This is a genomic window from Terrabacter aeriphilus (assembly GCF_039542985.1).
Classification (GTDB): Bacteria; Actinomycetota; Actinomycetes; order Actinomycetales; family Dermatophilaceae; genus Terrabacter; species Terrabacter aeriphilus.
Window position 1 is genome coordinate 168,652 of record NZ_BAABIW010000018.1, and the last position, 54,651, is coordinate 223,302.

The following is a 54,651-nucleotide window of genomic DNA, read 5'->3' on the forward strand; positions in this document are numbered from 1 at the left end:
CGCTCCGCGACGGCCTCCAGGGCGCCGACGTCTTCATCGGCGTCAGCGCGCCCCGCATCCTGCACCCCGACTGGATCGACGAGATGGCCGAGAAGCGCATCGTGTTCGCGCTCGCCAACCCCGACCCCGAGGTCGACATCCACGAGGCGACGCAGCGGGCCACCGTCGTGGCGTCGGGCCGCAGCGACTACCCCAACCAGATCAACAACGTGCTCGCCTTCCCCGGCGTCTTCCGCGGGCTGCTCGACGCCCGCGCCACCGACGTGACGACCGAGATGCTCATCAAGGCCGCGGCCGCCATCGCGTCGGTCGTCACCGACGAGCAGCTCAACCCGAACTACATCATCCCGAGCGTCTTCCAGCCCGACATGAGCAAGACCGTCGCCAAGGCGATCGTCGACTGCGTGCCCAAGGCGCCCGAGAAGAGCATCCCGATGACCGGCGCGAACTGAAGGAGCCGGGCGACCGGATGACGAGCACGACCCCAGCCCGGCAGCGCCACGCGCTCGACGGCCGGCGCGCGTGGGCGGTGTGGGCGGCGGCGATCGCCGTCTACGTCCTCGCCGTCTTCCACCGCACCTCCCTCGGCGTCGCCGGCCTCGACGCCGCGGAGCGCTTCGGCATCAGCAGCTCGCAGCTGTCGACGTTCACGATCGTCCAGGTCTTCGTCTACGCGGCCATGCAGCTGCCGGTCGGGGCGCTGCTCGACCGCTACGGCAGCAAGAAGCTGCTCGGCGTCGGCCTGACGCTGCTCACGGTGGCGCAGTTCGGCTTCGCGTTCGTCGACTCGTTCCCGGCCGCGCTCGCGTGCCGGGTGCTGCTCGGCATGGGCGACGCCATGGTCTTCATCTCGGTGCTGCGCCTCGTCGCCCTGTGGTTCTCGCCGCGGCGCACGCCGATGGTGACGCAGCTGACCGGCGTGCTCGGCCAGCTCGGCGCCCTCGCGGCGGCCGGCCCCCTCGCCGCCGCGCTCGACCACTTCGGGTGGACGCCGTCGTATGCCGTGTCGGCCTCGGTCGGTGTGCTGACCGGCCTCGCGCTCGTGCTCGTCGTCAAGGACAGCCCGTACGCCGACCACCACCGCGACGAGCTGAAGCTGCGGGCCATCGCCCGCACCCTGCGGGCGGCGTGGCTCGTGCCCGGCACCCGGCTCGGCCTGTGGTCGCACTTCACGTCGCAGTTCGCGGCCAACATGTTCACCATGCTGTGGGGCTTCCCGTTCCTCGTGGCGGGGCAGGGGCTGTCGCCGTCCACGGCGAGCGTGCTGCTCATGGTCATGGTCTTCACGTCGGTGGTCTCGAGCCCGGTCATCGGCACGCTGACGATGCGCTACCCGTTCTCGCGCAGCACGCTCGTGCTGTGGATCGCCGGCGCGGCCATCGCGGCCTGGACCGTCGTGCTGCTGTGGCCGGGGCGGGCCCCGCTCTGGCTGCTCGTCGTCCTCGTCGTGCTCATCGCGGTGGGCGGTCCCGGCTCGATGATCGGCTTCGACCTCGCGCGCACGTTCAACCCGCCGACCCGCATCGGCAGTGCGTCGGGCATCGTCAACACGGGCGGCTTCATCGCCACGCTGACCGCCGTCGCCCTCGTCGGTGTCGTGCTCGACCGGGTGTCACCGGGCGGTCCGTCGACGTGGGACGTCGACTCGTTCCGGGCCGCGATGACGGTGCAGTACCCGGTGTGGGCGCTCGGCGTCGTCCAGGTGCTGCGCTACCGCCGCAAGGCCCGGCGGGCCGCCCTCGAGGCCGACCCCGAGGCCTATGCCGCCATGCAGGCCGGCCGCAGCGTCACCTTCCACTGACGAGACCGTCGAGAGGCCACCTTTCGTGGGTGCGTGCACGTCGAGTGGCCCTGTCGTGCGGGCCGGCCTGCTCGGGCGGAGGCGATGGCGACGTGGTCCGACGTGGACGAGATGGCGTCGCCGCCCCGTCGCGGTGCGCGCGGGGTCGACCACGAGGGCCCACCCACCTCCTGCGCACCACACCGTGACACGCACGACCCACCGGGATCGGGTCCCGGTGGGTCGTGACGTGCTCGGTGTGGTGCGCGGGGAGGGTCAGGCGTCGCCGACCGTCAGCGCCTCGGCCTCGGTGCGCGAGGTGACCTCCTCGGCGCCGTGTCCCGGCGCCTCGTCGAGGGCGCCGATGATGCGTCGCGCCGTCAGGAGCACGAGGATCGCGAGCACGACCGCGCCGGAGCCCACCCAGAAGGGCAGGTGGATCGACGTCTCGCCGAGGTTGCCGGCGAGCCACGGGGCGACGGCACCGCCGCTGAAGCGGACGAAGGAGTATGCCGCCGACGCGACGCCGCGCTCGACGGGCGCGACCTTCATGACCGTCTCGGTGATGAGGGTGTTGTTCACGCCGAGGAAGGCACCGGCGAGGATCGTGCCGACGACGAGGACGGTCTTGTTCTCGGTGTAGCCCGCCATGACGGCGAGGATGACCGCGAAGCCTCCCAGGGCGCCGACGATGCCGGCCATCGTGCCGAACCGGCGCTGCACCATCGGGGCCACGAACACGGAGGTGACGGCGAGCAGCACGCCCCAGCCGAAGAAGATGAAGCCGATCTCGTGGGCACCCATGGCGAGCGGGAACGGGGTGAAGGCGAGCAGCGTGAAGAAGCCGAAGTTGTAGAGCAGGGCCGTGATGCCGACCGTCAGCAGGCCGCGGTGTCCGAGGGCCCGGATCGGTGCGGCGAGCGAGGTGGGGTTCTCGGCCGGCGGGGTCTTCGGCAGCGTCGTCAGGGTCGCGATGAAGGCGACGGCCATGAGCACGGCGACGCCGAAGAACGGCCAGCGCCACGAGATGCCGCCGAGCCACCCGCCGAGGAGCGGACCGGTCGCGATGCCGACGCCGAGCGCGGCCTCGTAGAGGATGATGGCCTGCTTGACCGACCCGGAGGCCGCGTTGACGATCGTCGCGAGGGCCGTCGCGATGAAGAGGGCGTTGCCGAGGCCCCAGAGGGCGCGGAAGGCGACGATGCCGCCGACGGTGTCCTGGCTGCCGGCGAAGGCCGCCCCGACGATGATGAGGGCGAGGCCGAGCAGGAGGGTCCGCTTGGCGCCGACCCGGCTGCTGACGAAGCCGGTGCCGAGCATCGCGATGCCCATGACGGCGAGGTAGCTCGTGAAGAGCAGCGAGACCTGCGAGGGGCCGGCGCCGAGCTCGTCGGCGATCGGCTTGAGGATGGGGTCGACGAGGCCGATGCCCATGAAGGAGATCACGCAGGCGAAGGCGATCGACCATACGGTCTTGGGTTGGCGCCACATGGTGGTGGTCATCCGTCCTTTCGGGTGGGGTTCGGGAGGGGCGCGTCCGCCGCCGCGGCGAGCAGCTCGTCCAGCACGTCGACCGCGATGCGGACGCGGTCGAGCGCAGGACCGTCGAGCCGGTCGAGGACGGGGGACAGGACGGCCAGTCGGGCCCGGCGCACGCTCTCGAGCGCGGCGTGACCCTCGTCGCTGAGGGAGACCACCGAGGCACGCGCGTCGTCCGGGTCGGACGCGCGGTGCACCCAGCCAGCCGCCTCGAGGCGCTGGAGCTGGTTGGTGGTCGTCGGCTGGCTGCTGTGATCGGCGGCCGCGAGGACGCTGACGCGGGACGGGCCCAGCTCGTCGAGGAGCGCGAGGAGGCGCGCCTGGGCGAAAGGGACGTCGAACGAGGCGTGCCGACTGGCCCAGCGCGAGAGGCGCGCGGCCGAGCGCAGCAGCTCGTTGCCCAGAGTGGTCGGTTCCATCACTCGCTCCAATTTACATAGACAACCTATGTACATCAAGTCGAGAAGTCGAGGGTGGGCCCCATCGACGACGGGCTCCGGGGGTCAGGGGAGCTGGCGCAGGACCCCGTCGGCGATGTCGGCGAGGTGGTCGAGGTCGGAGAGGTCGAGGACCTGCAGGTAGATCCGCTCCGCGCCGACCGCCTCGAAGGTCGTGATCTTCTCGACGACCTCGTCGGGAGACCCGGCGAGGCCGGCCTCGCGCAGCTCGCCGAGGTCGCGCCCGACGGCGTCGGCGCGACGCCGCAGGGTGGCCTCGTCGCGGCCGACGCAGACGACCTGCGCGGCCGAGAGCGTCAGCGACGCCGGGTCGCGTCCCTCGCGCCCGGCCACGTCGCGCACGCGCTCGAAGAGCCGCCCCGACGCGTCCGCCGACGAGAACGCGGCATTGAACTCGGCGGCGTGGCGGACCGCGAGCGCGGGCGTGCGGCGCTTGCCGCCGCCCCCGATGATGATCGGCACGCCGCCGTCCTGCACGGGCTTGGCGAGCGCGGGGGAGTCGGTGACCGGGTAGTGGGTCCCGTCGTGGCTGAAGGTCGCTCCCGGCTGCGTGCCCCACAGGCCGGTGATGACGGCGAGCTGCTCCTCGAGCCGGTCGAAGCGTTCGCCCAGCGGGGGGAAGGGGATGCCGTATGCCGTGTGCTCGGCCTCGAACCAGCCCGCGCCCAGCCCGAGCTCGACGCGGCCGCCGCTCATCTGGTCGACGCCCGCGACCTGGATGGCGAGCGGCCCGGGCAGGCGGAAGGTGGCCGACGTGACGAGCGTCCCGAGCCGGATCGTGGAGGTTTCACGGGCGAGGCCGGCGAGGGTCGTCCAGGCGTCGGTGGGGCCGACGCCGCCGTCGCCGCCCATGTGGAGGTAGTGGTCGGAGCGGAAGAAGCCGCTGAACCCGAGGTCCTCGCTGGCTCGTGCGACGGCGAGGAGGTCGTCGTAGGTGGCGCCCTGTTGGGGCTCGGTGAAGATGCGCAGGTCGACGGTCATGCCCGTGCAACGACGGATCAGGCGCGGACAATCCCGTCGACGACGACCTCGAGCATCGGACGCACGTCGAGCTCGGCCCGGCTCGTGTCGGCAACGCTCGCCACGCCGCTGACGAGGCGCATGACGTTGGCGGCGTCGACGCCGGGGCGCAGCTCGCCCGTCGCGTCGAGGTGGTCGATGACGCGGCGGTTGGCGTCGCCCATGACCCGGCACTTGCGGTACATCGGCGAGGCCGGGTCGTCCATGGCCGCGCAGATCTTGCTCGCCGCGCCGCGGTGGAGGGTGATGTGGTCGACGAAGTTCTCGAACCAGCCGAGCAGCATGTCGCGGGCGGGCGCCTCGGTGGCGATCGCGGTGTCGGCGTCGGCAGCCACGCGGTCGGTCCAGTCCTGCATGAGCGCGTCGACGAGCGCCTCGCGGGTGGGGAAATGTCGGTAGAGGGTGCCGGCGCCGACGCCCGCACGCTTGGCGATCTCGTCGAGGGAGGAGTCGGTGCCGCGCTCGGTGAAGACGATCCGGGCCGTCGCGAGGATCTTGTCGTAGTTGCGACGGGCGTCGGCGCGCATCGGCCGAGCCGATCTCCCGGTGCTCTCCTGGCCAGGCGCGTCGGCTGGATCCCCTTGGGGGCCAACGGCTTCCGGCGACGGATCGAGCGTCGCCTCGCCGGGTGCGGCAGGCGTCACGGGAAATCCTCCTTGCAAAAGCGGAGACGGTCTCCGTATTGTGGGTCAGGCAGAACCGGAGAGGCTCTCCGCTCATCGTAGCGCCGCCCGACGTCATTGAGGAGTCCGGCACCCATGACCATCACCATCCAGCCCACCCGACAGGCCCGACGCGTCCACCTGTCGCACCTGGCGACCACCCACCGCGCCCCGCTCGTGCCCCGCGGCACCGACGGCGCCCGCGCCACCCACGGCGCCCGCGCCACCTCCTTCACCCCGATGGCCCGCGACCCGTTCACCGCCCCGGCGACGCGGCCCCAGTTCCAGCACCACGAAGCCTGAGGCCGACCATGTCGCCCACCACCCCGCCCGCCACCCGACCGCCCGTGGCACCCGCGGCGTCCGCATCCGACCGCGCCACGCGCCGCGGGGCCGTCGGCCTCGGCGTCGTGCTCGTCGCCCAGCTCATGCTCGTGCTCGACGCCACCGTCGTGAACGTCGCGCTCCCGCACATCCAGACCGATCTCGGCTTCACGCCGGCCGGGCTGTCGTGGGTGCTCAACGCCTACACCCTGGCCTTCGGCGGCCTGCTGCTGCTCGGTGGCCGCCTCGGCGACGTGCTCGGGAGGCTGCGTGCCTTCGAGATCGGCCTCGCGGTCTTCACCGTCGCGAGCCTCCTCGGTGGCCTCGCCACGTCACCCGCGTGGCTCATTGCGGCCCGCACGCTGCAGGGCGTCGGTGCCGCGCTCGCCGCCCCGAGCGTGCTCGCGCTCGTGACGACGAGCGCCCCGAACGAGGCCGCGCGCAACCGCGGCCTCGCGCTCTTCACGGCGGTCTCGTCGGCGGGCGCGTCCATCGGCCTGCTCCTCGGCGGCGCCCTCACCGACTTCGTCAGCTGGCACTGGACGCTCTTCGTCAACGTGCCGATCGGCGCGGTCGTGCTCGTGCTCGCCCGACGCTTCGTCACGGAGACCCCGCGCGTGCGAGGCCGCTTCGACGTCGTCGGCGCGGTCACCGCGACGCTCGGCTCGGTGGCCGTCGTCCACGGCTTCATCAGCGCCGCCGACCGCGGCTGGTCGGCGCCACTGACGCTCGCGTCGTTCGCCCTGGGCGCCACCCTCCTCGCCGTCTTCGTGCGCACCGAGAGCCGGGTGCCGGCCCCGCTGCTGCCGCTCGCGCTCGTGCGCGACCGGACGCGTGGGGGAGCGCTCGTGCTCATGGCGCTCGTCGTCGGCGCGCAGTTCTCGACCTTCTTCCTCGTGACGCAGTACCTCCAGCTCGTCCTCGGCTTCAGCCCCGTCGCCACGGGCGCCGCGTTCCTCCCGCTCAGCCTCGCGATCTTCGCGACGTCCCGCGTCAGCGCGCGCCTCGTCGCGAAGGTGGGCCCCCGCCCGATGCTCCTCGTCGGCACGCTGGGGCTCACGGCGAGCTTCGTGTGGCTGAGCAGCATCACGACGACGAGCACGTATGCCGGCCACCTGCTGGGTGCGCTCGTGCTCAACGGCGTCTCGGCCGCGCTCGTCTTCATGCCGGTCACGGTCGTCGTCCTCGGCGGCGTCGACCGGGCCCAGGCGGGCACCGTGTCGGGGCTGCTCCAGACCGCGCAGCAGCTCGGCGGCGCGGTGGGGCTGGCTGCGATCGTCAGCGTCTACGCCTCGAAGGCGGTGCCGGGGCAGTTCGTTCCCGGCGTCGAGCCGGCGTTCCTCACGTCGGCGAGCTTCACCCTGGTGACCCTGCTCGTCGCGGCCCTCGTGGCTGCGGCCCCGCCCGGCGCGGGCCGGCACGGGGCCGGAGCCGACGCGCGAGACGGTCACCGTCGAGGCCGGCTGACGTGAGCCTCGGGGCTCGCGGCGGCGACGTTGGCGGTCCTCACGCTCGCGACATGGCTGACCCTCCGCCTCCTCGGGTGAGGTGACGGAGGGTCAGGAGTGCTCGCGCGGGCTCAGTGCCCCTGCGGCATGGCCCAGCGGGCCGTCGACGTGCCCTGCTTCTTGGCGCGCTCGAGGGCCTCGCCGATGATCTTCTCGGCGGCCTCGCGGTTGCCCCAGTCGGAGCCCTCGACGTGCTTGCCGGGCTCGAGGTCCTTGTAGCGCTCGAAGAAGTGCTGGATCTCCTTGAGCGTGAACTCGTTGACGTCGCCGATGTCCTGGACGTCGACGTTGCGCGGGTCGACCGGCACGCAGAGCACCTTGTCGTCGCCGCCGGCCTCGTCGGTCATGTGGAAGACGCCGATCGGGCGCGCCTCCACGACGACGCCGGGGAAGAGCGGCTCGGGCAGCAGCACGAGCGCGTCCAGGGGGTCGCCGTCCTCGCCGAGCGAGTCCTCGATGTAGCCGTAGTCGGCGGGGTAGGCCATCGGCGTGAAGAGGTAGCGGTCGAGGCGGATCCGACCGGTCTCGTGGTCGACCTCGTACTTGTTGCGCTGTCCGCGCGGGATCTCGATGGTGACGTCGAACTCCACGTCTTCCCCTTCTTCACGGTCTTCGGGCGCTCGTCCGGGCGCGGTCGCTGCGCTCGGGTGCCGGGGCACGCGCCTGCGGCTGACAGAATCGTCCGCGACAGTGTGTCAGCAACGGCGGTCCTCGCGCGAAACCGCGGCGGACGGCGGACAGGGGTGGGAAGCGTGGCGGCAGCGGAGCGGCGACGTGCGGCACCCGGCCGGCGCCTCGTCGGGCTCGGTGCGGTGGGGGCCCTCGTGCTGGCGTATGCCGTGCTCGACGTCGCCGACGCGGTGCCCGGTGTGCTGACGACGCGGCCGCTGCCGCCGCCCGCGCCCACCGAGACCGTCGCGCCCCGCACGGCACCGAGCGTGGCGCAGCCGAGTCCGCCGACCTCGGCCGCGGCGCCGCTCCCGGCGCTCGCCGGCGAGGCCGAGGGGGCGTCGCCGGCCGGGGTGCAGCGCGCCCTCGCCGCGGTGCGCGACCTCCCCGCCCTCGGTGACGCCGCGCTCGTCGTGCGCGACGGGCAGAGCGGCCGGGTGCTGCTCGACCAGGGCGGCGACGAGCTGCGCATCCCCGCGTCGACGACGAAGCTGCTCTCGGCCGCGGCCATCGGCAAGGCGTTCGCCCCGGGCGACGTGCTGCGGACCGTGGTGCGACAGGGCGCCGCGCCCGACCGGATCGTGCTCGTGGCCGGCGGCGACTCCCTGCTCGCCCCCGGCTCGGGCGACCCGGAGGCGGTCGCGGGCCATGCCGGGCTGCGCGACCTCGCGCGGCAGGTGGCCACCAAGCTGGAGGCGGCCGGGGTGCAACGGGTCATGCTCGCCGTCGACGAGACGTATGCCCCCGGGCCGACGACGGCACCCACGTGGTCGTCGTCGTTCCGCAGCAGCGGCATCACCGGCGCGGTGGCGATGCTCGGCCTCTCGACCCAGCGGGCGCACGGCGGCTCGCCGGGGCCGGCCGACCCCGTCGCGGCGGCGCGCACGGCCTTCGCCACGCAGCTCGAGGCGCTCGGCGTCGCGGTGGAGACGGAGCCCCGCGACGAGAGCCCGACGGGCGGTGCGGCCGCGGCCGGTCCCGTGCTCGGCAGCGTCGAGTCGGCACCGGTGCGCGACCAGCTGGCCCTCGCCCTCACCGACAGCGACAACGCGCTCACCGAGATCCTCGCCCGGCAGGCGGCCTTCCGCTCGGGCGCCGGCACTGACTTCGCCGCCGTGGGCGGCTGGGTCGTCGCCGAGGTGCGCGCGCTGGGGCTCGACACGACCGGGCTGCGGCTCGTCGACGCGAGCGGGCTCTCGCGGGAGAACCGGGTGCGCGCCACGCTGCTCTCCGACGTGCTCGTGCTCGGCTACGACGGGGCGCACCCGGTGCTGCGCCGGGCGCTCGACGGCCTGCCGATCGGCGGGCTCACCGGCACCCTGGCCACCCGGTTCACGGGGGCGCAGCACGACGCCGCCGGCCGCGCGCGGGCCAAGACCGGCACCCTGACGGGGGCCAACGCGCTGGCGGGCAGCGTCGTCGACGACGACGGTCGCCTGCTCGTCTTCGTGGGTATGGTCGCCGGGACGGGAACCAACGACGCGCGGGCGGCGTTGGACCGTTTCGTAGCGGCGATCGCCTCCTGCGGCTGTCGCTGACGGGCCGGTGGGCCGCTCGGGGTGGTCGGCGTTCGCGACAGGGAGCGCCGTCGACCGCGGGCCCGGCCGACCGACCGCACACCCACGACGTCGACGTCGTCACGGCGCGGCACGGAAAGGGCTGGCATGACCGACACCACCGTCCCGACCCCTCTGGCGACGGACCGGCCGACCGGCCGGGCAGCTGCGGGGGGATCCCGTGGCCGGGCCGCCTACGTCGACTACGACTTCGCCAAGAAGGCCGGCCGCACGGTCGTCAGCCCCGGGCCGCAGGTCACCGGTGACGAGGCGGCCGCCATCGTCGCCGACCTCCGGGCGGCCGCGGCCGCCGCCGTCGCACCCGTCGCGGAGACGAGCGCCCTCGTCGCGCCCGACGACGCGCCGGCGCCCCTCGTCGTCGACCGGCCGGGGTGGATCGACGCCAACGTCGACTCGTTCCGGGCGCTGCTCGACCCGGTCGTCGACAAGCTCAGCACCTCGAAGTCCACGCCGAGCGCGGCGGCTGCCGCCATCGGCGGCAAGGTGACCGGCGCCGAGATGGGCGGCCTGCTCGCGTTCCTCTCGAGCAAGGTGCTGGGCCAGTACGACCTCGCGCCCGGCGGCACGCCCCGCCTGCTCCTCGTCGCGCCGAACATCGTCGCGACGGAGCGCCGGCTCGCGGTCGACCCGACCGACTTCCGCCGGTGGGTCGCGATGCACGAGGAGACCCACCGCGTGCAGTTCACCGCCGTGCCCTGGCTGCGCGACCACCTCGTCGAGCGCACGCAGTCGCTCGCCGTCGACCTCGCGCCGACCTCCGAGGACCTCGGCCGGCGGCTGGAGCAGCTGACCCGCAACCTGCCCGACGTCCTCTCCTCGGGCGAGGGGCTCGGCCAGCTCTTCGCGACGCCGGAGCAGAAGACCCGGATCGCCGAGCTCACCGCGGTCATGTCGCTCCTCGAGGGCCACGCCGACGTCGTCATGGACGACGTCGGCCCCCGGGTCATCCCGACGGTCGACGAGATCCGCCGCAAGTTCGACCAGCGGCGCACCGGTTCGGTCGGCGTCGACCGGCTGCTGCGCAAGCTGCTCGGGCTCGAGGCCAAGATGCGGCAGTACCGCGACGGGGCCGCCTTCGTCCGGGCGGTCACCGACGCGGTGGGCCGCGACGGCTTCAACGCCGTGTGGTCCTCGCCCGAGAACCTGCCCCGAGCCGCCGAGATCGTCGACCCGGGCGCCTGGGTGCGCCGGGTCCACGGCTGAGCCGTGCGAGGTCCAGCAGACATGCCCGGTCCCGACCCCGCCGTCGCCGCGACCCGGCTCGCGGTGCGCGAGCACCTCGTCGACGTGCCCGAGGGCGGCGTCGTGCTCGTCGCCTGCTCGGGCGGCCCCGACTCCCTCGCGCTCGCCGCGGCCCTCGCCTTCGAGGCGCCGCGAGCGGGCGTGCGCGCGGGTGCCGTCGTCGTCGACCACGGCCTGCAGGAGCGCTCCGCCGAGGTCGCCGAGGAGGCCGGTGCCCTCTGCCGCGAGATCGGCCTCGACCCCGTCGAGGTGGTGCGGGCCGACGTCCGCACGAGCGGCGCGGGCCTCGAGGCCGACGCCCGCACGGCGCGCTACGCCGCCATCGAGGAGGTGGCGGGCCGCGTGGGGGCCGCCGTGGTCCTCATCGGCCACACCCGCGACGACCAGGCCGAGCAGGTGCTGCTCGGCCTCTCGCGGGGCTCGGGAGCCCGCTCCCTCAGCGGTATGCCGGTGCGTCGCGACCGCTTCGTGCGCCCGCTGCTCGCCCTGCCGCGCGCCACGACGCTCGCGGCCTGCGCGGCATACGGCATCGAGCCCTGGGTCGACCCGCACAACAGCGACGACTCCTTCCGCCGGGTGCGCGCGCGGCGGCTGCTCGCGACCCTCGAGTCCGACCTCGGGCCGGGCTTCGGGGCCGCCCTCGCCCGCAGCGCCGACCTGCTGCGCGAGGACGCCGACTACCTCGAGACCCTCGCGGTGTCGGCTCGCGCGGGCCTCCCGGCCGGCCCGGACGGCGACGGCGTCGACCTCGGGGCGCTCGCGGAGCTGCCCCGCGCCATCCGCACCCGGGTGTGGCGGCTGCTGGCCGCCGAGGCCGGCGCACCGCTCGCCGACGTCAGCGCGGCCCACGTCGAGTCGCTCGACGCGCTGCTGACCTCGTGGCACGGCCAGGGGCCGCTCCACGTGCCCGGCGGCATCGCCGTCGCGCGCACGCGTGGTGCGATCGTCTTCCGCCCGCTGCGCGAGAGCGCCATCGCCTGAGGGGCTCCCTCGCCTGAGGTCTCCCCGCCGGGGACGCCGTCCACGCGCGTGCGGTTGAATGGAGCCGCCCCGCACGACCCGCACCGCACGACACCGAGGAGCCTTCGTGGACCACGAGCACATGGGAGACGACCTGGCGCAGGTCCTCTACACCGAGGAGCAGATCCAGGCCCGGCTCGCCGAGCTCGCCGCCGACATCTGGAAGGACTACGAGGGCAAGGACTTCCTGCTCGTCGGGGTGCTCAAGGGTGCCGTCGTCGTCATGGCCGACCTCATGCGGGCGCTGCCCGGCACGGCCCCGATGGACTGGATGGCGGTCTCGTCCTACGGCTCCGGCACGAAGAGCTCGGGCGTCGTGCGCATCCTCAAGGACCTCGACACCGACATCAGCGGCCGCCACGTGCTCATCGTCGAGGACATCATCGACTCCGGCCTGACGCTCTCGTGGATCAAGTCGAACCTCGAGTCGCGCAACCCGGCCTCGGTCGAGATCTGCACGCTGCTGCGCAAGCCCGACGTCGTCAAGGTCGACATCCCCGTGCGGTACGTCGGCTTCGACATCCCCAACGAGTTCGTCGTCGGCTACGGCCTCGACTACGCCGAGAAGTACCGCAACCTGCGCTGCGTCGGCACCCTCGCCCCGCACGTCTACGCCTGACGCCGGGGGCGCTGCCGTGACCTTCTCCATCGTCGCGCGCCAGGGCGAGGCCTTCGGCGTCGCCGTCGCGAGCAAGTTCCTCGCGGTCGGCGCCGTCGTGCCCGACGCCCGCCTCGGCGTGGGCGCCGTCGCCACGCAGTCCTACGCCCGGGTCGCCTACCGCGACGAGCTGCTCGACCGGCTCGCCGCAGGGGAGACCGCGGACGCCGCGCTCGCCGCCGCGACCGCGCTCGACGAGGGCCGCGAGACGCGCCAGGTCGGCGTCGTCGGCCCCGCCTCCGCGGCCACCGTCACCGGCTCGGAGTGCAACGCGTGGGCGGGCGGCGTCGCGCGCGACGACGGCGACACGGCATACGCCATCCAGGGCAACATCCTCACCGGGCCCGACGTCGTCGAGGCGATGGAGCGGGCCTGGCGCGACAGCGCGGGCGCCCCGTTCGCGCGGCGGCTGCTCGCCGCGCTCGCGGCCGGCGACGGTGCGGGCGGCGACTCGCGCGGACGCCAGAGCGCGGCCCTCTACGCCGTCGAGCCCGGGTCGGGCTACGACACGTGCGGCGTGCTCGCCGACCTCCGCGTCGACGACCACGCCGACCCCGTCACCGAGCTCGGCCGGCTGCTCGCCGAGTGGGAGATGTTCTTCGGTCGCCCCGAGGACGTCGAGCCCCTCACGGGGGAGCTCGCCGGGGAGGTGCGCGACCGCCTGGCCCGGCTCGGCTTCGAGGGCCGCGACCTCGCGGTCGCCCTCGCCGACTGGGCCGGCCACGCCAACTACGAGGCGCGCCTGAGCCCCGACGGCATCGACGCGCGGGTGCTCGAGGCGCTGCGGGAGGCCACCGCCTGAGGGCGCCGGTCCAGGAGCCGACTCGCGCGCAGGTTCGGCGAAGGTTCGACGGACTGGTTGGTCACCGGCGCGTCGCATGCGGAACACTGGTGGTCCACCGGACGTTGTGCCGGTGGATCAACTCACCGGACGAGCAGGAGGACCGGGGCCTGACAGGCCCCGCACGTACATGGACGCAAAGCGGATTCTGCGCACCCCACTGCTGTGGATCTTGGTCCTCATCAGCGCGCTCGTCTTCGGCATGATGTTCTCCGAGTCCGGCCCGCCCCGGATCGACACGTCCGAGGCGATGAAGCAGATCACCAACGGCAACGTCGAGTCGGCCAAGCTGCTCAACAACGAGCGCATGGAGCTGACCCTCAAGGCGCCCTACTCCTCGCCCGACGGCACGGTCAAGGACGCGAAGTCGGTCTACGCCTTCTACGTCGACGCCCGTGGCGGCCAGGTCGTCGACGCGCTCAACGCCAAGCCCCCGGCCCAGGGGGTCGACGACCAGATCGACGAGCCGAGCTGGTTCGGCTCCCTCTTGTTCTCGATCCTGCCGATCATCGTCATCCTCGGTCTCTTCTGGTTCCTCATGGGCCAGATGCAGGGCGGCGGCAACCGCGTCATGCAGTTCGGCAAGTCGCGGGCCAAGCTCGCGACGAAGGACACCCCCAAGGTCACCTTCGCCGACGTCGCCGGGTGCGATGAGGCGATCGAGGAGCTGCACGAGATCAAGGAGTTCCTCCAGGAGCCCGCGAAGTTCCTCGCCGTCGGCGCCAAGATCCCCAAGGGCGTGCTGCTCTACGGCCAGCCCGGAACCGGCAAGACCCTCCTCGCCCGCGCGGTGGCCGGCGAGGCCGGCGTGCCGTTCTACTCGATCTCCGGCTCCGACTTCGTCGAGATGTTCGTCGGCGTCGGCGCGAGCCGCGTGCGCGACCTCTTCGAGCAGGCCAAGGCCAACGCCCCGGCCATCGTCTTCGTCGACGAGATCGACGCCGTCGGCCGGCACCGCGGCGCCGGCATGGGCGGCGGGCACGACGAGCGCGAGCAGACCCTCAACCAGCTCCTCGTCGAGATGGACGGCTTCGACGTCAAGACGAACGTCATCCTCATCGCGGCGACGAACCGCCCCGACATCCTCGACCCGGCGCTGCTGCGCCCGGGCCGCTTCGACCGCCAGATCGCCGTCGACGCCCCCGACATGATCGGCCGCCACCGCATCCTCGAGGTGCACGCGCAGGGCAAGCCCATGGCGGGCGACGTCGACCTGCTCGCCGTGGCGCGCCGCACGCCCGGCTTCACGGGTGCCGACCTCGCCAACGTGCTCAACGAGGCCGCCCTGCTCACGGCCCGCAGCGACCGCAAGGTCATCGACAACGCCGCGCTCGACGAGGCCATCGACCGCGTCATCGCCGGCCCGCAGAAGCGCACCCGCATCATGTCGGCCAAGGAGCGCAAGATCACGGCCTACCACGAGGGCGGGCACGCCCTCGTCGCCGCGGCGCTCAACCACACCGACCCCGTCACCAAGGTGACGATCCTGCCGCGCGGTCGCGCGCTCGGCTACACGATGGTGATGCCCGTCGACGACAAGTACTCGACGACGCGCAACGAGATCCTCGACCAGCTCTCGTACGCCCTCGGTGGCCGCGTCGCGGAGGAGATCGTCTTCCACGAGCCGACGACCGGTGCGAGCAACGACATCGAGAAGGCCACCGGCATGGCCCGCAAGATGGTCACCGAGTTCGGCATGTCCGAGCGCATCGGTGCGATCAAGCTCGGCCAGAGCAACGGCGAGGTCTTCCTCGGCCGCGACATGGGCCACCAGCGCGACTACTCCGAGGAGATCGCGGGCGTCGTCGACGCCGAGGTGCGCAAGCTCATCGAGAACGCCCACGACGAGGCTTACGCCGCGATCAACGAGAACCGCGACGTGCTCGACCGCCTCGTGCTCGAGCTGCTCGAGCGCGAGACCCTCAACCAGCACGAGCTGGCCGAGATCTTCACCGACATCACCAAGACGCCCCAGCGCCCCACCTGGCTCTCGTCGGAGGCCCGCGTGCCCGGCGAGCGCCCGCCGGTGCTGACCCCGGCGGAGCTCGCCGCGCGCCAGAACGGCTCGAACGGCCAGAACGGCCACCTCCCGCCCCCGGTGCCCGCCGACAAGGCGATCGAGGACCGCATCGACCAGGCCGCTGCGGTCGGCGCCCACCCGCTCGCCGAGGAGCACCCGGTCGAGCAGGTCATCGAGGTGCCCGACGACCGCCCGGTCAACCCCGGCGAGAAGAGCTGACCCGTGCCGATCGACCAGCCACGGGCAGAGGCGGCCGTGCGGGAGCTGCTGCTCGCGATCGGGGAGGACCCCGATCGCGACGGCCTGCTCGACACCCCGGCCCGGGTGGCCCGCTCCTTCGCCGAGATCTACGCCGGCCTCGACATGACGGCGGCCGACGTGCTCGGCACGACGTTCGAGATCGACCACCAGGAGCTCGTCATCGTGCGGGACATCGAGCTCTACAGCACGTGCGAGCACCACCTCGTGCCCTTCCACGGTGTCGCGCACGTCGGCTACATCCCGAGCCAGGACGGCCGCGTCACCGGGCTGTCGAAGCTCGCGCGGCTCGTCGAGGTCTACGCCCGGCGCCCCCAGGTGCAGGAGCGCCTGACGACGCAGATCGCCGACGCGCTCGTCGAGCACCTCGACGTGCAGGGCGTCATCGTCGTCGTCCAGGCCGAGCACCTGTGCATGTCGATGCGGGGCATCCGCAAGCCGGGCGCCAGCACGATCACCTCGGCCGTGCGCGGCCAGCTGCGCAACGCGGCCACTCGAGCGGAGGCCATGGCGCTCATGCTCGAGGGCAACAGGTGACGCGGGGCCGCACGGCGCCGCGACCGACCGCGACACAATGACGGCCATGACCACGCGCCGCAGCACCCCCGACGTGACGTCCCTGCTCCGGACCACCGACCGCACCCTCGTGATGGGCGTCGTCAACGTCACCCCCGACTCGTTCTCGGACGGCGGTGAGTGGTTCGAGCAGGAGGCCGCCGTCGCGCACGGCCTCGAGGTGCTCGCGGCCGGCGCCGACGTCGTCGACGTCGGCGGGGAGTCCACCCGGCCCGGGGCCGAGCGCCCCTCGGTCGAGGAGGAGCTGCGCCGCGTGCTGCCCGTCGTCACGGCGCTCGTGGCGCAGGGCGCGGTCGTGTCGATCGACACGATGCGCGCCGAGGTCGCGCGGGCCGCGGTCCATGCCGGTGCCGCCCTCGTCAACGACGTGTCGGGCGGCCTCGCCGACCCCGGCATGGTGCCCTTCGTCGCGATGGAGCGGCTGCCGTTCGTGGCCATGCACTGGCGCGGCCACAGCACCGAGATGCAGTCGCGCGCCGTCTACACCGACGTCGTCGCCGACGTCGTGCGCGAGCTGGCCGAGCGACGCGACGCGCTCCTGGCCGCGGGGGTCGACGAGGACTCGCTCGTGCTCGACCCGGGCCTCGGGTTCGCCAAGCACGCCGAGCACAACTGGGCGCTCATGGCGGCCCTGCCCGAGCTGCACGCGCTCGGCCACCCGATCCTGCTCGGCGCCTCCCGCAAGACCTTCCTCGGCCGCCTGGGCCGCGACGAGGGGGCCGCGCCCCGCCCGGCGGCCGAGCGCGACGTCGAGACGACGGCCACCTCGGTGATGGCCGCGATGGCCGGACTGTGGTGCGTGCGCGTGCACGACGTCGCCTCCACCGTGCGCGCGCTCGCGGTCGTGCAGGCCGCCCTCGACCACGCCCCCGACGAGCCGACCGACACGGCGTGGGAGGACCCCGACCGATGAGCGACCGCATCGTGCTGCAGGGCGTGAGCGCCCGCGGCACCCACGGGGTGCTGGACTTCGAGAAACGGGACGGGCAGACCTTCCTCGTCGACGTGACGATGGAGTGCGACCTCTCGGCGGCCGGCCGCACCGACGACCTCGCCGCGACGGTCAACTACGCGGAGGTCGCCGACGACGTGGTCGCCCGCATCACCGGCCCGTCCTTCGACCTCATCGAGCGACTCGCCGAGGTCGTGGCCGACGACGTGCTGCGGCACGACCTCGTCGACCGCGTCGAGGTCGTCGTGCACAAGCCGGAGGCCCCGGTCGGGCACCCGTTCACCGACGTGCAGGTCGCGGTGGTGCGCGACAACGCGGCCCGCGTCGTCGTCGCGCTCGGCTCCAACCTCGGCGACCGGGGCGAGACGCTGCATGCCGCGGTCGGTGCGCTGCGCGTCCTGCCCGGACTCACCGTCACGGCCGTGTCGGCCCTGGTCGAGACCGACCCCGTCGGCGGCCCGGAGCAGCCGCCCTACCTCAACGCGGTCGTCGTCGGTCGCTCGACGCTGCCACCGGACGAGCTCCTCGCTGCGCTGCACGCCATCGAGGCCGACCACGGGCGCACCCGCGAGATCCGTTGGGGCGCGCGGACGCTCGACCTCGACCTCGTGCAGCACGGCGTACCCGGTGGCCGTCGTGAGGTGACGAGCGACGCCGCCGAGCTGACGCTCCCGCACCCGCGCGCGAGCGAGCGGGCCTTCGTGCTCGTGCCGTGGCTCGACGCCGACCCCCGGGCCACCCTGCGGGTCGGGCCCGGGCCGGACGGCATCCGGCGGGTGTCCGACCTGCTGACCGACCTCGACCGTTCGGGCGTGCGCCCCGGTCCCCGATGGGAGCAGTCGTGAGACCACACGCCGGCATCCGCGTCACGACCCTCGTGCTCGCGGGCCTCGCCATGACCGTCGTCGCCTGGCTCGTGCTGCGCTGGGTCGCCGCGGGCGCGGCCGTGCCCGAGCCGGGCTGGGTGGGCGCCGCGGCGATGCTCTTCCTCGCCGCCGGCCTCGTCGTCGCGGGACGCCAGGTGCGCACGGTGCGCGACGGCATCCCGAACCCGGCGGTCACCCCGCTGCGGGCCGCCCGCACCCTCGTGCTCGGCCAGGCGGGAGCCCTGACGGGCGCCGTGCTCGTCGGCTGGTACGTCGCGAACGTCCTCGTGCTGCTGCCCGACGCCGACGTCGAGTCGCAGCGCGGGCGGATCTGGCCCTTCGCGGCCCACGCCGTCGTGGCGGTCCTCCTGTCGGCCGCCGGCATGCTCGTCCAGCGGTGGTGCCGGCTGCGCCCCCGCGACGACGACGAGGACGCCGACCGCCCCTGAGCGTGGCGGATCGGGTTCGGTCCCGCGATCTGGCCTCGGTCCCGCGACAGGTCGCCCGACCGAGCCCATCCCGCACGGCGGAACACTCCTCGCGAGCCCGGGCGGGGACCGCGGGCCCGACGGGTCAGGTGGTCGAGGCCGCCGTCGAGGTGGTCGTCGGCGGCGGGGCCGTCGTGGAGGCCGCGGGCGGCTGTGGCGGGCCGTCGGGCGTCGTCGTCCGGGTCGGCCAGGGCGGCGGGATCGTGTCGACGGTGTCCTCGTCGGAGCAGGCCGCGGCGAGCGTCACCGTGGCCGTGACGAGCGTGACGGCCACGGCACGCAGGACGGTGGCGCGGGTGACCCGGGCGGACGGCATACGGCCCCTCACTTGTCGACGTCGCCGACGACGAAGAACATCGAGCCGAGGATCGCGACCATGTCGGCGATGAGCTGGCCGGGCAGCATCTCGGCGAGCACGCTGACGTTGTTGAACGAGGCGGAGCGCAGCTTGAGCCGCCACGGGGTCTTCTCCCCGCGCGAGACGAGGTAGTAGCCGTTGAAGCCGAGCGGGTTCTCCGTGGCGCTGTAGATCTCACCCTCGGGCACCTTGAGCACCTTGGGCAGCTTGACGTTGATCGGGCCCTGCGGCAGCTGTCCGAGGCGGTCGAGGCAGGCGTCCACGAGGTCGAGCGAGACGTGCACCTGCTCGAGGAGCACCTCGAGGCGCGAGAGGCAGTCGCCCCCGGCGCGGGTGACGACCCGTCCCGGGCCCCCGGGGGCGAAGAGCTCGGCGTAGGCGAGGTAGGGGGCGTCGCGCCGCAGGTCGACGTCGAGGCCGCTCGCCCGCGCGATCGGGCCCGAGACACCGTGCGCCTCGACGGTCGGCAGCGGCAGCACCCCGACCCCGCGCGTGCGGGCCTCGAGGATCTCGTTGCCCACGACGAGACGCTCGAGGTCGGGCAGGCGGTGTCGCACGGCCGTGACGGCGTGCGCGACGCGCCCGAGCCAGCCGGCCGGGAGGTCCTCCTTGAGGCCGCCGACCCGGTTGAACATGTAGTGCATCCGGCCGCCGGAGACCTCCTCCATGACGGCCTGCAGCTCCTCGCGCTCGCGGAACGCGTGGAAGACCGGGGTGATCGCGCCGAGCTCGAGCGGGTAGGACCCGAGGAACATCAGGTGGTTGAGCACCCGGTTGAGCTCGGCGAGCGCCGTGCGGGCCCACACCGCGCGCTCGGGCACCTCCATGCCGAGCATGTGCTCGACGCCGATGACGACGCCGAGCTCGTTCGAGAAGGCGCTCAGCCAGTCGTGCCGGTTGGCGAGGACGATGATCTGCCGGTAGTCGCGCACCTCGAAGAGCTTCTCGGCGCCGCGGTGCATGTAGCCGACGATCGGCTCGGCGCTGACGATCCGCTCGCCGTCGACGACGATCCGCAGCCGCAGCACGCCGTGCGTGGCGGGGTGCTGCGGGCCGATGTTGAGCACCATGTCGGCGGTCGCGAGGCCCCCCGCGCCCACGCCCACGGTCAGGGAGCGGCCACGCCCGGCCGCGGGCGCCGCGGTCCCGGGGTCGCTGCTCACGGGATCGACCCTACGTCGCTCATGGGCCGAGTATGCCGTGAGCCCCCGTCCGCGGGTGACGCGCCGTCGCGTGGTCCCGCCGTCGCGACGGGCGCGGTCCTGTTCGACGTCCGGGCGCGGCACCGTGTCGAGGGCGAGGAGCGTCGTCGGGCGAGATGACCCCGTACCGGGTCAGCGGCGGTCGGCCTCGCGGCCACGGAGCACGAGGTAGCCGCCCACCACGAGCAGCACGACGGTGCCGATGACGGTGAGCAGCACCGCGACGAGCGGGAAGTCCTGCGACGTCGAGGTCGTCACCGGGGTGACGTGGACCGTCGCGCCCGCGGTCGCCGTCGACCCGTCGAGGCCCACCGTGGCGTGGAACGAGAAGGTGCCCGTGACCGGGTGCCCGTCGTCGGAGGTCACGCGGTACGAGACGGTGTAGTCGCCGCCGGGTGCGGTGGGCGCGAGGGCCTGCGTCACGTCGCGCCCGTCGATCACCGGCGACCCCGACGACACCGGGCCCGTGGGGCCGGTCACGACCACCTGGGTGCCCAGCGCGAGCGGCTCCTCCGAGAAGGTGAGCGTCACGGCGCCGGGCAGCCGGTCGACCGTCGTGCCGTTCGCGGGGGTCGTGCGCTCGAGCACGTCGTGCGCCCACGCCGTGCCGGGCGCGGCCAGGACCCCCAGCGCGAGCAGCACGGATCCCAGCAGCACGGAGGCACGACGACGCATGCCTCTCAGGCTACGACTCCGCCGGGACGGGCCGGCACGGCGCCCGCCCTTGCCGCGGCAGGTCGGTGTGGCGAGACTGGCGGGACGGTCCGGCACACACGTCGGCACGACGCATAGGGGATGTCATGCACGCACCGTTCCACCGTCACACCGCCACCCGGGCGTTCGCCGCCGCGGCGCTCGTCGCCGGGGGCCTCGTCGCCGCGTCGGCGCAGCCGGCAGCCGCCGCCTCGGAGTGCAGCAACGTCGTCGCCGGCTCCGGCAAGGCGACGCCGCTGCGCGACGCCGCCGGACGCACGGTCGCGACGATCTGGTTCCACCAGCGCACGAGCTCGCCGCGCGGCTGCTACGTGCTGCAGGCCGGTCTCTACCGCGGCACGGCCCACTACATGTACCTGCGCATCTGCGACTCGGTGACGCCGCTGACCGGCTGCACCGGCTGGGACGCCGGCAACTACAAGTACTTCGCCGGGCCCATCAACACCGACCCGATCTGCAACAGCGCCGTCGTCAAGGTGCACGCCCCGAACGGCGCCGTCCTCTTCGACCGGAAGATCAGCGGCCTCAACGACATCTGCAACTGACCGGCGCCACCTGACGGCGCGGGCGACCGCGGTCAGTCGTGCCGCGCCGCGCCGTCCGGTGCGCCCACCCGCCGCACGGCCCACCAGAACGCCCCGAACCCGTCCGCGTCGAGCAGGCGGGCCTCGGCGCTCGCCTGCTCGAGCGCGGCGAGGTAGCCGAGCGGGTCCGCCGTGGCCGTCGCATGCGGTGGGACGGCGCCCCGCAGACCCAGCGCGCGCAGGGCGTCCCGCTGGGTGCGCACGGTGTCGGCCGCGAGCGTGTCGACGGCGACGTGGGCCGTCAGGTCGCACGAGCCGTCCGGCACCGGGTGGGACTGTCGACCGCCGACGTATGCCGTCAGCGAGCCCCCGTCCGGACGCGCGGTCGCCGTGTGCCCGTAGTCCACCGCCACGAGCGTGCCCGAGCGCACCCGGGAGACGAGCTCCGCCCAGGCGCGGTCGCGCTCGAGGCCGACCTCGACGCGGTCGCCGGGCGTCGTCGTGGGCCAGTGCGCCGCGCACCACTCACGGTCGGGCTGCTCGAGGAGGTCACCGAACGTCTCGGCGCCGGTGACGGGGTCGACGAGCACCTCGCGCAGCTCGCCGTGCGGGTCGACCTGCGCCACCGTGCACGGCACGACGTCGAGCCACTCGTGGGCCACGACGAGCGCGTCCTCGAGGTCGTCCAGCTGCTCCGGGAGGGCGCCGCCGCCGGGGGAGCGGAGCCACTCGACGCGCTCGTCGAGGCCGGGCGGGCGCGCGACGACGTCGACCGCGACGACCCGCACCCCGTCGGGTGGCGGTGGTCCGGCGTGACCGGGCGCGGCGGCATACCTCGACCCGGAGGCGAGCGCCCCGACGAGGTGCGTAGCGAGCTCGCCGCGGCCGGCCCCGACGTCGACGACGACGCGCACGGGGTGCTCGGGCACCGCGAGGAGCGCCTCGGCGAGGAGGGCGCCGGTGGGGCGGTGCGTGGCCGTCGTGAAGTGCGCGGCCGGGCCACCGCCCGCGACGTAAAAGCCGCGCCCCGCGGCATAGAGCGCGGTGTGCCACGCGTCGCGCCAGGGAACGGGATCCACGACCACGGACTGTAGGCGATAGCGTGCCGTGGGTGAGCACCCCGCACGAGCGTCCCGCGCGCTTCGACGTCGGCGTCGTGGGCGCCGGGCGGGTCGGGGCCGTGCTCGGCGCCGCCCTGGCGCGTGCCGGTCACGTCGTCACCGGCGTCTCGGCCGTCAGCGAGGCCAGCCTCGAGCGCGCGGCCACGCTGCTGCCCGGGGTGCCGGTCAAGCCGATCCCCGACGTCGTGTCGGGCGCGCACCTCGTCGTGCTCGCCGTGCCGGACGACGCGCTCGCCGACCTCGTCGCGGGGCTCAGCACCACCGGCACGTTCACGCCGGGACAGCTGGTGCTCCACACGTCGGGGGCGCACGGGATCGCGGTGTTCGAGGCCGCGGCCGGCAGCGACATCATCCCGCTCGCGATCCACCCCGCGATGACGTTCACCGGCACGGAGGTCGACCTCGACCGCCTCGTCGACTGCTGCTTCGGTGTCACGACGGTCGACCTGGCCCGGCCGCTCGCCGAGGCCCTCGTCATCGAGATGGGCGGCGAGCCCGTGTGGATCGCCGAGGACGACCGGGTCACCTACCACGCGGCGCTCGCGCACGGCTCGAACCACCTCGTCACGCTCGTCGCCCAGTCGATGCAGCTGCTCGGCGAGGCCGGTGTCGACGACCCCGCCCGGATGCTCGAGCCGCTGCTCACGGCGGCGCTCGCGAACGCGCTGCAGCGCGGTGACGCGGCCCTCACCGGTCCCGTGGCCCGCGGCGATGCGGGTACCGTGGCCGGGCACGTCGCCGCGCTGCGCACGGTGGCGCCCGACATCCACCCGACCTACCTGGCGCTCGCCCGGGCGACGGCACAGCGGGCCCTGCTGAGCGGTCGACTCCGTGCGGCGGCCGCGGACCCGCTGCTCGAGCTGCTCGCGCACGAGGAGGACCAACCATGACCGAACCGACCGTGGCGGACCCGCACGCCGTGCGCACCGTCGACGCCGCCGGGGACGGCACGTCCGGCACGTCCGGCACCGTCCGGGCCGACGTCCCCTCCGCGCCGGTCGCGCCCGTGGTCGCCCGCACCCGCGACGAGCTCGTCGCGGCGCGCTCGACGCTCGACGACGGCGACGTCGCGGTCGTCATGACGATGGGCGCGCTGCACGAGGGCCACGCCACGCTGATCCAGCAGGCCAGGCGCGCGCACCGCCACGTCGTCGTCACGATCTTCCTCAACCCGCTGCAGTTCGGGCCCAAGGAGGACCTCTCGCGCTACCCGCGCACCTTCGACGCCGACCTCGACATCTGCACGGCCGCGGGCGTCGACCTCGTCTTCGCGCCGACCCCCGACGTCGTCTACCCGGACGGCGACCCCGGGGTGCGCGTGTCGGCCGGGCCGCTCGGCGACGTGCTCGAGGGGCAGTCGCGGCCGGGGCACTTCGACGGGATGCTCACCGTCGTCGGCAAGCTCATGCACCTGACCCGGTGCAGCGCGGCGTACTTCGGCCAGAAGGACGCCCAGCAGCTGCTGCTCATCCGCCGCATGTGCCGCGACCTCGACTTCCCGGTGCGCGTCGTCTCGGTGCCGACCGTGCGCGAGCCCGACGGCCTCGCGATGTCGAGCCGCAACACCTACCTCACCCCGTCCGACCGGGAGACGGCGCTGTGCCTCTCGGCCGCGCTGCGCGCCGGGGCGGAGGCCGCGCCGGAGGGGCCCTCCGCCGTGCGGCGCGCGGCCCGGGCGGTGCTCGTGCGCGAGCCCCTGGCCCTCGTCGACTACCTCGTGCTCGTGCACCCCGACACGCTCGAGGACGTGCCCGAGTGGTATCGCGGCGAGGCCCTCCTCGCGGTCGCCGGTCGGGTCGGCACGACGCGCCTCATCGACAACCTGCCGCTCTTGGTCGGCCCCGGGGGCGGCGCCCTCGAGACCTTCTCGCAAGACTGAGCACCCTTCTCCCACAACGTCATCCAAGGACATCGCCGTGCAGCGCTTCATGCTCCACTCGAAGATCCACCGCGCCACCGTCACGCAGGCCGACCTGCACTACGTCGGTTCGCTGACGATCGACCGGGACCTCCTCGACGCCGCCGACCTCTGGCCCGGCCAGCAGGTCGACGTCGTCGACGTCGACAACGGCAACCGCCTCACGACCTACGCGATCGAGGGGGAGCGGGGCTCGGGCACCGTCTGCATCAACGGTGCGGCCGCCCGCCTCATCTCGCCCGGCGACACGGTCATCATCATCGCGTACGCCGCGATGGACGACGCCGAGGCGCGCACCTTCGAGCCGCAGGTCGTCTTCGTGGACGCGCACAACCGGATGGTCGAGGTGGGGCACGATGCAGGTGACGTCCCCGACGGCTTCGGCCTGCAGACCTCGGCCGTCACCGCGCGATCCCACGACCCGAAGCACTGAGAGGCCACCGCATGCCGCAGAGCGGGCTCCCCGACGTGACCGTCCCGCGACGGCTGCGTGCCCCGGCCCCGGGCTGGACGACGACGGCCGACGTCATCGTCGTCGGCTCGGGCATCGCCGGCCTCACGACCGCGCTCCGGCTGCGGCGGCGCGTCGACCGCGTGCTGCTGGTGACCAAGACGGTGCTCGACGAGGGCTCCACCGCGTGGGCACAGGGCGGCATCGCCGCGGTCATGTCGCCCGAGGACAGCCCGGCCGAGCACGTCCACGACACGCTCGTGGCGGGCGTCGGGCTCTGCGACGTCGACGCCGTCGAGACCCTCGTCCGCGAGGGCACGGACGCCGTCTGGGACCTCATCGCGCTCGGTGCGGAGTTCGACCGCGGCGACGGCGGCGGCCTGTCGCTGACGCGTGAGGGCGGCCACCACCGCGACCGCATCCTGCACGCCGGCGGTGACGCCACGGGCCGCGAGATCAGCCGGGCGCTCATCGCGGCCCTCGACCGGGTGCGGGACGACCCGGGCATCGAGGTCATCGAGCACGCCCTCGTCGTCGACCTGCTCACCGACACCGAGGAACGGGTCTGCGGCGTCACCCTCCACGTCATCGGCGAGGGCCAGGTCGACGGGGTCGGCGCCGCGCACGCGCGCGCCGTCGTGCTCGCGACCGGCGGTCTCGGGCAGATCTACGCCTCGACGACGAACCCGTCCGTCGCGACCGGCGACGGCATGGCCGCGGCCCTTCGCGCGGGTGCCGTGCTCGCCGACCTCGAGTTCGTGCAGTTCCACCCCACCGTGCTGTGGCTGGGCGAGGGCTCACGCGGCCAGCAGCCGCTCATCTCCGAGGCGGTGCGCGGCGAGGGTGCCTTCCTCGTCGACGCGGCGGGGGAGCGCTTCATGCAGGGCCAGCACCCGCTCGCCGACCTGGCACCACGCGACGTCGTGTCGCGCGCGATCATCCGCCGGATGCGCGAGACGGGCACCGACCACGTCTTCCTCGACTGCCGCCACCTCGGCGCCGAGTTCCTCGAGCAACGCTTCCCGTCCATCGTGCGGCGCTGTCGCGAGCTCGGGTTCGACCCCGCCACGCAGCTGCTCCCGGTCGCGCCCGCGCAGCACTACGCGAGCGGCGGCGTGCGCACCGACCTGCGAGGGCGCACCTCGCTCGAGGGGCTCTACGCGTGCGGCGAGACCTCGTGCACGGGCGTGCACGGTGCCAACCGCCTGGCGAGCAACTCCCTCCTCGAGGGCCTCGTCTTCGCCCGGCGCATCGCCGACGACCTGACGGCGCGCCTCGCCGCCGGAGAGCTGCCCGAGACGGCTCCGGTCGCCCCGGACGGTGAGCCCGGGCTGGTGCGCGGCAAGCGCCGCCTCGACGTCCAGCGGGCCATGACGGCGGGCTCCGGCACCGTGCGCTCGGCGGCGTCGCTCGCGAGCACCCAGGCGGCCCTCGCCGAGCTCGCGGTGCGAGCCGTCGCCGACGACGCCGACAAGCAGGGCGGGCCGAAGAGCTGGGAGACGACCAACCTGCTCCACCTCGGGCGCGCGCTGACGTATGCGGCGGCGCTGCGTGAGGAGACCCGCGGCGGTCACGTGCGCGAGGACTTCCCGGCGAGGGACGACGTCCGCTTCCTGCACCACGTGCACCTCGCGAGAGGGGCCGACGGGACGCTGATAGCGGAGGTCGTGCCCGTGCCCCCGGCGAACCTCGACGGACTGGACCTCGACAACACTGCCGCAGCGGAATCCACCGTTGCGCAAGACGATTCACGGACGGAAGGACGACGGTGAGCGTCGACGGACTGCACGGCTTCCCGCACGCCTGGGCACAGGAGCTCGTCGCGACGGCCCTGCGTGAGGACCTCGGCCCCGACGGCGTCGACGTGACGACGCTGGCCACCATCCCCGCCGACCAGACCCGGACGGCCGAGATCGTCGCCCGGGCTCCCGGCGTCGTGGCCGGCGTACCGGTCATCGAGCTCGTGCTCGCCGCCGTCGCGCAGCAGCTCGGTGCCGAGCCTCCCGCGGTCGAGGTCGTCAACGACGACGGCGCGCGGCTCGAGCGGGGCGACGTCATCGCCCGGCTGCGGGGGACGACGCAGGTCGTGCTCGTCGCCGAGCGGACGATCCTCAACGTCCTGAGCCGGCTCTCCGGCGTCGCGACGCACACCCGGCGGTGGGCGGACGCCCTCGAGGGCACGACGACGATGGTGCTCGACACCCGCAAGACGACGCCCGGCATGCGCTGGCTCGAGAAGTACGCCGTGCGCTGCGGCGGCGGCACGAACAAGCGGATGGGCCTCTACGACGTCGCGATGATCAAGGACAACCACAAGCTGGCGGCGGGCTCGGTGGCCGCGGCGTACGCGCTGGTGCGCGAGCGCTTCCCCGACGTCGACGTGCAGGTCGAGGTGACGACGCCGGCCGAGGCGCAGGAGGCCTACGAGGCCGGGGCACGCTTCGTGATGTGCGACAACATGGACGTCGCGACGCTGCGCGAGACGGTCGAGCTGCTGCGGGCGGCGGGTGAGCCCGTCGAGATCGAGGCCACCGGGGGCCTGACGCTCGAGGTCGTGCGCGACTACGCCGACACCGGGGTCGACTTCGTCTCCGTCGGCGGTCTCACGCACAGCTCGCCCATCGTCGACATCGCCCTCGACCTCACCGACTGAACCGTCGAGAGGCCCATCCTTGCGGGTCCCCACCGTCGAAAGGCCAGTCCCCGTGGGTCCGGCGCCGTTGACGGGCCGATCGTGCGGGTCCCGGGTCGTCGAGCGGCCACCGTCCGCTGCTGCTCACGGACGCGCGAAATCTGGCCTCTCGACGGTGGGAGACCCGCACAGGGTGGCCTCTCGACGGTGGGGGACCCGCGAAAAGTGGCCTTTCGACGGTCAGAAGTGGCGGTGCCAGAGGTTGACGGCGTAGTCGACGCCGGTGGCGTCGGGGTGCTCGGCGAGGATGAGGTCGGCGTGCTCCGGCGCGAACTCGATGCCGACGACGGCCTCGAAGTCGGCGCGTGAGTCGAAGTCCCAGCGGATGTCGAGCCGCTCGCGCTCCCACCCCTGCCGCTGCCAGAAGCGCTCGACCGCGCGCGGGTCGTAGGAGGGCAGGGCCCGGCGGAACCACTGCCCGAACGTCGACCGCGTCGCGTCGTTGTCGATGACGAAGGCCGCACCGCCCGGGCGCACGACGCGCTCGAGCTCGGCCAACCCCGGCTCGCAGCCCGGCCCGAAGAAGTACGCCCACCGGGCGTGCGCGACGTCGAACGAGCCGTCGGGCACCCCGATCGCGGCTGCGCCCTCCTCGCGGACCGACACGGACGGCATACCTGAGACGCGTTGCGCGGCAAGGGCGGCGAGCGGCGGGTGCGGCTCGACGCCGACGACCGAACGGGCGTCGCGGGCGAAGAAGGGCAGGTGGTAGCCGGTGCCGCACCCGATGTCGACGACGTCACGACCTGCCCAGTCGAGCACCGCGCGCATCGCGTCCTCGATGACGTGGTCACGGTCGACGCCGCGGTTCTCGGTCTCGTAGACGTCGGGAGTCTCCCAGATGTTGGGGGACGGGATGATCCTGTCGGAGTCGCTCATGCCGACCTCACTTCGCGCGCTGGGCCTCGATGGTCGCCGGGTGCACGAGCAGCGGGAGCAGCTTGCGCACGCCGCGCGCCCGGACCGCCTTGACCTGGGCGAGGTGCGCCTCGGCGCGGATGGCGAGCTCGGCGTAGGCGAGCGGCCCCATGAGCTCGGTCAGCTCGGGCGCGTTGGAGCGGTAGACCGGCTCTCGTCCGACGTGCGCCTCGGAGTTGCCCGAGCAGTACCAGTCGAGGTCGTGGCCACCGGGACCCCAGCCGCGACGGTCGTACTCGGTGATCGTCACCTCGAGGTAGCTCGTGTCGTCGGGCAGCTCGACGGTGCGGAAGGTGCGGCGGATCGGCAGCTGCCAGCAGACGTCGGGCTTGAGCGTGTGCGGCTCCACGCCGGTGAGGACCGCGTGCTGGTGGAGGGCGCAGCCGGCACCTGCCGGGAAGCCGGGGCGGTTGAGGAAGATGCACGCGCCGTCGACGACCTTCGTCTTGCGCGCGCCGTCCTCCTTCTCGGTCCAGTCGTCCTTGCCGCCCGTGGCCCGGCCGACGGAGTGGTACTCCCACTCGTCCTCGCCGAGCTCCTCGACGGCCTTCTCGACGCGCTTCCAGTCGTCCTTCTCGGTGAAGTGCGCACCGAGCGTGCAGCAGCCGTCGTCGGGCCGACCGGCGTAGATGCCCTGGCACCCGCTGCCGAAGATGCACGTCCAGCTGCTCGTCAGCCACGTCAGGTCGCAGCGATAGCGCTGGTTCGCATCGGCGGGATCGGTGAACTCGACCCAGACGCGGGGGAGGTCCAACGGTGCTTCGGCCACCGGATCACCCTATGCCGTCCCGGTTTCGCCCGCGTGACGACCACACGCCGCGGGCGCGTCACCCGGCGTAGGCTGGCACCGGCGTCCAGGTCGCCACCGGTGCGCGGGAAGGGGCTCAGCCTCCCTGGGAGCACGACGACACGCGGTCCGACCTCCTTTCGGCCCGACCCAGCGCACGCGGGCTGACGAGAGGAGGCCGTCATGGCCCTGTCCCTTCCCGGCAACCCCGACCTCGAGCACCTGCGGCGCGCGGCGCGGAGCCTCCAGCGCGCCGTCCGCGACGGCGATGCCCGCGCGCTCGCGCTCGTGGCGGCCCACGACCCGCACGGGGCGCCCGACGAGCCGCGGCGCTTCACGCTCGCCGCAGCGCAGCTCGTCGTCGCCCGGTCGCACGGCTTCGCCAGCTGGCCCCGTCTCGCGGCCCACCTCGCCGCGGCCGCTCGCCTCTCCCGCGACCCGGTGGTGCTCGACCCGGTCGGGTCGTCGCACGATCCCGCCCTCCTCGTGCCGGCGCTCGCCTGCCTGACCTACACCGACCGCGACGAGCCCGCGCGCTGGGCGCGCGCGGTCGAGCTGCTGGCCGCCCACCCGGACCTGCCCCGAACGGACGTCGCGGTCGCAGCGACCGTGGGGGACGTGGCGGCGCTGCGGGCCCACGTGTCGGCCGACCGCGCGGCGGCGGTGCGCGAGGTCGGGCCGTTCCGGTGGGCGCCGTTGCTCTACGTCGTCTACTCCCGTGTGCCGCAACAGGATCCGGTCGCTGCCGCGTCGCTGCTGCTCGACGCCGGGGCAGACCCTGACAGCGGCTACCTCTGGCAGGGCCTCGCCAGCCCGTTCACGGCGCTGACGGGGGTCTTCGGCGAGGGCGAGGCCGGTCCCGGACGCCAGCCACGGCACCCACGGTGGCGGGAGCTGGCGGAGCTCCTCCTCGACCGCGGCGCCGACCCGAACGACCGCCAGGCGCTCTACAACCGGATGTTCGGGCGTGACGACTCGCACCTCGAGCTGCTCCTCGACCACGGCCTGGGCCGACCCGCCTCCGAGGTGTGGGGGCAGCGCCTGACCACGCCGGGCGAGACCGTCGCTGAGATGCTCGACCGCCAGGTGCGCTGGGCGCGCGACCACGGGCTCGACGACCGGCTCGCGCTCCTCGCGCGTCACGGTCTCGTGCCCGACGGGAGCCCGTCGGGCCAGCCGGTGCCGACGATCCACCGGGCCCGCACCCCCGACGCGGTGCGCGCCGCCGCCACGGCCGGCGCGGACCTCGACGCCGTCCACGACGGTCGCACCGCGGCCCACCAGGCCGCCTTCCTCGGGGACGTCGCCCTGCTCGGGGCGCTGCTCGACGCCGGGGCCGACCTCGGCGCGGTGGACGCCGTGCACGGCACCACGCCGTTGTCGTGGGCGCGCTGGGCGCGTCAGGACGCCGCGGCAGCCTGGCTCGAGGCGCACGTGGCCGACGTGGCCGACGCGGCCGACGCGGCCGACGCGGCCGAGCAGGATGCCGGGCGTCCCCACGGGCAGGGCTAGCGTGGCCCCATGACCTCACAGACCGCCGACGCGGCGTCGGCGCGAGGCCGCGGGCGCCGCCCCGGTGGCGTCGACACCCGAGCCGCGATCGTCGAGGCCGCCCGGAAGTCCTTTGCTGCCAAGGGTTACGACAAGTCGAGCCTGCGCGGGATCGCCCGCGAGGCCGGCGTCGACCCGGCACTGGTGCACCACTACTTCGACGGCAAGGCGGCGCTCTTCGCCGAGACGATGGCCGTGCCCGTCAACCCGGTGGAGCTCATCGAGCGGGTGCTCGAAGGCGGTCACGAACGACTCGGCTGGCGGCTCGTCGAGACCTTCCTGACGGTCTGGGAGCCGCCCGAGTCGCGCGAGTCCCTCGTCGCGCTCGTGCGCTCGGCGACGACGAGCGAGGAGGCGGCGCGGATGCTGCGCGAGTTCCTCGGGCGCGAGGTCTTCGGGCGCCTCGCGGCCGCGGCCGGCGCCGAGGACGCGCAGCTGCGCGGCGCCCTGGCCGCCTCGCAGATGATCGGTGTCGTCATGGCGCGCTACGTCGTGCGCGTGCCGGGCCTCGCGGAGGCGACGCGCGCCGAGCTCGTCGAGCGGCTGGGCCCGGTGCTCCAGGGCTATCTGGTGGACGGGGCGACCCGGCCGGAGTAGATTTCATCACATGATGAATAACCACGGGCCCGCCATCTCGGTCAGCGGGCTGCAGGTCGTGCGGGGCCGGCGGCGCGTCATCCCCGGCCTCGACCTCGAGGTGCCCGCCGGCGAGGTCGTCGGCCTGCTCGGGCCGTCGGGGTCGGGCAAGTCGACGCTGATGCGCTGCTTTGTCGGCGTCCAGGTCGTCGAGGCCGGCACCGTGACGGTGCTCGGCCACCCGGCCGGGTCGCCGGTGCTGCGCGCCGAGGTCGGCTACGTCACGCAGAGCCCCAGCGTCTACGCCGACCTCAGCGTGCGCGACAACGTCGCGTACTTCGCGCGGGCGGTGGGCCTGCGCGGCGCCGACCTGCGCGAGGCGGTCGACCGCACGCTCGAGGAGGTCGACCTCACCGGGTTCGCCTCGCAGCTCGTGCAGGACCTCTCCGGTGGTCAGGAGTCGCGCGTCTCGCTCGCGGCCGCCCTCGTCGGACGGCCCACGCTGCTCGTGCTCGACGAGCCGACGGTGGGTCTCGACCCGGTGCTGCGCCGCGACCTCTGGGACCTCTTCCGGCAGCTGGCCGAACGGGGGCACTCCCTCGTCGTCTCGAGCCACGTCATGGACGAGGCCGCCCGGTGCGACCGGCTCGTGCTGCTCCGGGAGGGGCGGGTGCTCGCCGACCTCACGCCCGACGAGCTGCTGAGCCGCACCGGCACGGCCGACGCGGACGCCGCGTTCCTCGCGCTCATCGACGCGGAGGACGCGCCGTCGCACGAGCGGAGCGCGTCGTGAACGCGGGCCTCACGACCGCCACCTCGGGCCGCGTGCTGCGCCAGGTCCGCACCGACCGCCGCACCATCGCGCTCATCCTCGTCGTGCCGTGCGTGCTGCTCGGCCTGCTCGCCTGGATCTACGACGGCACCCGCGTCTTCGACACCATCGGGCCGGCCCTGCTCGGTGTCTTCCCGATGATCGTCATGTTCATCGTCACGTCGGTGGCGACGCTGCGCGAGCGGCAGTCGGGCACCCTCGAGCGCCTGCTGACCACGCCCATGGGCAAGGGCGACTTCATGATGGGGTATGCCGTCGCGTTCGGAGTGCTCTCGACCGTGCAGGCCCTGATCGCAACGGGATTCGCCGTGTGGGTCTGTGGTCTGGACGTCGCCGGACCGCTCTGGCTCCTCGTCGTGGTCGCGGTGCTCGACGCGGTGCTCGGCACGGCCCTCGGGCTGCTCGCGAGCGGCTTCGCCCGCACCGAGTTCCAGGCGGTCCAGTTCATGCCGGCCTTCCTGCTGCCGCAGTTCCTGCTCTGCGGGCTGCTCGTGCCGCGCGACGAGCTGCCGACGGTGCTCGAGTGGGTGAGCAACGTGCTGCCGCTGTCGTACGCCGTCGACGCCATGAAGGTCATCGCCGCCGAGGCCGACCCGGTCACGACGGTGCTCGGCGACCTCGGCGTCGTCGCCGCCTTCATCGCCGGCGCCCTCGCCCTCGCGTCGCTGACCCTGAGCCGGCGTTCCGCCTGACGGCGCTCCGCCCGACGGCGCTCCGCCTGAAGGCGCTCGGCCCGACGGCGCTCCGCCCGACGGCACGCGGCCGGTCACGCCTGCGGCACTAGGGTGGGCGCATGCGCCTGGGCGTCATCGACATCGGGTCGAACACGGTCCACCTCCTCGTCGTCGACGCGCACGCCGGGGCGCAGCCGATCCCGGCCTTCTCGCACAAGACCGAGCTGCGGCTCTCGGAGAGCCTCGACCCCGACGGGCGCGTCAGCGACGCCACGGCCGACCGCCTCGTCGCGTTCCTGCGCGAGTGCCTCGTCGTGGCCGAGGACCAGGGCGTCAGCGACCTCTTCGCCTTCGCCACGTCCGCACTGCGCGAGTCGCCCAACGGCGAGGCCGTCATCGCCCGGGTGCGCGCCGAGACGGGCATCGAGCTCGACGCGCTGAGCGGGCCCGACGAGGCGCGCATGACCTTCCTCGCGGTGCGCCGCTGGTTCGGCTGGTCGAGCGGCCGGCTGCTCGTCGTCGACATCGGCGGCGGCTCGCTCGAGCTCGCGAGCGGCCTCGACGAGGAGCCCGACGTCGCCCTCAGCCTGCCGCTCGGAGCCGGGCGGCTGACGCGTGAACGCCTCCTCGGCGACCCGCCCGGCGAGGCCGAGGCGCGCGACCTCCGCAACTTCGTGCGGGCCACCCTCGCCGAGCACGTGCGCCCCCTGCTCACGTCGGGCCCGCCCGACCGCGCCGTCGGCACCTCGAAGACGATGCGCTCGCTCGCGCGGATCGCCGGGGCCGCCCCGCGCGCCGAGGGACCCTTCGTGCCGCGCACGCTCTCCCGGGCCGACCTGCGCGGTGTCGTGGCCCGGCTCGCCGTGCTGGGCTCGGCCACCCGTGCCACGCTCCCCGGCGTCTCGGAGGGGAGGGCCCGCCAGCTCTACGCCGGCGCCCTCGTCGCGGAGGCCGCCCTCGACCTGCTCCAGGTCGACCAGCTCGACATCTGCCCGTGGGCGCTGCGCGAGGGGCTCATCCTGCGCCGTCTCGACCACCTCGGCAGCTAGGGCCCGCACCCCACCCGCACCCCACCCGCACCCCGCCGGAGCCCGTGCCCGCGGAGGTGGCGCACAATGGCGGCATGACGATCCGGGTCGGCCTCTCGACCTCCTCGTGCTACCCCGACACCGCGGCCACCGCGTTCGCGACGGCGGCCCGGCTCGGCTACGACGCGGTGGAGGTCATGGTCTGGACCGACCCCGTCACCCAGGAGGCCGGGGCGATCCGCGCCCTGTCGCAGCTGCACGGGCTGCCCGTCGTCTCGGTGCACGCGCCGACGCTGCTGCTCACCCAGCGCGTGTGGGGCACCGACCCGTGGGGCAAGGTCGACCGGTCCATCGAGCTCGCGCTCGAGGTGGGCGCGCGCACCGTCGTGCTGCACCCGCCGTTCCGCTGGCAGCGGGAGTACGCCGCCGGCTTCGTCGACGGGGTCGCCGAGCGCGAGCGCGCGTCGGGCATCCGGCTCGCGGTCGAGAACATGTACCCCTGGCGCACGGCGCGCCGCGAGGTGATGGCCTACCTGCCGCACTGGGACCCGGTCGGGCAGGCCTACGAGCACGTGACGCTCGACCTCTCGCACACGGCGACCGCGGGGTCGGACGCGCTGGAGATGACCACGGCCCTGGGCCCGCGGCTCACCCACCTGCACCTCGCCGACGGCCTCGGCTCGTTCAAGGACGAGCACCTCGTGCCGGGTCGGGGCAGCCAGCCCTGCGCGGCCGTGCTCGAGCACCTCGCCGACTCGGGATGGGAGGGCGACGTCGTCGTCGAGGTGTCGACCCGCAAGGCCGGCCGCGACCAGCGTGAGGTCGACCTCGCGGCGGCGCTCGCCTTCGCCCGGCTCGCCCTCGTGCCCACCCGCGGAGCCAGCCGCATCTGATCCCCGAGACCGGTGGTGACGGGGTCAGGGGCGCCAGCCGCGGGGGCGCACCGAGACCATGTCGATGCTCGCGTCGGGGCCGGCGTCGATGGCGAGCCGCGCCGCCCGCACCACCGAGTCGACCTCGAGGTAGGCGCTCGCGTCGTACTCCGCGCCCTCGAACTGCACGAGCTCGTGCTGCATGTCGGTGTCGACCCGGCCGGGGTGGAGCGAGGTGACGCGCACCCCGTGCTCGCGCTCCTCCTGGCGCAGCGCGTCGCTCAGGGCGCGCAGCGCGAACTTCGAGGCGCAGTAGGCGCCCGACGACGGCGTCGAGGTCAGCCCCGAGCCGGAGTTGACGGTGATGACGAGCCCGTGCGCGTGCCGGAGCGCCGGCAGCAGCGCCCGGGTGACGGCTGCGACCGCGACGACGTTGACCGTCATCGACACGGCCCAGTCGTCGACCGCCGACTCGGCGACGGTGCCGCTGCGCAGCACCCCGGCGGAGTGGACGAGCACGTCGACCCGGGGCAGGCGCGGCACGATCTGCTCGAGCGCGGCCTCGAGCGACCCGCCCGGCGCGCAGTCGGCGAGGTCGGCGACGAGGCCCTCGGCGGAGGGCAGCGAGGCCACGACGGCGTCGACGGACGCGCTGCTTCGCCCGCCGATGACGAGGTGGTGCGTGTCCGCGAGGTCGCGGGCGATCGCGAGGCCGATGCCGCGGGTGCCGCCCGTGACGACCGCCACGGGGCGCGGGGTGGACGGTGCCGGGGAGGGGGAGCTCATGCGGTCACCCTACGAGCCGGGCGGCATACCGGATCGGGTGGCAGGCACGACCGGGCGGCGGGCGCTCAGGCCAGGCCGAGCGCGTGGGCCTCCTCCCACAGGTCGTCGCGGACGCGCGGGTGCGCGCACTGCTCGATGATGTCGCGGCACTGGTCGCGCTCGCTGCGGCCCCAGAGCGGCGCGAGGCCGTGCTCGGTGACGATGGCGCTCTGCTGGAAGCTCGTCACCGGCTCGTCGAGCAGGGGCACGATCGTCGAGACGTCGGCCCTCGGGTGCCACGAGCGCAGCGCGATGAACGACTGCCCGCCGGGAGAGTGCAGGGCGCCCACGATGAAGTCGGTCTGGCCGCCGAAGCCGGAGTGGATGCGGGCGTTGATGCGTGAGGCGTTGGCCTGGCCGAAGAGGTCGACCTCGAGGGCCGTGTTGACCGAGGTCATCCGGCGCTGCTGGGCGATGAGGCCGGGGTCGTTCGTCTTCTCCGTGCGCATCATCCGCACCCGGGCGTTGCCGTCGAGCCAGCGGTAGAGCTCGGTCGAGCCGAAGCAGAACGACGTCACGAGCGGGTGGTCGGCGTCGAGCGCTCCCGCCTCGTCGAGGGCCAGCACGCCGTCGGAGAACATCTCGGTCCACATCCGGATGCCGCGGCGCGCGGTGAGCGCCGCCAGCGTCGCGTCCGGCACGGCACCGATGCCGAGCTGCATCGTCGCGCCGTCCGCGACTCGTGCGGCCACGCGCTCGCCGATGAGCCGGCTCTCGTCGTCGGGCACGGCGGGCGCGTGCGAGGGCATCGGCGCGTCGACCTCGACGAGGAGGTCGACGTGCTCGAGCGGCACCTCGGCGTCACCGAACGTGTAGGGCATCTGCGGGTTGACGACCGCCACGACGAGCCCCCCGCGCGACCGGCAGGCCTCGAGCGCCGCGGGCAGCACGTTGACCTCGAGGCCGAGGCTCACGTGGCCGTGCCGGGGAGGCGCACAGTGCAGCAGCACGGCGTCGGGCGGCAGCACGCGGCCGTAGAGGAGCGGCACGAGCGAGAGCCGCGACGGCACGTATTGCAGCCGCGGGTGCCGCCGCATCCCCGGGCCGACGAAGCACGTCTCGACGGTGACGCCCTCGCGCGTCGGCAGCCCGGCCGGGGCGTTGAGCGCGTGCAGCACGTAGGCGGGGACCGCCTCGTCGAGCGCACGCACCGCCTCCCACGGGACCGCCATGTTGCCGCTGACGACCACCCGGGGGTTCTCGGGGAGGGTCCGCAGCCGTCTCGTCAGCTCGTCGATCGTCGCCGTCCGCACGCTGCCATCCTCGCGCAGCCGGTGCGTTCGCCGGGGCCGTATGCCGGGTGGCGTGACGAACGTCGCCCCGCACCGCCGCGACCGGCGCCACACGACCTCGGGCGCTGGGCGGCGCGCCCGGCCGGCCCGCTCAGCTGGCCTTCTTCGTCGCCGCCTTCTTCGTCGCCGCCTTCTTCGTCGCTGCCTTCTTCGTCGTCGACTTCTTCGCGGCCGCCTTCGTGGTGGCGGCCGTCGTGGTGGAGGTCTTCTTGGCCGCCTTCTTCGCGCTCGTGCCGTCACCCGTGGTCGTCGACTGCGCGCCGGAGGCATCGGAGGTGCCCGAGCCGCCCTTGGCGGCCTTGGCCTTGTCGACGCTGCGCTGCAGGGCGGCCAGCAGGTCGACGACCTCGGTCTCCTCACCGGTGGCGTCGGGCGTCTCGGTGAGCTCGCCGCCCTCGATCTTCGTCGCGACGAGCGCGGTGACCGCCTCGGCGTAGTCGTCCTCGAACTCCTCGGGCTCGTAGTCGCCCGACAGGGAGTCGACGAGCGAGGACGCCATCGCGAGCTCCTTGGCCGTCGCGTGCGTCTCCTCCGAGAGCGACTCGAACTCGGGGGTGCGCACCTCGTCGGCCCAGAGGAGGGTCTGCAGCACGATGACGCCGTCGCGCACGCGGAGCACCGCCAGCGTCATCCGGGAACGCACCGAGACGGTGACGAGGGCCATCCGGTCGGCCTTCTCCAGGGCGTCGCGCAGCAGGACGTAAGGCTTGAGGCCGGTCTTGTCGGGCTCGAGGTAGTAGCTCTTGTCGAAGAGGAGCGGGTCGATCTGCTCCGACGGCACGAACTTCTCGATCGAGATCTCCTTCGTCGAGCGCGTCGGGAGGCTCTTCATGTCCTCGTCGGTGAGCACGACCATCTGCCCGTCGGCGGCCTCGTACCCCTTGGCGATGTCGGAGTAGGGCACCTCCTCCCCGTCGATCGCGCAGACCCGCTGGTACTTGATGCGGCCCCCGTCCTTCTCGTGGACCTGCCGGAACTGCACGTCGTGGTTCTCCGTCGCCGAGAAGAGTCGGACCGGCACATTGACGAGGCCGAACGACACGGCGCCTTTCCAGATGGCTCGCATGGGAACAAGAATGCACCCATGCGCCCCATGCTCGCGACGCCCACGTCGACCATTCCGGCCGGCGACCGGTGGCAGCACGAGGTGAAGTGGGACGGGATGCGCGTCCTCGCCGACGTGCGCGACGGAGAGATGCGCCTGTTCTCGCGCACCGAGCGCGACGTGACGGTGGCCTTCCCGGAGCTGCGCGGGCTGGCCGCGGAGTACGCCGACATGCTGCTCGACGGGGAGGTCGTCTCGATGCGCGACGGCATCCCGTCGTTCGCGGCGCTCGCCGAGCGGTTCCACGTCACCGACGCGCGGCGCGCGGCCGCGCTCGCCGAGGCGTCTCCCGTGACCCTGATGACCTTCGACCTGCTCCGCCTCTACGGCGTCGACCTGCTCACGCGCCCGTGGTCCGACCGCCGGTCGACGCTCGAGCGCCTCGACCTCGCCTCGCCCCGCTGGCAGACGCCACCGACCTTCGGCGACGGGGCCTCGCTCCACGCGGCGACGAAGGAGCAGGGCCTCGAGGGCATCGTGTCCAAGCGCGTGGACTCCGTCTACGTGCCGGGGCTGCGCTCGCCCTACTGGCTCAAGTCGCCCCACCGCGGCACCGTCTCGGTCGTCATCGGGGGCTGGCGGCCGGAGTCGACGGGGACCGTGTCGAGCCGGCTCGGGGCCGTGCTCGTCGGCGTGCCCGTCGCGGGCGGCCTGCGCTACCTGGGACGCGTCGGCTCGGGCCTGGCCGGCAAGGCCGGGCAGGCCCTCATGAGTGACCTGCGGGAGCTGTCGGTCGGCGAATCGCCTTTCGCCACAGACGTCCCCAGGGAGGATGCTGCCGGGACGACCTGGGTGCGACCGGTCCTCGTCGCCGACGTGGAGTCGCTGGGGCTCGGCGGTCAGGGTCGACTGCGCCAGCCGGCATACAAGGGCCTGCGGGGCGACCTGACGCCCGACGACGTCGACGGGCACGAGGGCGGTGCCTGATGGCGTACGAGCCGACGAGGGTCACCGTCGAGGTGGACGGGCGCCGGATGAAGCTGTCGAGCCTCGAGAAGGTGATGTACCCGCGCGCCGGCACGACCAAGGCCCAGGTCATCGACTACTACGCGCGCATCGCGCCGGTCATCCTGCCGCACCTGCGCGACCGCGCCGTGACGCGAATCCGCTTCCCCCACGGGGTCGGCGACATGCAGTTCTTCGAGAAGAACATCCCGGCCGGCACCCCGTCGTGGATCCGACGCGCGGGCCGCGACCCGGTGTTCCCGCTCATCGACGACCTCGCGGGGCTGACGTTCTTCGCCAACCTCAACTCCCTCGAGCTGCACGTGCACCAGTGGCGCTACGAGGGGGAGGGGCGCGACGCGGTCGCGCTGAACCCGGACCGGCTCGTCATCGACCTCGACCCCGGCCCGGGCACGGGCCTGCACGAGTGTGCGCGCGTCGCGCTCGTGGTGCGCGAGCGCCTCGGCCGCATCGGGCTGCCGACGGTGCCGGTCACGAGCGGCAGCAAGGGACTCCAGCTCTACGCGGTGCTGCCGGGGGAGCACACGAGCGACGAGATCCGCGACACGGTGCAGCAGCTCGCGCAGGAGCTGACCAAGGCCCACCCCGACCTCGTCGTGTGGAAGATGGCCAAGGAGCTGCGCCCGGGCAAGGTCTTCCTCGACTGGAGCCAGAACGTCGCGGCGAAGACGACGGTGTGCCCGTACTCCCTGCGCGGCCGGGACCGCCCGACCGTCGCGGCGCCCCGGTCGTGGGACGAGATCGAGGAGGGCGCCGCCGGGGGGACGCTCGAGCAGCTGACCGCGGACGAGGTGCTCGAGCGGGTCGAGCGGGACGGTGACCTCGCGGCGGAGATCACGCCCTGAGGGTGCCGACCCACGACGTGCGGGACGCGGGAGCGGCGGACGCGCGAGGGCACGGGCAGGGCCCGGCACGTCGTGCGCGCCGGGCCCTGTGGCCCCGGTCCGGTGAGGGTCAGTGCGCCTTGTCGTAGGCCGCCTGGACCTCGGACGAGATGCGCCCGCGGTCGGAGACGTCGTGGCCGTTGGCCCGCGCCCACTCGCGCACGGCCGCGAGGTCGCCGCGCTTCGGGGTCGAGGAGCGGCGGCGTGAGCCGGCGCCCTTGGCCGAGCCCGAGCCGGCGCGACGGGCGTGGCCGGTCCACGTCGCGAGGTCGTCGCGCAGCTTGGCTGCATTCTTGTCGGAAAGATCGATCTCGTAGGTGACGCCATCGAGGGCGAACGTCACCGTCTCGGACGCATCACCGCCGTCGATGTCATCGATCAACACCACTTCGACACGCTGAGCCATGATTCTCCATCTGAAGTTGTCGGGCCTTTGGAGGGGAAAGCCCGCGAATACAGGGTTTCGCGGCAGGGCCAATTTACAACGCCGCGAGAAGAAATGCATTTACGTCCGGGAATGCGCGAGGCGGATGTCCGCAAATGCGTGGTGCGCCGTCTTCACGGCGCTGCCGGAAAAGCGGCCTGGCCTATTCGGTGGGCTCTTTCGCGGCGGCGTCGCGGCGGTCCTGCTCCGCCTCCCACTTCGCCTGAGCGAGGCGCTCGCGACGGTCTCCCTGCAGGATGCTCTTGATGACGACGTAGAACAGTGCGCCGACGCCGATGGTGGGCACCAGGGCGAGCACGTAGGGCAGAACCGAGTCCATGGTCTCGAGTTTCTCACGGTGGGCCGGGGCGACCGCCCACCGCCGGTGTCGGTCCCGACCCGTACGGTCGTGCGCATGGCTACGAGGACGACGACGCGCCGCACCCCCGGCTTCCGCTGCGCCGAGTGCGGCTGGACCACCGCCAAGTGGGTCGGGCGCTGCGGCGAGTGCCAGGCCTGGGGCACCGTGGCCGAGACGGGTGCGGCCGCGCCGCGCACGACGGCCGCCGCCGTCGCGACCCCCGCCCAGCGCATCGCCGACGTCGACCTCACCCGGGCCGCCGCCCGGCCCACCGGCGTGGCCGAGTTCGACCGGGTGCTCGGGGGCGGCCTCGTGCCCGGCGGTGTCGTGCTCGTCGCCGGCGAGCCCGGGGTCGGCAAGTCGACCCTCCTGCTCGACGTCGCGGCCCGCACGGCGCGGTCCGGTGCCGACGTGCTCTACATCAGCGGTGAGGAGTCGGCCGCCCAGGTGCGCACCCGGGCCGAGCGCATCGGCGCCATGGCCGACACGCTCTTCCTCGCGGCCGAGACCGACCTCGCCACGGTGCTCGGGCACGTCGAGGCGCGCTCGCCGGCCCTGCTCGTCGTCGACTCGGTGCAGACCATCGCGAGCGCCGACGTCGAGGGACAGGCCGGCAACGTCTCGCAGGTGCGCGAGGTGACCGGCAGCCTCATCCAGGCCGCCAAGGCGCGCGGGGTGGCCGTGCTGCTCGTCGGCCACGTGACGAAGGACGGCTCGATCGCGGGGCCGCGGCTGCTCGAGCACCTCGTCGACGTCGTCATCGCCTTCGAGGGCGACCGGCACTCGCGCCTGCGGCTCGTGCGCGCGGTCAAGAACCGTTTCGGCCCCACCGACGAGGTCGGCTGCTTCGACCTCTCGGACGGCGGGATCGTGGGGCTCGCCGACCCGAGCGGACTCTTCCTCTCCACCCGCGACCACGCCGTGGCCGGCACCTGCGTCACGGTGACGCTCGAGGGCCGTCGCCCGCTCGTGGCCGAGGTGCAGGCCCTCGTGGCGCCCTCCACCCTGCCCTCGCCCCGGCGGACGTCGAGCGGCCTCGACTCCGCCCGGCTCGCGATGATCATCGCGGTGCTCGACAAACGGGCGGGTGCACCGGTCGGGTCCCGCGACATCTTCGCGGCCACCGTGGGCGGCGTGCGCATCACCGAGCCCGCCGCCGACCTCGCCATCGTCTGCGCCGTCGCCTCGTCGGTCGTCGACCGGGCGCTGCCCACCGACGTCGTGGCCTTCGGCGAGGTGGGCCTGGCCGGAGAGGTGCGCCGGGTCGCCGGCCTCGACCGCCGCCTCGCCGAGGCGGCCCGGCTCGGCTTCCGTCACGCCCTCGTCCCGGCGGGCAGCCTCGGCGACACGAGCACGCCGCCTGGCATCCGGGCCGTCGAGGTCGCCGACGTGCCGCGCGCCATCGAGGCGATGGGACGCCTCGCCGGGGGCCGGTCAACGAGCGCCGCAGCCGTCGGCACCGTCTAGACTGCGACCGGCCGGGGCGCACGCGCCCGACCCCTCCGAGGCGAACAGGGAAGTGATGGACCGGAACGACGAGCTGCTGCTCCGCGCGGCCCTCGCCGCTGTCGCGCCCGGCACCGACCTGCGCGACAGCCTCGAACGCATCCTCCGTGGTCGCACGGGCGCCCTCATCGTGCTCGGCCACGACCGCGTCGTCGACTCCATCTGCACGGGCGGCTTCTCGCTCGACGTCGAGTTCTCCGCCACGCGCCTGCGCGAGCTGGCCAAGATGGACGGCGCCGTCGTGCTCGACCGCGAGGGCACCCGCATCCTGCGCGCCGCCACGCAGCTCGTGCCCGACTCGAGCATCGAGACGACGGAGTCCGGCACGCGGCACCGCACGGCCGAGCGCGTGGCCAAGCAGACCGGCTTCCCCGTCATCTCGGTGAGCCAGTCGATGGGCGTCGTCGCGCTCTACGTCGGCGACCTGCGCCACGTCATCGAGGGCTCGCCGACGACGCTCTCGCGCGCCGACCAGGCGCTGCAGACGCTCGAGCGCTACAAGTCGCGCCTCGACGAGGTGACCGGCACGCTCTCGGCGCTCGAGATCGAGGACCTCGTCACGATCCGCGACGTCACGGCCGTGCTCCAGCGCCTCGAGATGGTCCGCCGGATCTCGGCGGAGATCCAGGACTACGTCGTCGAGCTCGGCACCGACGGACGCCTGCTCAGCCTCCAGCTCGAGGAGCTCATCGGCGGCCTCGGCAACGACCGCGAGCTCGTCATCCGCGACTACCTGCCCGCGACGAAGTCGGGCCTCGAGCTCGACGACGCGCTCGCCAACCTCCAGGCGCTGAACTCCGTCGAGCTGCTCGACCTCGCCGCGGGAGCCCGTGCCGTCGGCTTCTCGGTCGTCGGCGACAGCCTCGACGCGCCGGTGTCGCCGCAGGGCTACCGCCTCCTGACGAAGGTGCCGCGGCTGCCCACGGCCATCGTCGACCGCCTCGTCGTGCACTTCGAGTCGCTCCAGCGGCTGCTCGCGGCCGGCATCGAGGACCTCATGCTCGTCGAGGGCGTCGGCGAGGGCCGCGCGCGCGCCGTGCGCGAGGGCCTCTCGCGCCTGGCCGAGTCGAGCATCCTCGAGCGCTACGTCTGACCCGCACGTCCGAGGTCGATGACGTATGCCGTCCGGTCGGGTCCCGCTCGCACTGCTCCACGAGCGCGTCAACGCCTGGTACGCGACGGAGGGGCGTGCGCACCTGCCGTGGCGCCACCCCGACTGCCCGCCCTGGGGCGTCTTCCTCTCCGAGGTGATGTCGCAGCAGACCCCGCTCGCCCGGGTCGAGCCGATCTGGCACGAGTGGATGGAGCGCTGGCCCACGCCGGCCGCCCTGGCCGCCGCGGCGCCGGGGGAGGCCGTGCGGGCCTGGGGGCGGCTCGGCTACCCCCGCCGGGCGCTGCGCCTCCACGAGGCGGCGACGGCGATGGTCGAGCGCCACGACGGGCAGGTGCCCCGCACCCCGGAGGAGCTGCTCGCGCTGCCCGGTGTCGGCGCCTACACGGCCGCGGCCGTGTCGTGCTTCGCCTTCGGGCTGCCCGAGGTCGTCGTCGACACGAACGTGCGCCGGGTGCTCGCGCGCACCCTGGAGGGCAAGGCGTTCCCGCACCTGACCCTCAACCGGGCCGAGGCGCGCCTCGCCGCCGCGTCGATGCCCGCCGACCGCGACACCGCGAACACGTGGAACGTCGCCGTCATGGAGCTCGGCGCCCTCGTCTGCGTGGCGCGGGGGCCTCGGTGCGGCGACTGCCCGGTGGCCGACCTCTGCGCCTGGAACCTCGACGGCCGCCCGGCCTACGACGGGCCGCCCCGGCGCGGGCAGGCCTGGCACGGCACCGACCGTCAGGTGCGCGGCGAGCTGCTGCGCCGGCTGCGCGACTCGGTCACACCGTTGCCGGTGCAGGCCCTCGAGGGCTCGGGCGACGACCCGCTGCAGGTCATGCGCTGCCTCGACTCGCTCGTCGCCGACGGCCTCGTCGAGCCCCTCCCGCGGCGCCGCTACCGTCTCCCCGCCTGACCGTCGAGGGGCCAGTTCGTGCGGCCACCCACCCGTCGAAGGGCCAGCTCCTGCGAGTCGGTGCCGGTCGAGTGGCCACCGATGGGTCCGGTCAGACGTTGCCGAGCACCGACCGGACGGCGATCTCGACGACCACGCGCTCGGGGTTGGCGCGCGGCTCGCGGTAGCGGGCGGCATACCGGCGCTCGGCGTCGGCGACGGAGGCCGGGTCGTCGAGCACGCGCGCGGTGCCCTGCAGCGACAGCCACCACCGGCCGTCCACCTGGCAGAGCACGGCCGGGCAGCCGGCGAGGGCGTTGCGGGCCTTGCGGCTCTCGCGGCTCGTGATGACGCGCGCGACCGACGTCTCGGGGTCCCACGTAAACCCGACCGGCACCACGTGCGGCGAGCCGTCCGGGCGCAGCGTCGTCAGCGTCGCGAGGTGGCGCACGGCCATGAACTCGAGGGCGGCGGGGGAGAGGTCGCGGGGCAGGGTCGACATCGCGGTCACACCACGACGCTGAGCGCCATGACGAGCGCGAAGCCGACGACGGAGATCACCGTCTCCATGACCGACCACGACTTGATCGTCTCGCCGACCGTGAGGCCGAAGTACTCCTTGACGAGCCAGAAGCCGGCGTCGTTGACGTGGCTGAAGAAGAGCGACCCGCAGCCGATGGCGAGCACGAGCAGCGCGAGGTGGCTCGTGGTCAGGGTCGACGCGAGGGGGCCGACGATGCCGGCGGCCGTGATCGTCGCAACCGTCGCGGAGCCGGTGCCGAGGCGGATGAGCACCGCGACGAGCCAGCCGAGCAGCAGCACCGAGAGGTTGACGCCGGTGGCCCAGTCCTTGATGACGTCGCCGACGCCCGCGTCGACGAGCGTCTGCTTGAACCCGCCGCCGGCCGCGACGATGAGGATGATGCCGGCGATGCCGGGGAGGCTGGCGCCGAACGAGTCGCTGACCTGCATCCGCGTCATGCCCGAGGCGAGGCCGAGGCGGAAGTAGCAGAAGATGACGGCGATGAGGAGCGCGACGACGGGCGTGCCGAAGACGTCGACGACCTTGCGGATGCCGCTCTCCTCGTCGGTGACGAGCAGCTTGGTGATCGCGTCGACGAGCATGAGCAGGACGGGAAGCGTGATGGCGACGATGGCCGAGCCGAAGCCGACGCGGCGGCGGCCGGGCTCGAGCGGGGCGTCGAGCTCGTCGAAGCCCTGCGGGTCGCCGGAGCCGCCCGCACCGCCGCTGCCGACGGCGGCCGAGCCCGCTGCCGACCCACCGCCCGGGAGGGCCGCGACGTGCTTGGGCACCCAGCGGTCGACGAAGGTCGCGAGCACCGGCCCGGCGAGGACGACGGTCGGGATGGCGATGAGGATGCCGTAGAGGAGCGTGCGGCCGAGGTCGGCGCCGAGCAGGCCGATGGCGGTGAGCGGACCGGGGTGGGGCGGCACGAGCCCGTGCAGCACCGAGAGGCCGGCCAGCGCCGGGATGCCGACCTTCATGACCGACAGGCCCGTGCGGCGCGCGACGAGGATGACGACGGGCACGAGGAGCACGACGCCGACCTCGAAGAAGAGCGGCAGGCCGAGGATCGCCGCGATGGCGGCCATCATCCACGGCAGGCCGTTCGGCCCGACCTTGCCGACGAGGGTCGCGACGATCTTGTTCGCGCCGCCCGACTCCTCGAGGATCTTGCCGATCATCGCGCCGAGCGCGATGAGCACCCCGACCGAGCCGGTCGTCGAGCCGAAGCCCGTCGTGAAGCTCGTGACGATGTCGCCGGGCGGCATCGTCGCGACGGCGCCGAGCACGGCCGAGCCGAGCATGAGCGAGAGGAACGGGTGCAGCTTGACGACGGTGATGAGCAGCACGACGGCGAGGATGCCGAGGAGGCACGCGGCGACGAGCTGGCCGTTGCCGGCATACGGCGCCTCGGGGGCCTCGTCGGCGAGGCGGGCGGCCGACGGCAGCGCCCCCGCGGGGAGGGCGGCGGTCAGGGTGGCGAGGGTCATGCGGTGGGGTCCTTCCGGAGTCCGAGAGCATGCAGGGATCGATCGAGCACCTCGGCGGCGGTGCCCTCGTTGGTGACGCTCACGCCGGGCTCGTCGGCCCCGAGCGGCTCGAGCGTGGCGAGCTGGCTGGGCAGCAGCGACGACGGCATGTAGTGGCCGGCGCGGTGCTCCATGCGGTCCTGGATGACCTCGCTCGGCGCCTCGACGTGGAGGAAGCGCACGTGCGGGCGGCCGTCGCGCAGCAGGTCGCGGTAGACCCGGCGCAGCGCGGAGCACGTGACGACGGCGGACTCGCCCGCCGCCTCCTTGGCGCTGATCCACTCGCCGATGGAGCCGAGCCACGGCCACCGGTCGTCGTCGGTGAGCGGCCGGCCGCTGCGCATCTTCGCGACGTTGGCCTCGGAGTGGAAGGCGTCGCCCTCGGCGAACTCCCAGCCCATCAGGCTGGAGATCCCCTTGGCGACGGTGGTCTTGCCGCTGCCGCTGACGCCCATCACGATGACGACGTCGGCGCTGCCCGGGGCACTGCTCTCGGCGGGCCGGTCCGGTGGCCGTGGTGGGGCGGTGTCGTCGGTGCGGTCAGCGGCAGAGTCCGGCATGTCCTCGAACGTACCCCGTTGTCGACGACTCGGCTCCGCGGTAGCGTTCGCCCTTGTGCCTGCCCCCGCCGCCTCGCCGTGAGCACCTTCCGGCTGCTCGTGCGTGCGGGTTTCCGGCGGCACTCGACCTACCGGCTGGCCCTCCTCGCGGGCATGACGACGAACTCCGTCTTCGGCGTCATCCGCGCCTCCATCCTGTTGGCCGCGCTGGCCTCCGCCGGCTCCTCGATCGGCGGCTACGACGCCCCCACGGCCGTCGCGTTCGTCTGGTGGGGCCAGGCCCTGCTCGGCACCGTCAACCTCTGGGGGTTCGCGGAGGTCAAGGACCGCGTGCGCTCGGGCGACATCGCCGTCGACTTCCTGCGACCCGTCGATCCCCAGCTCGCCTATCTCGCAGGCGATCTCGGTCGGGCGGGCATCAACCTGCTCGGTCGGGGGGTGCCGGCGATCCTGCTCGGGGCGCTCTTCTTCGACATGGCGGCACCGCCGTCGGCCATCAGCTGGGCGGCCGGCGCGGCGTCGGTCGTGCTGGCCGTCGTCGTCGCCTTCGCGGGCAACTTCGTGATCAACCTGCTCGCCTTCTGGCTCGTCGAGATCCGGGGCATCACGCTGCTGTGGATGATCACGGGCGGCCTGCTCTGCGGGCTCTACATCCCGGTGCCGTGGTTCCCCGACTGGCTGCGCACCATCGCCCAGTGGTCGCCGTTCCCGTCGATGCTGCAGAACCCCATCGACATCCTCGCCGGTCGTGTCGTCGGAGCCGACATCGCCTCGTCCGTGGCGGTGCAGGTCTTCTGGGCGGTGGTGCTCCTCGCGCTCGGGCAGCTCGTGCTGCGGGCCGGGCGGCGTCGCCTGGAGGTGCAGGGTGGCTGAGGTGACCCTCTCGCAGCGACTGCGGCCCTACCGCGTGCTGCTCGCCTCGCGGGCCCGTGCGCAGCTGCAGTACCGCGCGTCGTTCGTCACCGACATCCTCGGCACCGTCGGGGTGGGACTCGCGGAGTTCGCCGAGGTGTGGGTGATCTTCCACAACGTCGACGTGCTCGGCGGCCTCGACTTCACCGCCGCCCTGCTCGTCTTCGCCCTCTCCAACCTCGCCTTCTCGCTCGCCGACATGTTCGTCGGCCACCTCGACCAGCTGCCCGTCCACATCCGCGCCGGCCAGGTCGACGCCTTCTACGTGCGGCCGCTGCCGCTGCTCGCGCAGCTCATGACGAGCGACCTGTCGCTGCGCAGGATCGGGCGCCTCACCGTCGCCGTCGTCGCCCTCGCGGTGGCCCTGACGACGGCCGACATCGACTGGGGGCCGGGCACCGTCGCCCTGCTCGCCCTCACCGTCGTCAGTGGCGCGGCGATCTTCTCGGCCCTCTTCACGACCGCGGGGGGCCTCCAGTTCTTCCTCGTCGACGGGGCGGAGTTCACCAACGCCTTCACCTACGGCGGGTCGTATGCCGCCCAGCAGAGCCAGCAGGTCTTCCCCGGTCCGCTGCGCATCTTCTGGACGTTCGTCGTGCCCACCGCGTTCGTCGCCTACGTCCCGGCCGTCGCCGTGCTCGACCTTCCGCCCGACCCCTTCGCGCCGCACTGGCTCGCGTGGTGCACGCCGCTCGCGGCGCTGCTCGCGTGGGCGATCGCCGGCCTCTGCTGGAGGCTCGGGACCCGTCACTACCAAGGAGCAGGCGGATGAGCGACCCCGTCATCGAGACCCACGAGCTCGTGCGCGACTTCCGGAGGACGCGGGCCGTCGACCGGATGACCTTCTCGGTCGCGCCGGGCGAGGCGGTCGGTTACATCGGGGCCAACGGCGCCGGCAAGTCGACGACGATCAAGATGCTGACCGGCATCCTCAGACCCACCTCCGGGCGGGTGCGCACGTGCGGCCTCGACCCGATGCGCCGACGCGTCGACGTCTCGCGCCGGGTCGGTGTCGTCTTCGGCCAGCGCTCGCAGCTGTGGTGGGACCTGCCGCTCCGCGACTCCTTCGCGATCCTCGGGGCGATCCACCGGATGGACGACGTGGCCACCCGAGCCCGCACCGACGTGCTCGTCGAGCAGCTCGAGATGGGGCCGCAGCTCGGCACCCCGGTGCGCTCGCTCTCGCTGGGCCAGCGGATGCGTGCGGAGATCGCGGCGGCGCTGCTGCACTCGCCGGAGCTGCTCGTGCTCGACGAGCCGACGATCGGGCTCGACGTGCTCTCCAAGCAGCGGCTGCGCGAGTTCCTCGTCGCCGAGCGGCGCGAGCGCGGCACGACGCTGCTGCTCACGACGCACGACATGGGCGACATCGAGCGGCTCTGCGACCGGGTGCTCGTCGTCGACCGCGGCCGGCTGGCGTTCGACGGCACGCTGACCGGCCTCGCCGGCACGGTCGGGGCCCAGCGCGTGCTCGTGCTCGACCTCGCCGCCCCGACCCCCGACCTCGACGACGTGCCCGGTGCCCGCCTCGTCGCGAGCGAGTCGGGCGGCCTGCGCCAGCGCCTCGCCTTCGACGCGGAGCGCACGACGGCGGCAGCGGTGCTCGCCCACGTGTCGGCACGGCACGACGTGCGCGACCTCGCCATCGAGGAGCCCGACATCGAGGACGTCGTCCGCCGCATCTACGCCGCGTCCGGCCGCCCCTGACCCCTCACGTCGGGCCGGCGTCGGGCTCCGGTCAGGAGGCGACGGCCGCGCCGCTGCGGAGCAGCCGGGTCGTCGACACGAGGACCGCGACGAGCACGATGCCGGCGAAGACGATGAGCACCGCCGAGGCGGGGAAGAACGTCACGGCCACGCCGGCGGCGACGACGGGGACGGTGATGCCGGCATACGCGGCGAGGAACATCCCCGCGAGGGTCTCGCCCCGGTGCTCCGGCGACGACACGGTCGCGGCGGTCGTGATGGCGACGTTGAAGACGAGTCCCACTCCGGCCCCGGAGAGCACGCCGGCCACCACGAACACCGGCAGCGAGGTCGCCCACGCCCCGGCCGCGACGAGCACGAGCCCGACGGACATCGCCGCCATGCCGGCGCGCAGCCGCTCGGGCACCTCGCGCCGGCCGAGGGCGATCTGCGACACGGTCGAGGCACCGATGACGCCGAAGACGATCGAGCCGGTGAGCAGCCGTGAGTGCTGCCCGAGGGTGCCGCCGACGAAGCTGGCGGTGAGCGAGGTGAAGACGCCGAGCACCGAGAAGGCAGCGGCCGCCGCGACCGCCGCGGCCGAGAAGTGCCGGCGGGCGGCGGGCTCCACGCTGACCCGCTGCGGACGGTAGGCCGGTCGCGGGTGCGGCCGCTCGACGGTCTCGGGTGCGAGCAGCAGCGCGCCGAAGGCACCGGCGAGCAGGACGACCCAGACGGCATACGGCAGCGTCAGCGGGTGGGGGAGGAACTGGGTGAGCAGGCCGGCGACGAGCGGGCCGAGCGCCAGGCCGCCGGTGTTGACGGCGCCGGCGACGGTCGCGGCGAAGCGGCCGTCGGACCCGGGGCGACCGGTGGCGTGCAGCTCGGCCAGGTGGGCGGTCGCCGTCGCGGTGACGGCGCCGATGCCCAGCCCGCAGAGCAGGCGCGCGACGAGCAGGCTCGCCGTGTCGTGCAGCAGCACGAACATGACGGCGCTGACGAGCTCGACCACGGTGGCCGCGAGCAGCACGCGCCGCCGCCCGAGGTAGTCGCTGACGTGCCCCGCGAGGTAGAGCCCGACCATGACCCCGAGGCCGTATGCCGCGAAGATGAGGGTGATGACGAAGGTGGGGAAGCCGTCGAGCTGCTGGTAGAGCGGATAGAGCGGCGTGGGCAGCGTCGTGAACGCCATCAACGTGGTGAAGGCCGCGACGACGACCCAGAAGCCGCGGCGGTGCCGAGCCCGGGAGGCGTCGTCGACCGCGGTCGTGCGGCGCGCGTCGGTGGGGGAGGTCGTCGTCATGCCACCAGCGTGCGCCGTCGACATTCATCGTGTCCAACGAGGAATGTCGGTGTCATTGATCGATGGTGTCGATGCATGATGGCGGGGTGGACACCAGGCACCTGGAGTACTTCGTCGCCGTCGCCGAGGAGCTGAGCTTCACCCGCGCCGCCGAGCGGCTGCACGCCGTGCAGTCGACGGTGTCGTCGGGCGTCGCCGTGCTGGAGCGGGAGGTCGGCACGTCGCTCTTCATCCGTTCGACCCGGCACATCGCGCTGACCCGGACGGGCTCCGAGCTGCTGCCGCAGGCGCGGGCGGCGCTCGAGGCCGTCGAGCAGATGCGCCGCGCGGGGGCGCGGGCCGCCGGCACGGTCTCCGGTTCGCTGCGCGTCGGCATGCTGACGAACCTCGAGTCGCTCGGGCTGCCGGCGGCCTTCGGGGACTTCCACCGAGAGCACCCCGGGGTCGAGCTGTCGATGCGGACCTCGCCGCGGGGCTCGACCGGCCTCGTCGACGACGTGCGACGCTCGCGCCTCGACGTCGCGTTCTGCGGGCTGCCGCTCGAGGACCTCGCGGGCGTCCACGCCCAGGTGCTCCGGCGCCAGCCGTTCGTGGCCGTGCTGCCGGCCGGGCACGCCCTCGCCGGCGCGACGGAGCTGCGCCTGGCCGACCTGCTCGACGACGACTTCGTGGAGATGCCGGCCGGGTTCGGCAACCGCAAGGTCGTCGACGACTGGCTCCGCGGGGCCGGGCTGCGCCGCCGAGTCACCCTCGAGGTGCCCGACCTCTCGACCGTGCCGGCCTACGTCGCCGCGGGCCTGGGCGTGGCGGTCGTGCCGCAGCAGACCGCCACGCAGACGATGGCACCGTCGGCCGGCCGGCTCGTCGTCGTGCCGCTCGCCGAGACGCTCGTGTGGGAGCTGACCGTCATCGCCCGCCGGGAGGGCCGGTCGCCCGCGGTGGACGCACTGCTGGGGCACCTGGCGGCGCACCTCCCGGCGTCGTCCTAGGCGGTGTCGCGCGGGGTGCGGCGGTGCGCGCGCGACGGAGCGGGGACCGGGTTCAGAGCGTGCGGAGCATGCGGGTGTTGCCCAGGGTGTTGGGCTTGACCCGCTCGAGGTCGAGGAACTCCGCGACACCCTCGTCGTAGGAGCGCAGCAGCTCGGCGTAGACGTCCATCGGCACGGCCTGTCCCTCGATGACCTCGAAACCGTGGCGCAGGAAGAAGTCCGTCTCGAAGGTGAGGCAGAAGAGCCGCTCGACGCCGATCTCCCTGGCGTCCTCGACGAGGGTCTCGAGCAGGCGGCCGCCGAGCCCGGTGCCGAGCTGGTCGGGCGCCACCGCGAGGGTGCGCACCTCGGCGAGGTCCTCCCACATGACGTGCAGGGCGCCGCAGCCGACGACGCGACCGTCCTGCTCGGCCACGCGGAACTCCTGGAGGCTCTCGAAGTACGTGACGGATTCCTTGCTCACGAGGACCCGCCGCTCGGCGAGGGGCGCGACGAGGGCCCGGATGCCGCGGACGTCGGACGTGCGCGCGCGCCGGATCACCGGGGGGCCGGCGGTCACGAGAGGTTCCCGTCGCGGAACGACCGGAACAGGCTGCGTGCCTGCGCGCCGAGCACCACGATCGACTGCTGCCCGGCCCAGCCGAACGCACCCTTGGCCACGCCCCGGCCGACCTGCAGCGGGTTGAGCTGGTGCAGCCCGGCGGCGAAGGTGAGGATCTGCTCGGCGCTGAGGTTGCTGCGCCCGACCTTGCTGAAGCTGCTCAGCGCGCCGGGGATCGCGATCGGGCCGGCCAGCTTGGCCTTGACCGCGGCCGCGAGGATGACCTCGCCCTGGTGGCGCGAGCGCCCGAAGTCGCCGTCGGGCAGCGTCTTGCGCTCACGGGCGTAGGCGAGGGCCTGCTTGCCCGAGAGGGTCTGCGGCCCGGCCTTGATGACGAGGTCGCGCGCGTGCGAGGCGACGACGGTCCGAGGGATGACGATGGGGATGCCGCCCTGCTCGTCGACCACCTGCTTGAAGCCGGGGAAGCCGAGCACGACGTAGCCCTCGACGGGCAGGCCCGTCACCTTTGCGACCGTGCTGACCTGCGCCTTGGGGCCGCCCATCACCATGGCCGCGTTGATCTTGCCCTTGCCCCCGGTCGCGAGCGGCACCCAGAGGTCGCGGGCCATCCCCATGACGCCGCCGCCGCCCCTGCCGTCGATGCCGATGACCTGGAGCACGTCGGCGCGGGTGCGTTCGAGGGGCTGCCCCGGCCGCGCGTCGGAGCCGATGGCCAGCACCCAGCGGGGGCCGCCGCCGAGGCTGGGCTTCGCGACGCCGAGCGAGGGCCACCAGCCGCCGACGATCTTCCAGCTCGGGCCGACGGCGAGCGTCACGTCGTCGCCCGCCGTGACGACGGCCACCGGCGTGCCCATCCACGAGCCGACCTTGGCCGTGGCGGCGACCGGCCCGGTCGCCGGGGTGCGCGCCTCGAGCGCGGCCGCGGCGCTCGCCGAGGCGGCCTTCGTGAGGTCGCCGCCGGCATACACGCTCGTCACGAGCGTGCGCAGGGCGGCGGGGGCGCCGGCGACCGTCACGCCGGTGGAGGCCTCGGTGGAGGAGCTCGCCGTCGTGCCGGCCCGGGACGACGTGCCCGGCGACCCGGCCTGCGGTGTCGCGCCGGTGCAGGCCGCGAGCGCGAGGACGGCGACGACGGCCGTCCCGACCGAGCCGGCCGAGCGGGCCGAGCGGCTCGTGCGGGCCGTGCGGCCCGCCGTCGAGGCCGGTGCGGTGGGGCGGCGCGTCGAGGTCACCGCCCCACCGTAGACGACCCGTTCAGGCCACGCGGGACGCCGTCCGCACGAGCGGGCGCGACGCGAGCACCGAGGTGAGCACGACCGCACCGGCCACCGCGGAGGTGACGACGAAGCGCACGACGAGCGAGGTGTCGATCGCGTTCGTGAAGGGCAGCATGAGCACGAGCACGAAGCCGGCGGTCAGGACGATCGTCAGGGCGAGCGGCAGGGCGACCTCGAGGGCCCGGGCCCGGTGGAGCGAGCGCTCGCTCGTGCCGGCGAGGGCGAGCGAGCGGTACTGCTCCCGCTGGTCGAGCACGCGCGCGGCCTGCACGACCCCGGTCGAGGTGGCCCCGACGACGGTGATGATGACGAGCGTCACGAGGGCGCCGGTGCCGAGGTCGTCGGCGAGGTAGGCCTCGAGCGGGCTGCTCGGCTCGTCGACGGAGGCCAGGCTCGTGAAGCCCACGACGACGACGGCGAGCCCGAGGGCCCCGACGGCGCGCCACGTGCTCTTGGGGTCGTCGGCGATGCGGCGGGCCGCGAGCAGCGTCGCGGCGCTCGGTGCCAGGCGTGCCGCGACGCGGCCCGCGACCATGACGACCCAGGGACCGACGGCGTTGACGGCGAGGATCATGGCGCCGAGCACGAGCACGATCGTCATGCGCTGCGGCTCCTTCATCGGCGTGATGACGAGCACCCAGGCCGCGCCGGCCGCGACGGCGACCAGGACCCGCAGCACGCTGAGGCGCTTCGGGGTCGTGCGGGCGGCCACGCCGAGCGGGCTGATCGCCACGCGGGCGAGGCTGGACGCCCCGGAGACGACGGCCACGACGACCACGGCGGCCACCACGGCGAGCACCTGCGGGAGCGGGAGCACGAGCTCGCTCAGCTCGAACGGCCGGCCCTGGAAGGAGAGCCGCGCGACGAGGGGCAGCACGGCGAGGTGGAGCACGACACCGGCCACGGCACCGACGAGCGCCTGCGCGGCCGCCTCGGCGAGGGTCATCAGGGTGACCTGGCCCGACGTGGCGCCCGTCAGGCGCAGCGCGGCGAGGCGCTGGTCGCGCCGTGCGATGGCCAGGCGCGCGGCCACCCCGCCGAGGGTGAGGATCGGGATGACCATGCACGTCGTCGCGATCCACGCGAGCGTGACGTAGAGGTCGCCGAGGGCGGCCTGCTCGGTCAGCGGGCCCTGGAGGCCGCCCGGCGGCGTCGGGTTGCGCAGCTCGAAGGCCCGCAGCCCCGCGATGCTGACGAGCAGGGCGGCCGTCGCCACGGCGAACGACACGACGGCGAGCACGCCGGGCAGCCGGTCGTCGGCGGCAGCGGCGCGGCGC

General features: G+C 73.7%; 58 protein-coding genes (2 of these 58 cut by a window edge). 35 read left to right on the plus strand and 23 right to left on the minus strand.

Annotation, left to right across the window (positions count from 1 at the left end):
- Together ABD979_RS14635 and ABD979_RS14640 are read left to right on the plus strand one after the other, a co-directional pair.
- Positions 1–452, plus strand: partial view of an NAD-dependent malic enzyme gene (locus ABD979_RS14635; protein ID WP_345508220.1) — the final stretch only. 997 nt of this gene lie to the left of the window's left edge; 452 of the gene's 1,449 nt are visible here — the last part of the coding sequence; its start codon lies off the left edge, out of view; its stop codon occupies positions 450–452.
- Between the two features lie 17 nt (positions 453–469).
- A complete protein-coding gene (locus tag ABD979_RS14640) occupies positions 470–1,801 on the plus strand; it encodes an MFS transporter (RefSeq protein ID WP_345508221.1) in 1,332 nt (443 codons plus the stop codon).
- Between the two features lie 255 nt (positions 1,802–2,056).
- Here the strand turns inward: ABD979_RS14640 and ABD979_RS14645 are convergent, their stop codons facing one another.
- From ABD979_RS14645 to ABD979_RS14660, 4 genes are all read right to left on the minus strand, one after another.
- On the minus strand, positions 2,057–3,283 hold the full coding sequence (locus ABD979_RS14645; RefSeq protein WP_345508222.1) for an MFS transporter: 1,227 nt from the start codon (positions 3,281–3,283) through the stop codon (positions 2,057–2,059).
- Positions 3,280–3,738: a MarR family winged helix-turn-helix transcriptional regulator gene (locus tag ABD979_RS14650; protein WP_345508223.1), complete on the minus strand. Its 459-nt coding sequence runs from the start codon at positions 3,736–3,738 to the stop codon at positions 3,280–3,282. The genes ABD979_RS14645 and ABD979_RS14650 overlap by 4 nt, the downstream gene beginning before the upstream one ends.
- 84 nt (positions 3,739–3,822) lie before the next feature.
- Positions 3,823–4,758, minus strand: a complete 936-nt coding sequence (locus ABD979_RS14655) for an LLM class F420-dependent oxidoreductase (protein WP_345508224.1) — start codon at positions 4,756–4,758, stop codon at positions 3,823–3,825.
- Between the two features lie 17 nt (positions 4,759–4,775).
- A complete protein-coding gene (locus ABD979_RS14660; protein WP_345508225.1) occupies positions 4,776–5,324 on the minus strand; it encodes a TetR/AcrR family transcriptional regulator in 549 nt (182 codons plus the stop codon).
- Positions 5,325–5,555: 231 nt separating this feature from the next.
- Here ABD979_RS14660 and ABD979_RS14665 point away from each other — a divergent pair, with 231 nt between their 5' ends.
- Positions 5,556–5,762 (plus strand): hypothetical protein, encoded by a 207-nt coding sequence (locus ABD979_RS14665; protein ID WP_345508226.1) that lies wholly within the window; start codon positions 5,556–5,558, stop codon positions 5,760–5,762.
- Positions 5,763–5,770: 8 nt separating this feature from the next.
- On the plus strand, positions 5,771–7,255 hold the full coding sequence (locus tag ABD979_RS14670; protein WP_345508227.1) for an MFS transporter: 1,485 nt from the start codon (positions 5,771–5,773) through the stop codon (positions 7,253–7,255).
- Positions 7,256–7,362: 107 nt separating this feature from the next.
- On the opposite strand, the gene ABD979_RS14675 is transcribed toward ABD979_RS14670, so the two are convergent.
- Positions 7,363–7,881, minus strand: coding sequence for an inorganic diphosphatase (locus ABD979_RS14675; protein WP_345508228.1), 519 nt, complete (start codon positions 7,879–7,881; stop codon positions 7,363–7,365).
- A gap of 162 nt (positions 7,882–8,043) precedes the next feature.
- On the opposite strand from ABD979_RS14675, the gene ABD979_RS14680 reads away from it, so the two are divergent.
- The 10 genes from ABD979_RS14680 (at position 8,044) to ABD979_RS14725 (ending at position 18,419) form a co-directional block, all read left to right on the plus strand.
- Positions 8,044–9,498 carry a D-alanyl-D-alanine carboxypeptidase/D-alanyl-D-alanine-endopeptidase gene (locus ABD979_RS14680; RefSeq protein WP_345508229.1) on the plus strand — a complete coding sequence of 485 codons (1,455 nt, stop codon included), beginning with the start codon at positions 8,044–8,046 and terminating at the stop codon, positions 9,496–9,498.
- Between the two features lie 126 nt (positions 9,499–9,624).
- Positions 9,625–10,740: a zinc-dependent metalloprotease gene (locus ABD979_RS14685; protein ID WP_345508230.1), complete on the plus strand. Its 1,116-nt coding sequence runs from the start codon at positions 9,625–9,627 to the stop codon at positions 10,738–10,740.
- Between the two features lie 21 nt (positions 10,741–10,761).
- On the plus strand, positions 10,762–11,760 hold the full coding sequence (tilS, locus tag ABD979_RS14690; RefSeq protein WP_345508231.1) for a tRNA lysidine(34) synthetase TilS: 999 nt from the start codon (positions 10,762–10,764) through the stop codon (positions 11,758–11,760).
- A gap of 106 nt (positions 11,761–11,866) precedes the next feature.
- Complete coding sequence (gene hpt, locus ABD979_RS14695; RefSeq protein ID WP_345508232.1) at positions 11,867–12,418, plus strand: hypoxanthine phosphoribosyltransferase; 552 nt, start codon at positions 11,867–11,869, stop codon at positions 12,416–12,418.
- A gap of 16 nt (positions 12,419–12,434) precedes the next feature.
- Entirely contained in the window at positions 12,435–13,259 is an 825-nt protein-coding gene (locus ABD979_RS14700) for a DUF1028 domain-containing protein (RefSeq protein WP_345508233.1), read from the plus strand.
- A gap of 169 nt (positions 13,260–13,428) precedes the next feature.
- Positions 13,429–15,537 carry an ATP-dependent zinc metalloprotease FtsH gene (ftsH, locus tag ABD979_RS14705; protein WP_345508234.1) on the plus strand — a complete coding sequence of 703 codons (2,109 nt, stop codon included), beginning with the start codon at positions 13,429–13,431 and terminating at the stop codon, positions 15,535–15,537.
- Positions 15,538–15,540: 3 nt separating this feature from the next.
- On the plus strand, positions 15,541–16,113 hold the full coding sequence (folE, locus tag ABD979_RS14710) for a GTP cyclohydrolase I FolE (RefSeq protein ID WP_345508235.1): 573 nt from the start codon (positions 15,541–15,543) through the stop codon (positions 16,111–16,113).
- Between the two features lie 46 nt (positions 16,114–16,159).
- Complete coding sequence (folP, locus tag ABD979_RS14715) at positions 16,160–17,065, plus strand: dihydropteroate synthase (protein WP_345508236.1); 906 nt, start codon at positions 16,160–16,162, stop codon at positions 17,063–17,065.
- Positions 17,062–17,949, plus strand: coding sequence for a 2-amino-4-hydroxy-6-hydroxymethyldihydropteridine diphosphokinase (folK, locus tag ABD979_RS14720; protein WP_345508237.1), 888 nt, complete (start codon positions 17,062–17,064; stop codon positions 17,947–17,949). Before folP ends, folK begins: the two co-directional genes overlap by 4 nt.
- Positions 17,946–18,419: a DUF3180 domain-containing protein gene (locus ABD979_RS14725; RefSeq protein ID WP_345508238.1), complete on the plus strand. Its 474-nt coding sequence runs from the start codon at positions 17,946–17,948 to the stop codon at positions 18,417–18,419. Before folK ends, ABD979_RS14725 begins: the two co-directional genes overlap by 4 nt.
- Before the next feature lie 124 nt (positions 18,420–18,543).
- Here the strand turns inward: ABD979_RS14725 and ABD979_RS14730 are convergent, their stop codons facing one another.
- The 3 genes from ABD979_RS14730 to ABD979_RS14740 all read right to left on the minus strand — a co-directional run bounded on the left by ABD979_RS14730 (position 18,544) and on the right by ABD979_RS14740 (position 20,693).
- Positions 18,544–18,774: a hypothetical protein gene (locus tag ABD979_RS14730; RefSeq protein ID WP_345508239.1), complete on the minus strand. Its 231-nt coding sequence runs from the start codon at positions 18,772–18,774 to the stop codon at positions 18,544–18,546.
- A gap of 8 nt (positions 18,775–18,782) precedes the next feature.
- On the minus strand, positions 18,783–19,886 hold the full coding sequence (locus ABD979_RS14735) for an NADH-quinone oxidoreductase subunit D (RefSeq protein ID WP_345508349.1): 1,104 nt from the start codon (positions 19,884–19,886) through the stop codon (positions 18,783–18,785).
- 264 nt (positions 19,887–20,150) lie between these two features.
- Entirely contained in the window at positions 20,151–20,693 is a 543-nt protein-coding gene (locus ABD979_RS14740; RefSeq protein WP_345508240.1) for a copper resistance CopC family protein, read from the minus strand.
- A gap of 125 nt (positions 20,694–20,818) precedes the next feature.
- Between ABD979_RS14740 and ABD979_RS14745 the strand changes: the two genes are divergently transcribed.
- Complete coding sequence (locus ABD979_RS14745; RefSeq protein WP_345508241.1) at positions 20,819–21,277, plus strand: hypothetical protein; 459 nt, start codon at positions 20,819–20,821, stop codon at positions 21,275–21,277.
- A gap of 32 nt (positions 21,278–21,309) precedes the next feature.
- Here ABD979_RS14745 and ABD979_RS14750 read toward each other — a convergent pair whose 3' ends face one another.
- Positions 21,310–22,335: an SAM-dependent methyltransferase gene (locus tag ABD979_RS14750; protein ID WP_345508242.1), complete on the minus strand. Its 1,026-nt coding sequence runs from the start codon at positions 22,333–22,335 to the stop codon at positions 21,310–21,312.
- 23 nt (positions 22,336–22,358) lie between these two features.
- Between ABD979_RS14750 and ABD979_RS14755 the strand changes: the two genes are divergently transcribed.
- The 5 genes from ABD979_RS14755 to nadC are packed head-to-tail and all read left to right on the plus strand — an operon-like array spanning position 22,359 to position 27,399.
- Complete coding sequence (locus tag ABD979_RS14755) at positions 22,359–23,267, plus strand: Rossmann-like and DUF2520 domain-containing protein (RefSeq protein WP_345508243.1); 909 nt, start codon at positions 22,359–22,361, stop codon at positions 23,265–23,267.
- Positions 23,264–24,256, plus strand: coding sequence for a pantoate--beta-alanine ligase (gene panC, locus ABD979_RS14760; protein WP_345508244.1), 993 nt, complete (start codon positions 23,264–23,266; stop codon positions 24,254–24,256). Before ABD979_RS14755 ends, panC begins: the two co-directional genes overlap by 4 nt.
- A 37-nt stretch (positions 24,257–24,293) precedes the next feature.
- Positions 24,294–24,728: an aspartate 1-decarboxylase gene (gene panD / locus ABD979_RS14765; protein WP_345508245.1), complete on the plus strand. Its 435-nt coding sequence runs from the start codon at positions 24,294–24,296 to the stop codon at positions 24,726–24,728.
- Positions 24,729–24,739: 11 nt separating this feature from the next.
- Positions 24,740–26,518 (plus strand): L-aspartate oxidase, encoded by a 1,779-nt coding sequence (locus tag ABD979_RS14770; RefSeq protein ID WP_345508247.1) that lies wholly within the window; start codon positions 24,740–24,742, stop codon positions 26,516–26,518.
- A complete protein-coding gene (nadC, locus tag ABD979_RS14775; RefSeq protein WP_345508248.1) occupies positions 26,515–27,399 on the plus strand; it encodes a carboxylating nicotinate-nucleotide diphosphorylase in 885 nt (294 codons plus the stop codon). Before ABD979_RS14770 ends, nadC begins: the two co-directional genes overlap by 4 nt.
- Before the next feature lie 219 nt (positions 27,400–27,618).
- Here the strand turns inward: nadC and ABD979_RS14780 are convergent, their stop codons facing one another.
- Together ABD979_RS14780 and ABD979_RS14785 are read right to left on the minus strand one after the other, a co-directional pair.
- Complete coding sequence (locus ABD979_RS14780) at positions 27,619–28,317, minus strand: class I SAM-dependent methyltransferase (protein ID WP_345508249.1); 699 nt, start codon at positions 28,315–28,317, stop codon at positions 27,619–27,621.
- A gap of 7 nt (positions 28,318–28,324) precedes the next feature.
- Complete coding sequence (locus ABD979_RS14785; RefSeq protein WP_345508250.1) at positions 28,325–29,125, minus strand: DUF3109 family protein; 801 nt, start codon at positions 29,123–29,125, stop codon at positions 28,325–28,327.
- A gap of 201 nt (positions 29,126–29,326) precedes the next feature.
- On the opposite strand from ABD979_RS14785, the gene ABD979_RS14790 reads away from it, so the two are divergent.
- The 6 genes from ABD979_RS14790 to ABD979_RS14815 all read left to right on the plus strand — a co-directional run bounded on the left by ABD979_RS14790 (position 29,327) and on the right by ABD979_RS14815 (position 34,697).
- Complete coding sequence (locus tag ABD979_RS14790) at positions 29,327–30,655, plus strand: hypothetical protein (RefSeq protein WP_345508251.1); 1,329 nt, start codon at positions 29,327–29,329, stop codon at positions 30,653–30,655.
- Between the two features lie 9 nt (positions 30,656–30,664).
- On the plus strand, positions 30,665–31,291 hold the full coding sequence (locus ABD979_RS14795; protein WP_345508252.1) for a TetR/AcrR family transcriptional regulator: 627 nt from the start codon (positions 30,665–30,667) through the stop codon (positions 31,289–31,291).
- A 10-nt stretch (positions 31,292–31,301) separates the two neighbouring features.
- Positions 31,302–32,063, plus strand: a complete 762-nt coding sequence (locus ABD979_RS14800; protein WP_345508253.1) for an ABC transporter ATP-binding protein — start codon at positions 31,302–31,304, stop codon at positions 32,061–32,063.
- Positions 32,060–32,794, plus strand: a complete 735-nt coding sequence (locus tag ABD979_RS14805) for an ABC transporter permease (RefSeq protein ID WP_345508254.1) — start codon at positions 32,060–32,062, stop codon at positions 32,792–32,794. Before ABD979_RS14800 ends, ABD979_RS14805 begins: the two co-directional genes overlap by 4 nt.
- 101 nt (positions 32,795–32,895) lie before the next feature.
- The gene (locus ABD979_RS14810) at positions 32,896–33,825 is read left to right on the plus strand and encodes a Ppx/GppA phosphatase family protein (protein ID WP_345508255.1); all 930 of its coding nucleotides are present in this window, start codon (positions 32,896–32,898) and stop codon (positions 33,823–33,825) included.
- 74 nt (positions 33,826–33,899) lie between these two features.
- Positions 33,900–34,697, plus strand: a complete 798-nt coding sequence (locus ABD979_RS14815) for a sugar phosphate isomerase/epimerase family protein (RefSeq protein ID WP_345508256.1) — start codon at positions 33,900–33,902, stop codon at positions 34,695–34,697.
- Between the two features lie 24 nt (positions 34,698–34,721).
- Here ABD979_RS14815 and ABD979_RS14820 read toward each other — a convergent pair whose 3' ends face one another.
- The 3 genes from ABD979_RS14820 to ku form a co-directional block, all read right to left on the minus strand.
- Complete coding sequence (locus ABD979_RS14820; protein WP_345508257.1) at positions 34,722–35,462, minus strand: SDR family oxidoreductase; 741 nt, start codon at positions 35,460–35,462, stop codon at positions 34,722–34,724.
- A 65-nt stretch (positions 35,463–35,527) separates the two neighbouring features.
- The gene (locus tag ABD979_RS14825) at positions 35,528–36,754 is read right to left on the minus strand and encodes an acetyl-CoA hydrolase/transferase family protein (RefSeq protein WP_345508258.1); all 1,227 of its coding nucleotides are present in this window, start codon (positions 36,752–36,754) and stop codon (positions 35,528–35,530) included.
- A 130-nt stretch (positions 36,755–36,884) separates the two neighbouring features.
- Positions 36,885–37,859, minus strand: coding sequence for a non-homologous end joining protein Ku (gene ku, locus ABD979_RS14830; RefSeq protein ID WP_345508259.1), 975 nt, complete (start codon positions 37,857–37,859; stop codon positions 36,885–36,887).
- 18 nt (positions 37,860–37,877) lie between these two features.
- Between ku and ligD (ABD979_RS14835) the strand changes: the two genes are divergently transcribed.
- Entirely contained in the window at positions 37,878–38,825 is a 948-nt protein-coding gene (gene ligD, locus ABD979_RS14835; RefSeq protein WP_345508260.1) for a non-homologous end-joining DNA ligase, read from the plus strand.
- Positions 38,825–39,709, plus strand: coding sequence for a non-homologous end-joining DNA ligase (gene ligD, locus ABD979_RS14840; RefSeq protein ID WP_345508261.1), 885 nt, complete (start codon positions 38,825–38,827; stop codon positions 39,707–39,709). The genes ligD (ABD979_RS14835) and ligD (ABD979_RS14840) overlap by 1 nt, the downstream gene beginning before the upstream one ends.
- A gap of 109 nt (positions 39,710–39,818) precedes the next feature.
- On the opposite strand, the gene ABD979_RS14845 is transcribed toward ligD (ABD979_RS14840), so the two are convergent.
- Together ABD979_RS14845 and ABD979_RS14850 are read right to left on the minus strand one after the other, a co-directional pair.
- On the minus strand, positions 39,819–40,154 hold the full coding sequence (locus ABD979_RS14845; RefSeq protein ID WP_345508262.1) for a histone-like nucleoid-structuring protein Lsr2: 336 nt from the start codon (positions 40,152–40,154) through the stop codon (positions 39,819–39,821).
- Between the two features lie 181 nt (positions 40,155–40,335).
- Positions 40,336–40,512, minus strand: a complete 177-nt coding sequence (locus ABD979_RS14850; RefSeq protein WP_345508263.1) for a hypothetical protein — start codon at positions 40,510–40,512, stop codon at positions 40,336–40,338.
- A 75-nt stretch (positions 40,513–40,587) separates the two neighbouring features.
- Between ABD979_RS14850 and radA the strand changes: the two genes are divergently transcribed.
- Genes radA through ABD979_RS14865 form a run of 3 tightly spaced genes read left to right on the plus strand, consistent with a single transcriptional unit; the run spans position 40,588 to position 44,051 of the window.
- A complete protein-coding gene (gene radA / locus ABD979_RS14855) occupies positions 40,588–42,000 on the plus strand; it encodes a DNA repair protein RadA (RefSeq protein ID WP_345508264.1) in 1,413 nt (470 codons plus the stop codon).
- Between the two features lie 55 nt (positions 42,001–42,055).
- Positions 42,056–43,132: a DNA integrity scanning diadenylate cyclase DisA gene (gene disA, locus ABD979_RS14860; RefSeq protein ID WP_345508266.1), complete on the plus strand. Its 1,077-nt coding sequence runs from the start codon at positions 42,056–42,058 to the stop codon at positions 43,130–43,132.
- Positions 43,133–43,157: 25 nt separating this feature from the next.
- Entirely contained in the window at positions 43,158–44,051 is an 894-nt protein-coding gene (locus ABD979_RS14865) for an HhH-GPD family protein (RefSeq protein ID WP_345508267.1), read from the plus strand.
- Between the two features lie 91 nt (positions 44,052–44,142).
- Here the strand turns inward: ABD979_RS14865 and ABD979_RS14870 are convergent, their stop codons facing one another.
- The 3 genes from ABD979_RS14870 to ABD979_RS14880 are packed head-to-tail and all read right to left on the minus strand — an operon-like array spanning position 44,143 to position 46,645.
- Positions 44,143–44,532 (minus strand): PPOX class F420-dependent oxidoreductase, encoded by a 390-nt coding sequence (locus tag ABD979_RS14870; RefSeq protein ID WP_345508350.1) that lies wholly within the window; start codon positions 44,530–44,532, stop codon positions 44,143–44,145.
- 5 nt (positions 44,533–44,537) lie between these two features.
- Positions 44,538–46,046 carry a GntT/GntP/DsdX family permease gene (locus ABD979_RS14875; RefSeq protein ID WP_345508268.1) on the minus strand — a complete coding sequence of 503 codons (1,509 nt, stop codon included), beginning with the start codon at positions 46,044–46,046 and terminating at the stop codon, positions 44,538–44,540.
- Positions 46,043–46,645, minus strand: coding sequence for a gluconokinase (locus ABD979_RS14880; RefSeq protein ID WP_425583980.1), 603 nt, complete (start codon positions 46,643–46,645; stop codon positions 46,043–46,045). Before ABD979_RS14880 ends, ABD979_RS14875 begins: the two co-directional genes overlap by 4 nt.
- A 78-nt stretch (positions 46,646–46,723) precedes the next feature.
- Between ABD979_RS14880 and ABD979_RS14885 the strand changes: the two genes are divergently transcribed.
- The 3 genes from ABD979_RS14885 to ABD979_RS14895 are packed head-to-tail and all read left to right on the plus strand — an operon-like array spanning position 46,724 to position 49,264.
- A complete protein-coding gene (locus tag ABD979_RS14885; protein WP_345508269.1) occupies positions 46,724–47,518 on the plus strand; it encodes an ABC transporter permease in 795 nt (264 codons plus the stop codon).
- Positions 47,511–48,329 (plus strand): ABC transporter permease, encoded by an 819-nt coding sequence (locus tag ABD979_RS14890; protein WP_345508270.1) that lies wholly within the window; start codon positions 47,511–47,513, stop codon positions 48,327–48,329. Before ABD979_RS14885 ends, ABD979_RS14890 begins: the two co-directional genes overlap by 8 nt.
- On the plus strand, positions 48,326–49,264 hold the full coding sequence (locus ABD979_RS14895; RefSeq protein ID WP_345508271.1) for an ABC transporter ATP-binding protein: 939 nt from the start codon (positions 48,326–48,328) through the stop codon (positions 49,262–49,264). Before ABD979_RS14890 ends, ABD979_RS14895 begins: the two co-directional genes overlap by 4 nt.
- Positions 49,265–49,295: 31 nt before the next feature.
- On the opposite strand, the gene ABD979_RS14900 is transcribed toward ABD979_RS14895, so the two are convergent.
- The gene (locus tag ABD979_RS14900) at positions 49,296–50,546 is read right to left on the minus strand and encodes an MFS transporter (RefSeq protein ID WP_345508272.1); all 1,251 of its coding nucleotides are present in this window, start codon (positions 50,544–50,546) and stop codon (positions 49,296–49,298) included.
- An 86-nt stretch (positions 50,547–50,632) separates the two neighbouring features.
- Here ABD979_RS14900 and ABD979_RS14905 point away from each other — a divergent pair, with 86 nt between their 5' ends.
- Complete coding sequence (locus ABD979_RS14905; protein WP_345508273.1) at positions 50,633–51,535, plus strand: LysR family transcriptional regulator; 903 nt, start codon at positions 50,633–50,635, stop codon at positions 51,533–51,535.
- A 52-nt stretch (positions 51,536–51,587) separates the two neighbouring features.
- On the opposite strand, the gene ABD979_RS14910 is transcribed toward ABD979_RS14905, so the two are convergent.
- The 3 genes in view from ABD979_RS14910 to ABD979_RS14920 are tightly spaced (at most 22 nt apart) and all read right to left on the minus strand, a layout consistent with a single transcriptional unit that may run on beyond the window.
- Positions 51,588–52,094: an amino-acid N-acetyltransferase gene (locus ABD979_RS14910; RefSeq protein ID WP_345508274.1), complete on the minus strand. Its 507-nt coding sequence runs from the start codon at positions 52,092–52,094 to the stop codon at positions 51,588–51,590.
- Positions 52,091–53,329, minus strand: a complete 1,239-nt coding sequence (locus ABD979_RS14915) for an LCP family glycopolymer transferase (RefSeq protein WP_345508275.1) — start codon at positions 53,327–53,329, stop codon at positions 52,091–52,093. Before ABD979_RS14915 ends, ABD979_RS14910 begins: the two co-directional genes overlap by 4 nt.
- 22 nt (positions 53,330–53,351) lie before the next feature.
- Positions 53,352–54,651, minus strand: the 3' portion of a protein-coding gene (locus ABD979_RS14920; protein WP_345508276.1) for an FtsX-like permease family protein. It continues 32 nt past the right edge of the window; the window shows 1,300 of its 1,332 coding nt (coding positions 33–1,332); the start codon falls outside the window, past its right edge — the gene reads right to left on this strand; it ends in the stop codon at positions 53,352–53,354.

Excerpts from the sequence above, each read along its gene's own strand:
- ABD979_RS14640 (WP_345508221.1), top strand. The coding sequence starts at position 470 with ATGACGAGCACGACCCCAGCCCGGCAGCGCCACGCGCTCGACGGCCGG.
- ABD979_RS14645 (WP_345508222.1), bottom strand. The coding sequence starts at position 3,283 with ATGACCACCACCATGTGGCGCCAACCCAAGACCGTATGGTCGATCGCC.
- ABD979_RS14650 (WP_345508223.1), bottom strand. The coding sequence starts at position 3,738 with ATGGAACCGACCACTCTGGGCAACGAGCTGCTGCGCTCGGCCGCGCGC.
- ABD979_RS14655 (WP_345508224.1), bottom strand. The coding sequence starts at position 4,758 with ATGACCGTCGACCTGCGCATCTTCACCGAGCCCCAACAGGGCGCCACC.
- ABD979_RS14660 (WP_345508225.1), bottom strand. The coding sequence starts at position 5,324 with ATGCGCGCCGACGCCCGTCGCAACTACGACAAGATCCTCGCGACGGCC.
- ABD979_RS14665 (WP_345508226.1), top strand. The coding sequence starts at position 5,556 with ATGACCATCACCATCCAGCCCACCCGACAGGCCCGACGCGTCCACCTG.
- ABD979_RS14670 (WP_345508227.1), top strand. The coding sequence starts at position 5,771 with ATGTCGCCCACCACCCCGCCCGCCACCCGACCGCCCGTGGCACCCGCG.
- ABD979_RS14685 (WP_345508230.1), top strand. The coding sequence starts at position 9,625 with ATGACCGACACCACCGTCCCGACCCCTCTGGCGACGGACCGGCCGACC.
- tilS (WP_345508231.1), top strand. The coding sequence starts at position 10,762 with ATGCCCGGTCCCGACCCCGCCGTCGCCGCGACCCGGCTCGCGGTGCGC.
- ftsH (WP_345508234.1), top strand. The coding sequence starts at position 13,429 with ATGGACGCAAAGCGGATTCTGCGCACCCCACTGCTGTGGATCTTGGTC.
- folP (WP_345508236.1), top strand. The coding sequence starts at position 16,160 with ATGACCACGCGCCGCAGCACCCCCGACGTGACGTCCCTGCTCCGGACC.
- folK (WP_345508237.1), top strand. The coding sequence starts at position 17,062 with ATGAGCGACCGCATCGTGCTGCAGGGCGTGAGCGCCCGCGGCACCCAC.
- ABD979_RS14730 (WP_345508239.1), bottom strand. The coding sequence starts at position 18,774 with ATGCCGTCCGCCCGGGTCACCCGCGCCACCGTCCTGCGTGCCGTGGCC.
- ABD979_RS14735 (WP_345508349.1), bottom strand. The coding sequence starts at position 19,886 with ATGGTGCTCAACATCGGCCCGCAGCACCCCGCCACGCACGGCGTGCTG.
- ABD979_RS14740 (WP_345508240.1), bottom strand. The coding sequence starts at position 20,693 with ATGCGTCGTCGTGCCTCCGTGCTGCTGGGATCCGTGCTGCTCGCGCTG.
- ABD979_RS14745 (WP_345508241.1), top strand. The coding sequence starts at position 20,819 with ATGCACGCACCGTTCCACCGTCACACCGCCACCCGGGCGTTCGCCGCC.
- panC (WP_345508244.1), top strand. The coding sequence starts at position 23,264 with ATGACCGAACCGACCGTGGCGGACCCGCACGCCGTGCGCACCGTCGAC.
- ABD979_RS14770 (WP_345508247.1), top strand. The coding sequence starts at position 24,740 with ATGCCGCAGAGCGGGCTCCCCGACGTGACCGTCCCGCGACGGCTGCGT.
- ABD979_RS14780 (WP_345508249.1), bottom strand. The coding sequence starts at position 28,317 with ATGAGCGACTCCGACAGGATCATCCCGTCCCCCAACATCTGGGAGACT.
- ABD979_RS14790 (WP_345508251.1), top strand. The coding sequence starts at position 29,327 with ATGGCCCTGTCCCTTCCCGGCAACCCCGACCTCGAGCACCTGCGGCGC.
- ABD979_RS14795 (WP_345508252.1), top strand. The coding sequence starts at position 30,665 with ATGACCTCACAGACCGCCGACGCGGCGTCGGCGCGAGGCCGCGGGCGC.
- ABD979_RS14800 (WP_345508253.1), top strand. The coding sequence starts at position 31,302 with ATGATGAATAACCACGGGCCCGCCATCTCGGTCAGCGGGCTGCAGGTC.
- ABD979_RS14810 (WP_345508255.1), top strand. The coding sequence starts at position 32,896 with ATGCGCCTGGGCGTCATCGACATCGGGTCGAACACGGTCCACCTCCTC.
- ABD979_RS14815 (WP_345508256.1), top strand. The coding sequence starts at position 33,900 with ATGACGATCCGGGTCGGCCTCTCGACCTCCTCGTGCTACCCCGACACC.
- ABD979_RS14820 (WP_345508257.1), bottom strand. The coding sequence starts at position 35,462 with ATGAGCTCCCCCTCCCCGGCACCGTCCACCCCGCGCCCCGTGGCGGTC.
- ku (WP_345508259.1), bottom strand. The coding sequence starts at position 37,859 with ATGCGAGCCATCTGGAAAGGCGCCGTGTCGTTCGGCCTCGTCAATGTG.
- ligD (WP_345508260.1), top strand. The coding sequence starts at position 37,878 with ATGCGCCCCATGCTCGCGACGCCCACGTCGACCATTCCGGCCGGCGAC.
- ligD (WP_345508261.1), top strand. The coding sequence starts at position 38,825 with ATGGCGTACGAGCCGACGAGGGTCACCGTCGAGGTGGACGGGCGCCGG.
- ABD979_RS14845 (WP_345508262.1), bottom strand. The coding sequence starts at position 40,154 with ATGGCTCAGCGTGTCGAAGTGGTGTTGATCGATGACATCGACGGCGGT.
- ABD979_RS14850 (WP_345508263.1), bottom strand. The coding sequence starts at position 40,512 with ATGGACTCGGTTCTGCCCTACGTGCTCGCCCTGGTGCCCACCATCGGC.
- radA (WP_345508264.1), top strand. The coding sequence starts at position 40,588 with ATGGCTACGAGGACGACGACGCGCCGCACCCCCGGCTTCCGCTGCGCC.
- disA (WP_345508266.1), top strand. The coding sequence starts at position 42,056 with ATGGACCGGAACGACGAGCTGCTGCTCCGCGCGGCCCTCGCCGCTGTC.
- ABD979_RS14865 (WP_345508267.1), top strand. The coding sequence starts at position 43,158 with ATGCCGTCCGGTCGGGTCCCGCTCGCACTGCTCCACGAGCGCGTCAAC.
- ABD979_RS14870 (WP_345508350.1), bottom strand. The coding sequence starts at position 44,532 with ATGTCGACCCTGCCCCGCGACCTCTCCCCCGCCGCCCTCGAGTTCATG.
- ABD979_RS14875 (WP_345508268.1), bottom strand. The coding sequence starts at position 46,046 with ATGACCCTCGCCACCCTGACCGCCGCCCTCCCCGCGGGGGCGCTGCCG.
- ABD979_RS14880 (WP_425583980.1), bottom strand. The coding sequence starts at position 46,645 with ATGCCGGACTCTGCCGCTGACCGCACCGACGACACCGCCCCACCACGG.
- ABD979_RS14895 (WP_345508271.1), top strand. The coding sequence starts at position 48,326 with ATGAGCGACCCCGTCATCGAGACCCACGAGCTCGTGCGCGACTTCCGG.
- ABD979_RS14900 (WP_345508272.1), bottom strand. The coding sequence starts at position 50,546 with ATGACGACGACCTCCCCCACCGACGCGCGCCGCACGACCGCGGTCGAC.